Below are 54475 nucleotides of genomic sequence, written 5' to 3' on the forward strand. Positions count from 1 at the left end.
CGGCCGCCTGCGCGGCGTCGCACGCCGCGAGCCGGTCCTGCCGGGCGACCGCGGCCGTCCAGTCCGCGCCGATCGCCGGGTCGACCTGCTGCGTGAGCGTCTCCGCCACCCGCAGCCTGGATGGCTCCGGGGCGGTCCGCCCGCTCGCGACGGCGGGCGCCCCCTCGAGGGCGGGGCGGCGCATCCAGACGTACCCGAAGCCCACGCCCGCGACACCGCGCTCGGCGAAGTCCGCCACATAGTCGGCGTAGGCGCGCTGATAGGCCGCGGGGTCCAGCTCGAGCGAGGAGTCCTGCAGCCACGTCTCGGCGTAGCCGGCCGGGTCCTGGCGGTCGCGTTGGATCAGCCATGCGTCGGCGGTCTCGGGGATCCAGGCCAGCGGCCGGGCCAGCGGGTCGTCAGCCCCCTCCGGGATCTCCCAGTTGGCCAGCAGCACGGCCTGACCTGCCGGGGTGAGATGCTCGGGCAGCGCCGCCATCAGTTCGGCGACGAGACGGTCCCCCTCCCGGCCTCCGTCGCGGTAGGTCAGCACGGGGGCGTGCGGGTCGCGACGGGGTGTGATGACGAACGGCGGGTTCGTGACGATCCGATCGAACCGTCGCCCGGCGACGGGGGCGAGCATGTCGCCGGCGAGCAGTTCGACACGCGCGCCCAGGTCTTGCCGATCGAGGCCGAGCGTCTCCGCGTTGAGCATGAGGTTGAAGCGGGTGAACGCGAGGCACCGCTCGGACAGATCGGTCGCGGTCACGTGCTGCACGTGCGCGAGCAGGTGCAGAGTCTGCACGCCGCAGCCGGTGCCCAGGTCCAGGGCCGTGTCCGCGCGGGTGCGGTCGGCGGCTCCGGCGAGGGTCAGGGAGGCCCGGCCGACGCCGAGCACGTAGTCCTCGGGCAACGGGCCCCGACGCTGCAGGGCGGTCTGGTCGGAGGCGACCCAGAGGTGACCGGGAACGTCCGTGTCATAGGGCGAGAGGTCCACCAGACCCCGCACACGCCGCTCGGGGCCCTCCCCCGCGCCGACGTCGGCGACGAGTCCGGCGGCCCGAGCGCCGTCGACCCCGAGCCGGGGCAGGGCGCGCTCCAGGGCCTCGGCCGACACGTCGTCGCCGAGCAGCCACGCGCTGACCGCGGCGTCCAGCGGCCCGGTGTCGCCGCGGCGTTGGCGGTCAGCCAGGACGGCGCGGGCGGCCTCGGCGTGCTCACGTTCGAGGGCGGCGGCCGCTACGGGCCCGAGCAGGGACTCGATTGCCGCGTGCGTGAAGGGCAGCTGACGCAAGTCCGCTGCGAGGGCGGCCGCGGTCTGCGGGGTGAGTCGCGGGGCGGGGGCACTGTCGGTCACGGGGTGCTCCTGATCGGCCGGGGCGCGGGGCCCGTCGTGGGCGTGAGGGTGGTCGTCGTCGGCGGCGGCGACGCGGACGCAGGTTCCCGCCCCGGCCGGTCAGCACGCCCGCGGTCCCGCGCGCAGGCGGGGCAGCGCCAGTCCGGGCGGCCGCGCACACAGTCCGAGCAGCGGACCGTCAGCGTTGTGCAGGCCGGATCGGCGCAGTTGGCGGTGCGGGAGGTTGCGGCGTCGCACAGCTCGCACCGGCCGATGGTCTCCGCCTCGTCCGTGAAGCGCAGGGACTGACGGGCGTCGAACACGGCGAGCTCGCCGCGCCACAGTCCGGCGTCGCCGCGAGCCTCGCCGTAGCGGACGATGCCGCCCTCGAGCTGGTAGACCTCCGCAAAACCGCGCTGGCGCAGCAGGGCGGAGAGGATCTCGCAGCGCACCCCTCCGGTGCAGTAGGTCACCACGGGTGCGTCCTTGAGGTGGTCGAAGGCGCCGCCGTCGATCGCCGTCAGGAAGTCGCGGGTGGTCTCGATCGGCGACCCATCGTCGTCCAGACCCGGCGAGTGGGCGCCCTCGAACCGACCGATGCGCGCCTCCACGGTGTTGCGGCCGTCGAGGAAGACGACGGGATTCGCTGTACTGGCCCGCTCGGCGACGAGGGCGTCGACCCGCTCGGGGCTGAGATGCTCACCGGTGCCGACGACGCCGCGCTCATCCACCTCGATGCGCTCGGGCGCGCCGAACGCCACCAACTCGGGGCGGACCTTGACCGACAGTCTCGGGAAGTCGGCGGCTGAGCCGTCGGACCACTTCACCTCGAGGTCGTGGAACGGGCCGTATTCGCGCGTCTGCTTCACGTACTGCTTGACCGCGTCGACGGGTCCGCCGACCGTGCCGTTGATGCCCTGGGCGGAGACGATGATCCTCCCGGTCAGCCCCAGGGACGAGGCCAGGACGCGCTGCCACAGGCGCACGGCCTCCGGGTCGGCGACGGGGGCGAAGCGGTAGTACAGGGCGATGCGGGAGACGGTGCCCGCCGGCGTGGGGGTGCTCATCGTCGACCAGGGTAGTTCGACAGACCATGGTGCCCGCCCTCACACGCGGCGTAGGGTGCCGATATGACACAGACACTCGACACCGCCCTCGTGGACACGTGGTTCGACGCCTGGGCGCGCTCCCGCGGATACCAGACGGACCGGCGGGACGGACGGCGGGCCGCCCTGCGCTCCTCTCGACCGGTCGGCGCCGTGCGCACCGACGAGTCCGCCGCCGAGGCGACCGCCGCACGACAGGCCCAGGCCGACCTGCCCGAGACGTGGGAGCACGTGCTGGTCGAGCCCGACGACCAGGACCTGAGCGTCGCCCTGGACCGACTGCGGGAGCGGCCCGGACAGCTGCTGACCGTGTTCGGTCAGGCCCGGGCCGATCTCGAGGCCGCCGGGCTGCGCGAGGCCTGTCCCGCGGAGCTGCTGATGGCCGTCGAGATGGACCCCGAGGTGCAGGATGTCGAACCGCCCCTGACTCCCGAGGGGCTCCGGGCGGAGCTCGACGAACCGGTCGAGGGCAGCCGTCGCGTGCGGATCTGGGCCTCGGGTGAGGGTGCGAGCACCGTCCCGGAGGGCGAGGACGAGCTCGCCGCCCTGGGCTGGGTGACCTTCGAGGGCGAGACCGCCGTGTACGACCGGATCTGGACCGCGCCCCAGCACCGTCGGCGCGGCCTGGGTTCGCTCGTGATGCGGCATCTGACCAGCGAGGCGATGACCGCCCAGCTCTCCCAGGGCCTGCTCGTCGCCTCCCCCGACGGTCAGAAGCTGTACGGGCACCTGGGCTGGCGTGAGGTCGCCCCCGTGCGGATCCACGCCCTCGACGGTCAGGCGCAGGGCTCTCAGGCCGAGCACACCGGCACGATGGGCCGGTGACCGCCTCCCGCGGAACCTCGGCGGAGGCGACGCAGGCGGTGCTGTCCGCCCTGGGCCGCCGCAGCCTGCCCGAGCAGGTCCGGCACGTGCGTCGTCTGCCGGCTCGGCCGGCCGATCCGGTGCCGTGGCCTGCGGCCGCCCCGGAGTCGTTCGTGCGCGCCGCCGATCGTCTGGGTGTGAAGCGTCCGTGGTCGCACCAGGTCCGAGCGGCCGAGTCCGCGATCGCCGGGCGACACACGGCCCTGGCCACGGGCACCGCCTCCGGCAAGTCGCTGGCGTATCAGCTCGCCTTGAGCATCGCGCGGGCCGAGGACCCGCGGGCCCGGGCCCTGTACCTGGCCCCCACGAAGGCGCTCGCGGCCGATCAGCTGGCCGGATGGCGCTCGCTGGCCGACGCCGGGGTGCCGGACCTGCTGGCCGGGCTCTACGACGGCGACACCGAGCGAGCCGACCGCGTTTGGGCGCGCGAGCACGCCACGGTCGTGCTGACCAATCCGGACATGCTGCACGTCGGGATCCTGCCGCATCACGAGCGGTGGGCCTCGTTCTTCCGGAACCTGGCGTTCGTGGTGATCGACGAGGCGCACACCTATCGCGGCGTCTTCGGCTCGCAGGTGGCGATTCTGCTGCGTCGGCTGCGCAGGATCGCGGCGCACTATCGTCGGGACGCACCGCAGACGGTGTTCCTCGGCGCCTCGGCGACCTCGGCCACCCCGAGCCGACACCTGGCGCAGTTGGTGGGTGTGGACGAGGAGCAGGTGACCGCCGTGACCGAAGACGGCTCCCCGCACGGGGCCGTCACGGTGGCGTTCTGGCAGCCCGAGCTGACGGACCGGCACGGCGAGAACGGGGCGCCGCTGCGCCGCTCGGCGACGGCCGCGGCGGCGGACCTGGTGACCGATCTGGCGCTGCAGCAGGTGCGCACACTCGCGTTCATCCGCTCCCGCCGAGGCGCGGAGGCGATCGCGTCGACGGCGAAACGTCAGCTCGAGGAGGTCGAGGCGGGGCTGGGCACGCGCGTGGCCGCCTACCGGTCGGGCTACCTGCCCGAAGAGCGCCGAGAGCTCGAGGAGCGCCTGCGCTCGGGACGACTGCTCGGCCTGGCTTCCACCCCGGCTCTGGAGATGGGCATCGACGTGGCCGGTCTCGACGCGGTCGTGGTGGCCGGCTGGCCGGGAACACGCGCCTCGTTCTTCCAGCAGATCGGCCGAGCCGGACGCGCCGGCGACGAGTCCACGGCGTTCTTCGTCGCCTCGGACGACCCGCTCGACGCGTTCTTGGCCGAGCATCCGGAGTCCGTGTTCGACACGGGGGTCGAGGACACCGTCCTCGACCCGGCCAACCCGCACCTGCTCGGGGCGCAGCTGTGCGCGGCAGCCGCCGAAATGCCGCTCACCCCGGCGGACCTGGACCGCTTCGGTGACCCGGAGTCGGTGCGGACGCTCGTGGACCGACTGGTCGAGCAGGGGCTGCTGCGCCGTCGGCCCGCGGGCTGGTTCTGGACGCACCCCGAGCACGCCGCGGCCCTCGTCTCGCTGCGCGATGACGGCGGCGGGCCGGTCGACATCATCGACGTTGAGACCGGCTCGCTGTTGGGGACGATGGACTCGCCACAGACGCACTACCAGGCCCACCCGGGCGCGGTGTACACGCATCAGGACCGCACCTTCGAGGTGCTCGAACTCGATGAGGACGCCCACGCCGTGATCGTGCAGCGGGCCTGGCCCGACTTCACGACGCAGGCCCGTGACGTCACCGCGGTGGAGATCGAGCAGGTCGTCGAACGCGTCACCGTCGACGACGGCACCCTGGCGTGGAACCTGGGCGAGGTGCGGGTGCGCACCCAGGTGGTCTCGTTCCAGCGCAAGGCGCTCGTCTCGGGCGAGGTGCTCGGCGAGGAGCCGCTCGAGCTGCCCGCCCGCGAGCTGTTCACCCAGGCGGTGTGGTTCGAGGCGCCCTCCGAGGCCCTCGTGCGCACCGGACTGACCACCGACCGGCTGCCCGGGGCGCTGCACGCGGCCGAGCACGCGATGATCGGCATGATGCCGCTGGTGGCCTCGAACGATCGCTGGGACATCGGCGGGGTCTCGATGGTGCTGCACCCGGACACGGGCGTGCCCACGGTGTTCGTGTACGACGGCCGCCCCGGGGGCGCCGGGTTCGCCGAGCGCGGCTTCCGCCAGGCCCGGCGCTGGGTGGCCGCGACGGCCGAGGCCGTGCGGTCCTGCGAATGCGAGGGCGGCTGCCCCTCGTGCGTGCAGTCCCCGAAGTGCGGAAACCGGAATTCTCCCTTGGACAAGGCCGGCGCCGTGTCCGTGCTTGAGTTCCTCGCCGCGCGGTTCGACGCACTCACCCCGGTCGGTCCCCCGGCACAGACGGCTCCGAGTCCCGCGGACTCACCGCCGAGGGCTCCGGAGCCGCGTCCTGGGGCGGACCTGGGCTAACGGGGCTCGACGGGAGCCCCGAGTCTCCCGGCGGGCCGGCGCGGGACTCGGTGCGGGCGGTGATGCCGAACAGCCGTTCGCTCGTGACGGTGACCCGCACGCTGCCGCTGTCCTCGACGGTGCACTCGGCCAGCTGCGTCCCGTTGCGGGCGGCGACCGACGCCGCGAGGGGGCACGGGTCGACCGCGCCAGTCCGTCCCCCGTTGCCGGGGGCGCCGCGGTGGGCGTCGGCCGCGGCGAGCGCGGCCAGGTCCGCCGCGGCGGAGGCCCGCGCGTCCTCAGTCGCGGCCTGGGACACCCCGCCCACCAGCACGCACGCGGTCAGCCCGAGCAGTGCGCTGCCCAGAGCGGTGACGGTGCCGCTCATGGTCCGGCCCCGTTTCCACCCGGCGCTGAGGCCTCATCGGCGCCGCCCGCCTCATCGGAGGCGTCCTCGGGCCACTGCTGCGGGGCGCTCGCCTCTGCGCTGAGGCGGACCCCGTCGAACCACCCCAGCGGACCGGGGCCTGCATGCGTGACCGAGACGCTCACCCAGCCGTCGGCCTCCGTGTGCTCGAGACGGGCTGACTCTCCCGCCATCCGCCGAACGGCCTCAGCCGCCGCCGTCTCCCCGTCGCCGCGGGCCAGGATCCTGGCGGCCGACCCTGCGGCGTCCTGGCTGCGGACCTGCTGGACGCCCACCGCGGCGGTCGCCACGAGCGCGACGAGCACCAGCACGACTGTCGGCAGCAGCACGGCGTACTCGGCGGTGACGGCCCCGTGATCCGAGCGGGTGTGCGCAGGGCGCCTGCCACGGCGCACGGACACACGACGGGGTGGGCGCCCGGCCCGGGCGACGACGTGTCGCCCGGGCCGGGATCCGTGATCGAGATGATCACTCACGGTTCAGCGCCTCGGTGACCAGGTCAGTGAGCAGGCCCTGCACGTCACCGCCGGAGAGCACGACGCCCAGCAGCCCGGCGAAGCCGACGGCGGCGAGCGTGAGGATGCCGTACTCGGATGATGTGTCACAGCACCTGTTGAACGGGTGCAGACATGAAAGGGCCCCGCCGGTGGTGGAACACCTCGGGGCCTTGGCCACCACGGTTAGGACGTGATGACGTGCCCCACTCTACTACCCATTCCCCCGCGCCCATCTGGCGGACCATCGCCGAGCAGACCGCCGCGACCGTTGCTGTCGTCGCCGTTTTCACGCTCGCTCACCTGCCCTCCGTATTCGTGGGGGTCTGAGATGTCCGCCTACACGACCACCGATGCCGTCTGCCTCGAGTGCACCCGCGCCGAGGACTCCACCACGTACCGGGCCGGGGTCTGCGTGATCTGCCAGACCGAGCAGATGGTGGCCCGCCTCGAGGCCGTCGTGGCCGCACACCTGACCGCCGGCCGTGCCCTGCTGGACGACGACACGGCCCGCCCTCTTACACCGCCCTAAACCGCCGGCGCACGTACCTCACGCGCAATGCGTGGGGCCGTGTGCTGTCCGCTGTCGCACTCGTGCGCCAGTGGGCGGCATAGGGCCTCTAGTACCGGTCCCAGCGTGGAAAGCCTGCCGAGCTGCTAATCAACTCAGGCGCAGTCGAAACACCTCCCCCGAACCGTCCGAACTGCCGGACGGAGCACCCGCCAGACGTCGGCGCGGCGCCAGGGCCACAACGGACGACGCCCGCCGAACGGTGGGGGTCTAGTCGTCGTGGGCGAACGTCGCTGAGTGGAGGCGGGGGCGGCGGGAACTTTGGGGCAGGGGGTCATAGCGAGGGCCACCCGTAGGGTGTCCGCTTCCTGCCTGAGAGACCACCAATCACACCAGGGCCAGCACCGGCCCCACCCGTAGGAGGAAACATGACGCAGCAGTACCCGGCCCCGTTCGAGTTCCACAACGTGACGACGATGGTTCAGGTTGAGATGACCGCGGACCTGTCGACGCTGAGGGCCGACGGGAAGATCGTTGTTGCCGGGGACACGGCGCGTTCGTCGGCGTGGGCGGACGTCACGATCACCGATGACGATTTCGAGGGTGAGCAGCGGTTCTCCGTGAATCTCGCTCAGGCCCGCATGATGGCGGCGTACTTCCTGAACGTCGCGGACGCTATCGAGGCGGCAGCCGAGTAATCCACAGGCACAGTAGAAAGGGCCACACGGAATGCCGTGTGGCCCTTATACCCGGCTTGACGCCGGGATGGGGCAATGAACACCCAGCTGGATTGTGAGGCATCCCTCTGTCGGAGCGTTGACGTTTACTTTACTAACCTGTTAGTATAGTTTCGTTGATGCGACTACAGGCAGAGGACAGGGGTACAACAGTGAACGACGTTGGATCATCGCCGCGGCGGTGGTGGCTGCTCATGACCGTGGGGGCCGGCCTGCTACTCATCACCCTCGACAATTCGATCCTCTACACCGCCTTGCCTACGTTGACCGCAGACCTCGGCGCGTCCGGATCCTCGACACTGTGGATCATCAACGCCTACCCCCTGGTCATGGCTGGCCTCCTCTTGGGAGCAGGCACACTGGGCGATCGCATCGGCCATCGCCGAATGTTCGTCGTCGGCCTGTGGATCTTCGGTGCCGCATCACTGGCAGCGGCATTCTCGCCCAACCCTGCCTTCCTGATCGGCGCCAGGGCACTCCTCGCTGTGGGGGCCGCAGCGATGATGCCCGCCACGCTTGCTCTGATCCGCCTCGCGTTCGACGATCCTCGTGAGCGCAACATCGCCATCGCCATCTGGGGGAGCCTGTCGATCGCGGGGGCAGCGCTCGGACCCATTCTCGGCGGCGCCCTTCTCGAACGGTTCTGGTGGGGATCTGTTTTCCTCATCAATGTCCCCGTTGTTGCCATCGCACTTGTGGCGACCGCAATCATCGCGCCGCACAACCATCCCGATCCGTCGAAGAAGTGGGATCTCGTCTCATCCCTCTATGCGATGGTCGGGCTGGTGGGCACCGTGCTCGTCATCAAGGAACTGGCCCATATTCCACAGAACTGGGTTCTGATCGCAGGGGCGCTGGCGTCAGCAGTCATCGGGTTCGTCCTCTTCGTGCGACGCCAGGGCCGATTGGAAGAACCACTCATCGAGTTCTCCATCTTCCGCAACCGCGCCTTCGCTGGCGGCTCTCTGGCAGCCTTCTTCGCGATGTTCACCATCGCTGGCGCCCAGCTCGCGACCACACAGCGCTTCCAGCTCGTCGAGGGCTTCACCCCCATGCAAGCAGGCCTGCTAGTCGCAGCCATCGCGCTTGGCGCCCTGCCCTCAGGTGTCCTAGGGGCCGCGATCCTGCACATCGTGGGCCTGCGGATCATTATCTCCGGCAGCCTCGCCATCGCCGCCCTAGGACTAGCTCTCGCCGTGCTGGCCTCTGCGAACGGATCACTACCCCTGCTGGTCGTCAGCTTCATCGTGACCGGCTTCGGCCTGGGCGGCACCTTCGCCGTCGCTTCCGCCGCCATTATGGGCAACGCGCCTCCGCGAAAGGCCGGCATGGCGGCCTCGATCGAAGAAGTCTCCTATGAGATGGGCTCCCTCTCGGCTGTAGCACTCCTCGGGAGCCTCCTGACCTTCGTCTACGCCACAGTCGTCCGACTCCCGGATGGCACTCCCGCCGCAGCGGGGGAGAGCATTGCCGATGCCCTCGGGATCGCCGACGGAGATCTCGACGTGATCGCAGCCGCCACCTCCGCCTACGACACGGCCTATTTGGTCACGATGATCGTCCTCGCTGTCATGCTGGCTAGTGGAGCCGCTCTGACCAATCGGCTGCTCCGCGCTTACGGGCGCGGCAGCGAGGCAATGGAGTACGCCGAAAACCACTGAACCAATCGGAGGGGCGCATGATGGTGCGTGAGAGCAAGAAGACCATGATCCTCGACGCCGCGATCCAAGTGATCGAGGAAGACGGGATCACAGCAGTCACGTTTGACTCTGTCGCGGCCGCTGCAGGGATCACCAGGGCCGGGATCATCTACCACTTCCCGTCACGAGACGACTTGATCGCTGCGATCCACCAGAGACTCGCTGATCGCTGGGAGCGGCAGTTAGAGATCGCCTGTGGAAAGCCGACCGCTGAGGCAACGCCGATGGAGCGCCTGACCGCCTACATACTCACTTGTTCGACAGCCGCCTCCCGCGCCGAGTTCCAGATGATTCTCGACAGCCAGCACACCCAGCACATGGCGATCTGGGAAGACCTCATCGACCGATGGACCGGACGTAGCGAACGAGACGAAGCTGAGCGCGACCAGATGACCTCGCTCGCCCTGCTCGCTGCTGACGGGCTCTGGGTCAACGACCTGATCGGAAGCAGGCCCATCTCACAGGACCACCGGAGTGAAACCGCAAAGCAGATCATCGCGCTACTCCAGAATGACGTCCATGAATCCGAGGCCAAGCCCAACGGGTAAGCGAGCCAGCGCGCGGTTGGAGAAGGCCGGATCGACGAATCCGTCGAGCGCGATGATGGGCAACCCTGTCAAGCAAGATCGCACCCTGGCACCTCTGTCCAGCAGCACCCAACTGGCTCTGACACATGCGCCTAGTGGGTATGCTTTCCCGTGCGGCCCCTCAGCCCCCCTCCGATGGGCCGCCGGCCGGTGTGTTGTCCCGGCCTGCCCGCCCCGGCGCATCCCGTCTTAGCCGGGGCGGGCACCCCTCACCTCACACCGACGCGGTGGCCTTGTCCGTCTCCCGGGTGAGTACGGCCCGCACGGTCGAGGCGTACCAAGTCCGCCCCGTTGCCGTCGGCACGCCCTCATCGTTCAACGTGGCTGCAATGCGGGCCATGGGCATGCCGGCTGCCCGGTCTGCCCGGATTCGGTCCACCGTCTCCGCCGGCAACACCGACCGGCGCCCCATGTGCTTGCCCGTATCCGCCTTGATGCGGGCCATGGCTGATTTCGTGCGCTCCCCGATGCGCTTCCGCTCCATCTCCGCAAACGTCATCGTCACCTGAGCCATAGCGGCGCCGGTGATGGTCGTCGTGTCGACGTTCAGGTCGAGGCTCACGACGGCCCACCGCTGACGCGCTGCCGTCTCGAGCAGCCCGGCGAAATCAGCGACCGAGCGGGAGAGGCGGTCCAGCTTGGATACGGCCAGCACGTCGGCGCGGCCGGCCTTCAGGTCCTCGAGGGCCTGGGCGAGCACCGGGCGGTTCTTGAGGGATGCGGCCGAGGCGGCATCCTCACGGCGGATGTCGAGGTCCCACCCGTTCACCCGGGCGTATGCCTCAAGCTCGGCGATCTGCACGTCGGGTCCGATGTCCTGTTTGTCCGTGGACACGCGGACATAGCCGACGACGCGGAGCGGGGTTGAGGGGGTGTTCATGGGTCCAGCATACATAAAGGGGACCCATTTTGTTATTCAGGGGGTGCGGAGACCGCCCGAACACCGGCCACGAACGCCTCGAGCCGCGCCCGGATGTCACGGTCGAGCGCGCAGTCGTCAGGCGGGAGGACGTCCAGCAGCCGGGCGCACAGCTCGGCCACCTCTCCCACATCTGCGGTTGGTGTCTCGTCGGTCATGGGCCTCATTCTGCGTCCCGCCCCTTGAGCGTGGCGAGGACGCCGGCAACACCGATCATGGGATCGAGGCCGGCGTCCTCGCACGCCTGGGCGGCGGCGTAGGCCCCGGCCTCGAACATGTCCGCGGCCAGGGAGAACGGCCCGCCGCTCATGCCCGGCCGTCCTGGACGGCGTCGAGGGATGCGGCGGCCTCGAGCAGCCATGAACGCACGCCCCGGCCCGTGGCCGTGTCGATACGCGGCTTGTGGTGGTCGAGGATCACGCGAATGAACGCGGCCGCCTCGGCGGGGGTGGGGGTCTTGGTCTTGGTGGCCATGGGTCAGTCCTCCGGGGTGTAGTCGAGAATCGTGCCAGCCTGCTGGGCGGCAAGCATCGGGGCGATGAAGAAATCACGGGCCTGGTTGATGTATTTCCCGGACCACCAGCTCACGTTGTCCACGCGGTCCAGACCCTTGGCTGTCTCCGGGATGTTCCCGTGCTCGAGGTAGTAGCGAATCAGGGACGCCTGCACGCGGTTGCCCTCCACCTCGCTGACGATTTCCTCGCCTCGAGTCTCGGGGTAGTGCGAGCCTGCACCGTGACGGTCCTGCACCGGGGCGACCTGGTAGGAGACGCCGTCCAGTTCCTCGAGGCGGGACAGTAGCTCGTCGACGGCGTCCTGGTGTCGGGCGCCGGCCTTCTCGGCCTTCTCGGCACGGGTGTCGAGGCGGACGGCCTCGGCGGCCAGGGCGTCACGGATCAGGCCGTCGCGGCGGCCCTGCTCGTCCTGGGCCTTCTTGGTGTGGGCGGCGGCGATGCGTTCCTTGGTGGACACCTCACGGGTGACCCGCTCGGCCTGGGAGGGATCGTTCACGATGGTGTCGACAGCGTCCGTGTCGATCTTGCGGGCTTCGTCGAGGGCCGCCTGCGCCTTGGTCTGGTGGTCGTCGGCGGATGCCTGGGCCTTGCGGGCTTCGTCGAGGTAGTGGGCGGGGGTTCGCTTCATGAGGGGCATAGAGGTGTCTCCGTTCAGGATTCAAGCCAGGGGCGTGATGGTGCCGCCGCGGATATCGCGGATGCGCTCGACGCTGCGGGTGGCACGGTTCTCGGTCGTCGTGGTGCGCGCCGGCGTCGTGGTCGTGGTGCCGATAGTGCGGGCCTCAGCGTGGAGGGCCTCGGCCACGGTGGCGAGAACGTCGTCGACGTAGGGGGACGAGAACTGGTGCTTCTCGATCAGCTCGGAACGCTTGTTCCGGGCCTCCCAGACTGCATCCTCGTCGGTGAGGCTCGGGCGCGCCCGACGGGCGGCGGCCGCGTAGGCGTTCACACCGGCGTTCACGGCGGCGTGATGGCGCAGACGGTCCGGGACGTCGCCGGCGTGGACGACGCGGGCCTCGGCGGCCTCACGGAACAGTTCGAGGTGCTTGGACATGTCGAGCGGTTGCGCCTGCGGTGCGCTCTTGGACGTGTCGAGGGCGTCGACGACGCGGCGGGTGGCGCGGGCGGCGGCGTCGGTGGGCTTGCCGTCGAGGGCGTTAGCGAGGTCGCGCTGCGTGTATTGCATGGCGGGTCTCCCAGGGTTGAAAACGGTGGAGTGTGCGGGGGCGTCCGATCACCAACGAACGCCCCCACCGCCGACAGGAAGATCACGAGAAACCGTCGGCGACCGGCCCCGACATAGGAGGACAACCCAATAGGCCGGTACATCTCCACCATGTCGAGTTAGGCCGCGTCGAGGTTCCGCGCCTCCGCCTCGCGGTAGTTCCGGGACTCGAGGTAGTCCGCCAGGCTCTCCGGCTCGATGTACCAGGCGTTTCCCTCGCTGCGTGCGGTCACGAGACCCGCACGGCACCACGCCCGGACCGTCTCGGCGCTCTTGCCGATCTGCGCGGCCGCCTGCGCGGTGGTGATCCACCTCGACGCGGCGCCCTCGACCGGGGGTAGCGGGGTGACGGTCTGCCGGAGGTGGTGCTGATACTCGGCGGCCGCGTTGTTCAGCTGCGCCCAACCGAACCGGGCCGCTTCCAGTCCCTCGGGGTGCTGCGCGAACTTCAGTGCGACCTCCGGCCAGGAGACCGTGCGGACCAGCACTAGGGCCAGCGGCGCCGGCACTGAGGCACACACCAGACCGGCGGGCATCCGCTGATAGGTGCTCATGCGGCCACCTCCCCGGCGTCCAGGGACCGGAAAATCCGGGCCAACTCATCACGGGCCGCCGCTTCCTCATCGCGGGGCAGGGCGAGGAACACGAGCAGCCGATCCACCACACCGACCAGGACAGCCGCCTGTGCCTCGGAGAGCTGCACCCGGCGTTCGTCGAGGCCGAGCCGCCCCAACGCGGTGAGCATCCGGCCTAACCGGTCCTGGTACTGGCCGAGCAGATCGAGTTCCGCCCGAACTTGTTCCGTGCCCAGCGGCGACGGATACCGGACGTCCTCCAACGAGTTCACCCGCTGCCCCAACGCCCGGACCGTTGCCCGGACTTCTGCGGCCAGCTCCGCCAACGCGAGGACCGGGTCGTCGATAGGCTCCACGGCCTCGAACGCAAGCACCGCCCGGGCATCCGCCTCGAGGGCCTGGGCCTGCACGCGACGTTCAGCCGCGGCCCGGGCCTGGGGCGCCTTCCCTCCGTGCGAGGCACACACGGTGGCCCCGCGCATCGGTGGCCGGCCACACCGTTCTCCGGCCCGGTTCCTGGCCGTGCAGCGGTGTTCCATGGGGTCGGTCATCATGCCTCCGTTCTATGGGGTCGGGGCCGCGGCCGGCGGTCGAGGATGTCGGGGGATGCGAGGCCGCGGTGGACGAGGTCGCGGGCGTAGTCCTCGGGGGTGGGGGTGTTGGCGGCGTCGTAGGCGGCGGTTTCGCGGGCGCGGCGTTTGCGGGTGTCGGGGTTGTGGCGCTGGCGGCTCATTCGTTGTCCTCCGGGGTGTCAGTCGGCAGGGGCTGCTCGGGGGTTCCGTCGGCGGCGGTGAGGGTGAGGGCGAGGAACTCGGCGATGGTGCTGTGGTTGTAGTGCGGGTGCTTCATTTCGGGTGACCTCGTTTCAGTGCTGGTCGGGGTGGGGGGCGTCACGGTCCCCCCTTACAGGGGGACCGGTGAACGTGACCCCCTCGGGTCCGTGACCCCCGTGAGGGGGTGCGTGACCCCGTTTCATGCGGATTCCGTGGCCCTCGTGAGGGGTGCGTGACCCTGGCGGGAGGGGCACGCGAAAACGGGTCCGCGTGAGGGGTGCGTGAGGGGTCTAGCCGCTGTCCGGGATCGTGTAGACCGTTGCCATGGCAGCTCCGCTCTGGGCGGTTTGCGGGGTCTTCTCGAGTTGCTTGGAACGGGCCAGACCGTCGAGTTTCCGGTGTGCCTTCTCGACCTCGTTCCGGCTCGGGGCGTCGGTGGCGAACATGACGCCGGCCAGATCGTTCACGGTGATCTGTCCTCGCGCCCTGACGATGGTCAGCGGGTCCGCGTCGTTCACGACTGTTGATAGGCCGGTGCGGGCGTCGTGCAGCACGTCGAACGGCCCCACCTCGTCGGCGGGCTGTTTGAGGTGCCGGAACTTCACCACTGCGTCACCGGGTGCCCCGTCGAGGTGGACCACGGACCCGGCGCCGGTGGTGATCCAGGTCGACCCGTACACGGCGTCAATGCCCTTGGGGCTGTCGGCTCTGGCCTTGATCTGGTGGTGCAGTTCGAGGACCTGCACGCCGTCGACGAGGGCGCCCTGTCGGGCACGGTTCCAGCCGGCGCCCACCCGGTCGTCGGACAGACCCATGGCGGCGTCTTTGAGGCTGTCGACCACGACGTGTGAGGCGCGGGCCTCACGGCACATCTGTCGCAGCAGCTCGGTTCGGTCGGCCATGTCCTCGGGCGGCGGCCCGGGCCACACCTTCAACCGGCGGGAGACCGCGTCACGTTGGGCCGGGTGGAACTGCCTCGACAGTGAGCGTGCGGCCTGCCGCGGCCGGTCCATCGCCAGATAGAGCACGTTCCCGGCGGCCGGGGCCACGGGTTGCCCGAGTACGTCGCTGTCTCCGAGGACGAGGGCACGGACGAGTTGCCCGGCGATGGTGGTCTTACCGACACCGGACCCGCCGTAGACGATCAGTGCTTCGCCCTCGGCCCACAACACATCGTTGCCGGCTCCCCAGACTGCGGGGATGGTCTCGGGCTGGTCGAAGATGAAGGCCCCGCCGTCGAGGTAGTGCCGCCCGGTGGGCAGCGACTCGTCCGGGTAGAGCGAGGGGTCGAAGTAGTCCGGGCGTTCTGGCGCGCTCTCGGACATGTCCAGGTTCTCGAGGTCGTGCGGTGTCGTCACGCGGCCGTGTCACCGCCCTGCGTGTGGGCGTGCTGGTGCCAGGCGCGGAACCGGGCAACAGACCGGGCGTGTGCCGCGTCGGGGCCGTCCCACCCGGTGAAGATGCGGGAGACGGAATCCCGCACGTAGGGATCGTTCACGGCCTCCGCACGGGCGCGGGTGTGGGCTGCGTTGTACAGGGTCCGGTCGTGCTCGATCTGCGTCTCGATGTCCGGGGCACCACAGGTGGGGCACTGACTCACTCGGACCACCCGCCCGGGGTCTCGACCGGCTCGAGTCGGCACAGGACGACGTCGGCCCGGTGACCGCGCTCGACTGCACGGTCCGCGGCACGCTGCGCGGGCTGCGCCTGGAGGAACACACGCCGCCGGTGCCGGGGTTCGGGGTCGCTGGGGACCTCGACGACGAGGACGAACACGCCCCGTACGAGGTCGTCTGCACCGGGTAGACTTGTGGTGTCGCCGTTCAACGACTTTGCAGACGCCGTCTCCGTGCCGTGGGGGCGGCGTTCTTCATGTCCGGGATGGGTCACGCAACGTCACCGCCTCGGAGTAGCTGGGCGAGACGACGGAGCTGAGCCGGTGACGGCGGCGGGGCGTGTTCAGCCTGACGACGTGCCCACTCGAGGACATGGGGCGGGAAGTGCTGGGCGAGGTCGGTCACGCGGCATCACCGAACATCGCGGAGTCGAGTTCGGCACGGTGCAACCGTACGGTCGTGCCGAGTCGGTGCGCGGGAAGGCGGCCGGCCTTCACATGTCGGTCCAGGGTGTTGAGGTGGACGCCGAGGTAGTCGGCCGCTTCCTGTCGGTTGAGCCAGACACGCGCCAGGGTGGTCGTGTTGCTGACGTGTTCGGGTGTCGGGACGCCCGGGTGATGGCTATGGTTCACCTTGTGTTCCTGTCTGTCTAGGACGAGCACGGTGCGGCCGGGTGGTACCGGTTGCCGCTTGGAGGTCCCCCTGTTGCTTTGGTAGGTGCTGGGGGGCCTCCGTTTTTGTCCCGCTTGGTGGGCGGGGGTGGTGAAACCATCATGGCCCATTCGACGTTGCGAGTAACCCGAAAATCACCAATCGCGGGTCTTTCAATACGTACTAGTTACGTGATGTAACAGGAAAGTGACGTGCCGATCGGCGCGGCCAGGCGAAAGCGTGGACGGCGTTCCCTGGAAAATAGAGTGAGAGCGTTACCCCTCGGATGGACACTCTGGCCCGAATCCGCGCCGCTAGACGACGCTTCATCCATCGGGTGACCGCTCGGGGTGCACCTCCAGCGAGGGCTCGACATCAACATGCACCCGCGGTCGGATGATGCGCTCTATGAACGCGGTGTTCGCGTAGAACTCGTAGAGCGAATGGAACGCCTAGATAACTCCCGGCGAGTGGCCCGTGCCATAGACGACGCCCCCGCTGCGAAGAGGCAGGGGCGTTGTCATAAATGTTGAGTTATTGGCAACGCGACTCAGGCGTCGTCGCCCCGCTCTGCCTCGGGGTTCATGGTTCCCGTAACCCGTCTCATTTTCTGTTCTGGGCTGCGGTTGGGTTCTTGAAAGTCCGGGGCGCCTCGCCAGTGGAGACGGACCGCGTCGGGGTCGAACACGCCCCGGTTGACCGTCGGCAACACCTCGACCCACAACAGCGCCCGCAGCGCCTCACGCTGCGTCACGACCGGTGCGGCAAGGAACGCGGCCGCTGGATCATCCTTCACGAGCATGGAGGCCAGGGCGCGGGACCGGGACCGGCGCTGCACCTCCGCCTGTATGCGATCCACCTGGGCGTTGAGTTCCGCCGTTCCCTCCACGAGCTGCGTCTCCGACAGGGCGCCCTGCGCGAACAGTCGAGTGAGCGCGTTTCGCCGGTTCGTGAGGTCCAGTAGCGCCGCGGTTTCGTCGACCCCCGGTTCGGCACCTGCCGGACGTGCCACCGTCCGCCATGCCTCCACGGTCGCGGGGTCGGAAAGGTGCGCCGCTGCTGCCGCGAGGACGTGTTCGTCGAGCGGTTCCATGCGCCGGGTCGTGTGCCCCTCACGGTCCGTCCCGTGCTCGAATGACACGGTGCACCGGTAGATACGGCCACGGCTCTTGCGGTGCAGACCGTGCATGACCCGTCCACAGTGGCAGTGCGCTATGCCGCTCAACAGGTACTTGAACTTCGCCTCCGACGACTGCCGGCGCTCCGGGGCGGTGAGGATGGCCTCAAGGGCTCGGAAGTCCTCGAGAGACACGATGGGTGGCCATCCGTCGGACACGGTCTCACCGTGGAACGTGAGTAGACCGGCGTTGCGTGCCCGTAAGAGCCGCTGTTTCACCTGCGTGGTGGTCAACGTCCGTCCGGTACGACCGCGGATGCCCTCAGCGGCCCACAGGCGGGCGACGTCGCCGAGCGTGTGGCCCTTGAGGATCATCTCCGTACCCTCACGGATCATCCGCCCGTTCTTCTCGTCGACGATGAACCGGCCGCCGCTGTGCTTCCCGTTCTCGAGGACGACGTGGTCGACGCGGCGCCACCCGAACGGGGCCGGCCCGCCGATGTGTTTCCCGGCGCGGGCGGCCTGGACCTTCTGGGCGCGGATACGTTCGGCCCGGTGTTCGGACTCATGCTGTGCCCACGCGCCGCGGGTCTTGGCGACGGCGCGGCCGGTCGGGGTGGAGAGGTCTAGCTTCCCGGATGTGACCGTGTACGTGGGGACGCCCCGCGGGTCGCACACGTCGATGAACCGTTCGAGTTCCTTGGTCTGCCGTAGGAGGCGGTCGTGGTCCCAGACGATAACGGCGTCCAGGGCGCTGGCCTCAATGTCCTGGACTAGCCGGTCGTACTCGGGGCGGCGGCGTGACTTCATGGCGGACAGATCGTTGTCGACGTACTCGTCGACGACTTCCAGGTCCATACGCTGTGCGAGGTCTCGGCACGCCTCGAGCTGCCGGTCGACGCCGAGGCGTTCGCCCTGCATGTCGCGGCTGATTCGGGCGTAGATGCCGGCGCGTGGATTGGTCATGGGCCGAGTCTATCGACAGGGTCACTTGACACACTTTCCGAATATTCTGCGGTCTGCGCCCCGCGGTCGTCGGCCAGGGCCGTGGCGACTCGTGCGGCGCGTTTCGGGCTGCGGTCGCCCGATGAGATCGCCGCGGCGTCCGGCGAGATCTGCTGCTCGTCGGCGGTGATGGTGTCGTTCGTGGTCATGGTGGTGTACCCCTCCAGGTCAGCGGCGGGAGTCGGCTCCCGCACGGTGTCGGTTGTGTCGGTCCGGTCCATCGTCCAGACGGACCGGGTCGTCGGCGGCGCCCCGTCTGACGGAGCGGCGGAACCGGCCGGCCCCGCTGACCAGCACTCTTCCGCGCCACGCCCCTGCGGCGGGCCGTCGTTTCCGCGCACGTGGACGTGTGAGCGCTGCCGGCCGCTTGTGGAGCAGTGAGCGGCCGACCCTGCCCCGCGCCCTCCTCGCCGTCGACTCGCCGCAGGCGGCCGGAGGCGGTGCTCAGGCCGGACCCCGCAGCATGGCCAGCAGCATCGGCAGCACCCCGAGGCACACGAACGCCGGAAGGTGGCACAGCCCCAGCGGCACGACGAGGCGCACCGCCAACTGCTCGGCCGCGAGCTGGGCGGCACGGGCACGCTCCTGGCGCAGGGCCTGGGCCGCCTGGACCAGGCTCTGTGCGCCGGCGGCACCGGTCGCGTGCAGGGGTCTTAGCCGTCGGCCGAGTTCACGCAGCTGCGCAACGTCCTCCTGCCTGGCCGAGTCGTCGAGCCGGGACCATGCCGATGCCCACGGGGCGCCCCACAGCAGGGCGCGGGTCACCGGACGCAGCAGGTGACCGGAGGGCATGACGGAGGCGACGTCGTCGAGGGCGGCGACCAGCGACCGGCCGGCCCCGAGCTGCGCGGCGGTCACGTCCAGCCAGGCCGCGGCGTCCACGGCGTGTTCCGGACCCCGTGCCTGACGCAGTAGCCGCGAGACCCACACGTGGCCCGCGACGGTGAAGAACGCCCCGGCGGCCAGCACCAGCCAGCCGAGGACGTCCCCCAGCAGCACGGCCGGGCCCGCACCCAGCATCCAGGCCAACCCGAGACCGCCCAATGGCAGCCAGCGCAGCAGCGTGACCGTCGAGCGCGGGCCGGCGGCATGGGCGGCCCGGGCGCGCTCGGCGTCCAGCTCGGCCTCGCGTGCGGCCGCGAAGCGCTCGGCGACGACGGCCGGAGCCGTCCCCGTCCGATGGGACAGCTCCAGCAGCCCCGTGAAGGTCTGCCATGAGTCGACGCCGTCGGGTCCTGCGACCGCTGACGGGGCGCCGCCGAGACGGTGGACGGCCGCCAGGCGTGAGAGCACATGGCCCAGGCAGCATCCCGGTTCAGCTCTCGCGCAGCACTCCTCGGCCTCCGCCGCGGCCGTCCATGCCTGTTCGGTGGTGAGCCCGGTGCGCAGGTGGCCTGCCCAGCGCCGCAGGGCGAGCGCGGCGTCCGCCTCGGCTCGGGACCGGTCACGACGCCGTCGACGCCACCAGCGCAGCAGCCGTGCCGTCGGCGCCGGTGCGTCGGCCCGGCGGGCGGACGCAGACGGCATGCCGGAGGCGGGCGGCGGGCCCGCTGCGAGCCGCTCAGTCATCGTGGTCCCCCAATCGGGCCGTCAGCAGCGGCCAGCCGGGCCCGCGCACCGCCCGTCCCGACCCGTCGTCCGTCAGCGCCGGTGCCAGTGTCAGGGGCGCGTCCGGGGCGTCCGCCGGGACGGGCACGCACAGCTGCGTGGGCGCGCGCGTGCCGGTGCGCCGACGCACGTGCACGACGGCGTCGACGCCGGCGCGGGCCTGCGCGTCGATCGCCGCGCGGGACCAGCCGGCGAGAGCCCCCATCGCGTGCAGTCGTGCCGGGACGTCGTGGGCGGAGTTGGCGTGCAGGGTGCCCCAGGCTCCTTGATGCCCCGTGTTCAGGGCGGTCAGCATCTCGGCCACCTCGGCCCCGCGGCACTCGCCCACCACGAGCCGGTCCGGGCGCATCCGCAGTGCGTGACGGATGAGCTCGGCCAGGCCGATCTCGCCGGCCCCCTCGACGTTGGCCGCACGGGCCTGCAGGGGCACGACGTGCGGATGGGCGGGCGTCGCCTCGAGGGTGTCCTCGACCGTCACGATCCGTTCGTCCGGCGGCACCTCGGCCAGGGCCGCGGCGAGCAGCGTCGTTTTGCCCGAACCCGTCGCCCCGGAAACGAGCACGCTCGCCCGGCGGCGGATCAGCAGCCGCATCGCGTCGAGCCAGGTCGCCCCGTCCGGCCAGCCGGCGGCGAGTTCGCCGAGCGCGGGCCGGTCCGCGGCGGGCACGCGCAGGCTCAGCACCGGTCCTCCGCCTGAGATGGGCGGCAGCACCGCGTGCACGCGGACGCCCGCAACGCGGGCATCGGCGGCCGGCACCGCGGCGTCGAGGCGGCGCCCGGCCTGGGCCAGCAGGCGGGTGGCCAGGGCGCTGGCCCGTTCGGGCGGCAGCCGCAGACCCGTGGATCGCAGGCCTCCAATCCCGTCGGTCCAGACCTGCCCCGCGGCGTCGACGAGCACATCGGTGATGCCCTCGGCCCTCACCCACGGCGCGAGCGGACCGAATCCGGTGAGCTCGTCCTCGAGGTAACGCACGGTCGCCGGCGTCGCCGCCACCTGTTCCGCGTCGAGGGCGCGTCCGAGTGCACCGGTGGCGTCGACGTCCTCGAGACCGCGCTCGGCCAGCCGGCGACGTGTCGCATCCAGCCACGGCGGCTCGGGGGCCAGCGGCTCCGGGTCGTCGGGAGCGAAGGGTCCGGTGCCGGGGGCGCCGACGGTGCGGAGGTCGGACGGCTCGGGCGCACTGATCGCACTGTCCATGTCCTCCAGTCCACAGCTGCCCCAGGGACGCGGGCCGTCACGGTCGCCCCGGTGCGGACAGCTGCAGGATTCCGGTCGGCTGTGCAGGAGTCAGCTGGCCTCGAGGCGCCGCGCTCCGCCTCGAGGAGGGTGTCAGCGCACTGTCTGCCGGGTCGCCGCGTCGACGACCCGGCTCGCATCCCACGGCTCGTCCCAGCCCAGCAGTTCGAGCACGCGGGAGAGCAGCGCCGCCGTCACACCCCACACGAACCGGTCCTGCACCGCGAAGCCGGGCGTGAGCCCGCGCCGTCCGCCCGGGCGGGCCACCATAAACCGGCCGTCGGGGTCGGTCAGATCCGCCACCGGGACCCGGAACACGGCGCTCGCCTCATTGTGGTCCACGACGTCGACACGACTGGACCGACGCCACCAGCCGACGACCGGGTGCACGACATAGCCGGAGACGGCGACGCAGACCGGCGGCAGGACGCCGAGCACCTCCACCGCAGCGGGGTCCAGGCCGGTCTCCTCACGCGCCTCGCGCAGCGCCGTCGCGACGACCGAGCCGTCACCCGGATCGCAGCGTCCGCCCGGGAACGCGACCTGCCCGGCATGACGGCGCAGCGTCTGCGCCCGCTGGGTCAGCAGCACATCCAGCAGGGCGTCGACGTCGCGGGTCCGGCGCCGGGCCGGCACGTCGTCGAGAGGCCCGAAGAGCAGGAGCACGGCGGACGGCGTCGGTGCCGGCACGCGAGGCCAGTCGAAGCCCCACGTCACCGCCGATTCCGCGGGAATGTCGGTCAACGAGGCGGGCCGCCGCTCGTGCGGCACGGCCGCGTCATCGGCCGGTGTGCCCCAGCGCGCGATCAGCTCCACCAGCTCCGCCCGCGCTCGGGCGAGTTCCGGCCCGGCCGAACTCGGTGCGGCGGCGGGCTGGCTGTCGAAGGGAGCGTCCATGCCCGCCACGGTAGCCCTGCGTGGGACGGCAGGGCCGTCTTCGGCCGCCACCTCAGCCGAGCAGGAGCGAGACGGCCAGCGCCGCCATGACCACGGCGATCGCCAGGTCCACCACCTGCCAGGCGCGGGGACGGGCCAGGACGCCGGCCAGCAGCCGGGCCCCGAATCCCAAGGCGGTGAACCACACGACCGAGGCGAACACGGCGCCCACCGCGAACACCCAGCGCCCCTCGGGGCCGTGCTGGTTGGCCACCGAGCCGAGCAGCACGACGGTGTCGAGGTAAACGTGCGGGTTCAACCACGTCAGGGCGAGTGTCGTGCCAACGACGGACCCGGCCGTCCGCGGCGCCTGGACCGCCTCGAGCGCTCCCGGGCGCAGGGCCGCGCGCGCCGAGGTCGCCGCGAACCACAGCAGGTACGCCGCCCCGGCCCAGCGCAGCGCCTCCAGCAGCCACGGCACCGCCTGCACGAGCGCGCCGACGCCCGCCGTCCCGGCCAGGATCAGCACCGCGTCCGAGAGCAGGCAGACGAGCACGACGGGTCCGACGTGCTCACGGCGCACCCCCTGGCGCAGCACGAACGCGTTCTGCGCTCCGATCGCGACGATGAGGGCGAGGCCGGTGAGCAGTCCGGTGAGGGCGAGGGCGGGCGTCTGCATGGGTCGTGACGCTAGAGAACGCCCCAATCATGAGACAAACGCCGTGATCTTCATCTAGATAAGCTCAGCTTCATCACCTCGCGATGGCGCGTCGGGCGCGGCATCGCGGCACAGAACCGTCGAGCGCATGAACGGAGCCACCCGTGAACCTGGAACAGCTGCGCGCCCTGCTGGCCATCGTCGACGAAGGGTCGTTCGAGGCGGCCGCCGATGCCCTGGGCGTCAGCGCCTCCGCCGTCAGCCAGCGGATCCGCGCGCTGGAGCGCACCGTGGGACAGATGGTCGTGCGTCGTGGCACCCCGTGCGAGGCGACCGACGCAGGACAGGCGCTCGTGCGCATGGCCCGCCACGTGAGCGTCATCGAGCGCGAGACCTGGGCCACCCTGGGCCGGCAGGCCTCGGGACGTTCCGTCACGGCCCTGGCCGTGCCCGCCGACGCGCTGGGCACGTGGTTCGAACCGGTGCTGCGCGAGGCCGCCGGATGGACGGACACGACGCTCGATCTGCACATCGAGGACCAGGACCACAGTGCGGCCCTGCTGCGCCGCGGCGATGTGCTGGCCGCCGTGACGACAGAACCCCAGCCCGTGCCCGGCTGCGCGGTCGAGCCGCTGGGCCGGATGCGCTACGTGCCCGTGGCCGCGCCACGGCTGCTGCGCCAGCACGTGCGTCACGGGCGCCCGGACCTGCACACCATGCCGACCATGCGGTTCAACGCGAAGGACGGACTGCAGGCGCAGGTGCTCGATATGCACGCACCGTCGGCGGCTCCGCCCACGCACCTCGCCCCGTCGTTCGACGCCTTCCACCGTTGCGTGCGCGCCGGACTCGGCTGGGGCATGCTCGTGGACCTGCAGGCCGTCGACGACCTGGCCAGCGGTCGGCTGGTGCGGCTGCCCGGCGTCGACGACGTCCTCGTGCCGCTGCACTGGCAGGCGGCGACCCTGCCCTCTCCCGGGCTGCTGCGCCTGAGCCGCGCGGTGCACGAGGCCGCCGCCGGTGGACTGGAGCGTGCGGACCGCCCGTGACCGCCGGCGCGTCACCGCCGCCACCGCCGCCCCGTGTCGCCCCGCAGGTCCGTTACCCTCCCGTGCCATGGAGTCCACCGCGCCGCCGCTGCCCGAGTCGGTCGACGTCGTCGTGGTCGGCGCGGGACAGGCCGGGCTCGCGGCCGGCTACTTCCTCCACCGGCACAACCGGGACGCGAGCCGCCGAGGTCTGCGGACCCTGGACGCCGTCCTGCTCGACGCATCCGCGAGGCCGGGCGGCGCGTGGCCGCGATACTGGGACTCACTCGAGCTGTTCTCTGCCGCCGAGCACTCGTCCCTGCCCGGCCGAGCGATGCCCCGCCGCCTCGACGGACGCACTCCGACGGCGGCGGACGTCGCCGGCTACCTCGCCGACTACGAGACCCGTTACCGCCTTCCGGTCCACCGACCGGCACCGGTCAGCTCCGTCGAACTCGACGAACATGACGGCCCCGAGATCGAGGGCCGGGGCTTCGCGGTGACGCTGGCGGACGGCCGTCGCGTGCGAGCCGCGGCGGTGATCTCGGCGACCGGGTCCTTCACTCGCCCCTTCCTGCCCTCGTCTGCCGCGGCCGCCGAGGCCGCGCCTCGTCAGCTGCACGCGGCCGAGTACCGCCGACCCGAGCCGTTCGCGGGACAGCACGTGCTGATCGTCGGCGGGGGCAACTCCGGCCCGCAGGTCGCGGCGGACCTGCTGCCCCACGCGCGTGTCACCTGGGCCACACGGCGCCCGCCGCGGTTCATGCCCGACGACGTGGACGGCCGGGCCCTGTTCCGCGTGGCCACGGCCCACGTGAGAGGTGAGTCCGACGCGGCCGTGACGCAGCTGGGCGAGATTGTCGCGGTCCCGTCGGTGCGCCGCGCCCGCGACGAGCAGGGCCTGCGCGCGGTGCCGCTGTCCGAGGCGCTCGCCCCGGGCCGCCACTACGACGCGATCATCTGGTGCACCGGCTTCCGGCCCGAGCTGCGGCACCTGCGTGCCCTGGGCCTGCGGCACACGGACCACGGCGTCCCCGCCACCCGCCGAGACCTGCCGACCGCGTCCACGGACGTGCCGGGCCTGCACCTGCTCGGCTACGGCGACTGGTGCGGGCCGGCCTCCGCGACGCTGATCGGGGTCGGAGCGCACGCACGCCGCGCGGTCCAGGACATCGTGGCCCGCCTAGCCTGAGGCAGCCTCACGCGCCGAGCGAGTACCCCCTCTCCCGCAGCTGACGGCGCGAGTGCCCGGCGAGCATGAGCCGGTGCAGCTCTTCGCGGCCGGGCTTGAGCTCATAGGCGAGCAGCCCTCGCGCCGCCTCCGGGTCCGTCTCGCCCTCGCCGTAGGCCGGGCACCACCGAGCCACCGGGCAGACCCCGCACGCCGGGCGCCTGGCATGGCACACCCGCCGGCCGTGGAACACGAGGTGATGGGACAGCCCCGTCCAGTCCCGCCGCTCGAACAGGGCCGCCACCTCGTGCTCGACCTTCACCGGATCGGTCTGCCCCGTGAAGCCGAGCCGCCGCGCCAGCCGGCCAAAGTGAGTGTCCACGGTGATGCCCGGCTGGCCGAACGCGTTGCCCAGCACGACGAACGCGGTCTTGCGGCCGACGCCGGGCAGGCTCACCAGGTCCTCGAGACGCCCGGGGACCTCGCCGTCGAAGCGCTCGACCAGGTCCCGAGACAGGCGCAGGACGGCGGCCGCCTTGTTCCGGTAGAACCCGGTGGGACGGACCAGCTCCTGCAGCTCGACCTCGTCGGCGCCGGCCATCGCGGTCGCGTCGGGGAACCGGGCGAACAGGGCCGGGGTGACCGCATTGACCCGCACATCGGTGGTCTGGGCGGACAGGACCGTGGCGACGAGCAGCTCGAACGCGGTCCTGAAGTCCAGCTCCGCGACCGCATACGGGTACGTCTGGGCGAGCACCCGGTCGATCCTCCGCGCACGGCGGGTCAGGGCGAGGCGGCTCTCTCCGGTGGGTGTGGCGGCACGGGCGGCATCGGTCGTCATCGCCCCATCGTCGCACCCGCCCGCGCACCGCCATGCCGCTGAACTTGTGACCGGCGACACCCGGACGGCATGCTGTGGAGCGACCGCACCGAGTCGCGCCTCACATTCGGCGCGGCTCGACGACCCGAAGGAGAACCATGAGCGAGCACCAGACGCAGACTTTCCCGCCGCCGCGTGAGTTCGCGGCAAACGCCGTCGCGACCGCCGACCTGTACGCCGAAGCGGAACAGGACCACGAGGCGTACTGGGCCCGCCGCGCGCGCCAGCACCTGCACTGGGAGCAGGACTTCACCCAGGTGCTGGACTTCTCCGCGGCCCCCGTGGCCCGCTGGTTCGCCGACGGCACCACGAACGCCGCCTACAACGCGCTCGACCGCCACGTCGAGGCGGGGCACGGCGAGCGCACCGCAATCATCTTCGAAGGCGAGCCCGGTGACACCCGCACCTACAGCTACGCCGAACTGGCGGCCGAGGTCCGTCGCGCCGCCAACGCCTTCGCCTCCCTCGGCGTCACCAAGGGCGACCGGGTCGCTGTCTACCTGCCGATGATCCCGGAGGCCGTCATCACGATGCTCGCGTGCGCTCGCCTCGGCGCCGTGCACTCGGTCGTGTTCGGCGGGTTCTCCGCCGACGCCCTGCGCTCGCGCATCGACGACGCCGAGGCCAAGCTGGTCGTGACCGCCGACGGCTCGTTCCGCCGCGGCACGCCGTCGATGCTCAAGCCCGCCGTCGACGAAGCCCTGTCCGCCCCGGGCCACACCGCCGAGCACGTAGTCGTGGTCCGCCGCAACGAGGCCGAGATCCAGATGACCGAGGGCCGCGACCTGTGGTGGCACGAGGTGGTCGACTCCGCCTCCGACGAGCACGAGCTGACGTGGCACGAGGCCGAGCACCCGCTGTTCATCCTCTACACCTCCGGCACCACCGGGAAGCCGAAGGGCATCCTGCACACCACCGGCGGCTACCTCACTCAGACAGCCGCCACGATGCACGACACCTTCGACCTCCGGCCCGAGACCGACGTGTTCTGGTGCACCGCCGACGTCGGCTGGGTGACCGGCCACTCCTACGTCGCCTACGCCCCGCTGGTGAACGGCGCGACGCAGCTGATCTACGAGGGCACCCCCGACACCCCCCACCAGGGCCGCTGGTGGGAGCTCGTGCAGAAGCACGGCGTCACGCTCCTCTACACTGCGCCCACCGCGATCCGCACGTGCATGAAATGGGGCCGGCAGATCCCCGACGAGTACGACCTGTCGAGCCTGCGCGTGCTCGGCACGGTCGGCGAGGCGATCAACCCGGAGGCCTGGCGCTGGTTCCACGAGGTGATCGGCGGCGGCCGCTGCCCCATCGTGGACACGTGGTGGCAGACCGAGACCGGCGCGCACATGCTCACTCCGCTGCCGGGCGTCACGACGCTCAAGCCCGGATCCGCACAGCGGCCCGTGCCCGGCGTGGACCTCGCGGTGGTCGACGAGAACGGCGAACCCATGACCGGCACCGAGCCGGGCCTGCTCGTCGCCCGGCGCCCCTGGCCGTCCATGCTGCGCGGCATCTGGGGGGACCCGCAGCGCTTCGCGGACACCTACTGGTCGCGCTTCGAGGGCATGTACTTCGCCGGGGACGGCGCCCGCTACGACGAGGACGGGGACATCTGGCTGCTGGGCCGCGTGGACGACGTCATGAACGTCTCCGGGCACCGCCTCTCGACGCAGGAGATCGAATCGTCCCTCGTCGCGCACGAGGACGTCGCCGAGGCGGCCGTCGTCGGCGCCGCGGACGAGACCACCGGCCAGGCAGTTGTCGCCTTCGTGCTGCTCACGGAGGCGGCTGCCGCACGGGACACCGACCCGGAGGAGACCGGCCGAGCCCTGCGCGCTCACGTCGGCGAGGACATCGGCCCGATCGCCAAGCCCAAGCGCGTGCTGGTGGTCCCCGAACTGCCGAAGACCCGCTCGGGCAAGATCATGCGACGCCTGCTCAAGGACGTCGCGGAGGGTCGGCCGATCGGCAACACCATGACCCTGGCCGACCCCGGCGTCATGGACCGCATCTCTGAGGCGGTCGGCTCCCGCTGACCCCGACCCGGGCACGAGACAGGGCCGGCCCCCGTTCGGGAGCCGGCCCTGTCCGCGTCGATCGGCGGTTCAGAAGCGTTCGGCCGGCGCGTAGGCCGGAATCGCCTCCTCGTCCTCCGCCTCATACCGGTGGTCGTCCAGGTGCGGGTCCGCGTCGTCGGGCACATCGCCCGAGGACTCGTCGGGATGGCGCACCAGGTTCACCATGGCCAGGGCGAGGCCGCCCCAGACGGTGGCCATCGCCACGATCATCATGATCACTGCCGAGGTCTCCACGTCAGTCCTCCTTCGTCGAACGCGGCTGGGCCGCGGGGCGGGCACCGGCGACGACGGGGAGCTCCCCCGTCGGGCTCGGCACCGGGGTGCCGTCCTCGTAGACGAGCTCCGCGGCCAGGTCCTCGTTCACGCTCTCCTCCGCGTTGAGCCCGGAGGTCGCCGACCAGGGCAGCAGGGACAGCCCGACGGCCAGGACGATGACCAGGCCCATCATCCCCCAGCCGAAGATGCCGAGGAAGTGCGCCGGGAAGTCGCCGTAGCCCTCCTTGAGGGTCGTCGTGATCCACGAGAGCAGGGTGTAGGACAGCACGATCGGCAGGACGATCGCCACGAGCACCTTGTAGAACTCGCCGAGCTTGAACGACGAGACCGCGTTGAGGTGGCGGCGCAGCATGTCGAGTCGGCCGAGGACGCCGGAGACCATGAGCACCGCCACCAGGGCCGCGCCGACGATGCCGATGTTGTTCACGAACGCGTCGGTGACGTCGAGCAGGCTCATGCCCGAGGTGGTGCCGAACAGGAACAGCGAGACCAGGGCGCAGACGCCGTTGACGCCGATCACCGCGGCCCAGCGGCCAAGACCCAGCTTGTCCTTCACCGCCGAGACGACGACCTCGAGGATCGAGATCATCGACGTGAAGCCGGCGACCACGAGGGAGCCGAAGAACAGCACACCGATGACCGCACCGGCGGGCGCTTCGGAGATCAGGGCAGGGAAGGCGATGAAGGCCAGGCCGATGCCGCCGCTGACGACCTCGCCCACGGCCACGCCCTGCGCCTGCGCCATGAACCCGAGCGCCGAGAAGACGCCGATGCCGGCGAGGACCTCGAAGCCCGAGTTGGAGAAGCCCACCACCAGGCCCGACGAGGTGAGGTTCGTGCGGCGCTTGAGGTAGGAGGCGTAGGTGACCATGATGCCGAAGCCCACCGAGAGGGAGAAGAAGATCTGCCCGTAGGCGGCGATCCACACCGCCGGGTCGGTCAGCACGGACCAGTTCGGGGTGAAGAAGGTGTTCAGGCCGTCGACCGCGCCCGGCAGAGTCACCGACAGGCCGACCAGGATCAGGAACATCAGCACGAGGATCGGCATGCCGATCATCGAGGCGCGGGCGACACCGCGGCGAATGCCGAAGCCCATGAGCAGAATCAGCAGCGTCCAGACCACGATCATCGGGATCAGCACGGGGCCGACGAAGTCGAACGAGGGCATCGGGTCATCGGCGGCGCGCAGGTACTCCCCCATAAAGAAGCCCTCGGGGTCCTCTCCCCAGCGCTGGTCGACGGAGAACCAGGTGTACATGATCGACCAGGCGATGATCGCGGCGTAGTACACGCCGATCACGAGGCAGACGAGCACCTGCACCCAGCCGATCCACTCGGCCTTCGGATGCAGCCGCCGCCAGGCCAACGGCGGGGCGCCGCGGAAGCGGTGGCCGATGGCGTAGTCGAAGAACAACAGCGGAATGCCCGCCGTGAGCAGGGCGATCAGATACGGCAGGATGAACGCTCCGCCGCCGTTCTCATAGGCAACGTAGGGGAAGCGCCAGATGTTGCCGAGGCCGACGGCCGAGCCGACCGCGGCGAGGATGAAGGCCCAGCGGCCCGTGAACTCCTCACGTGATCGCTTCGGCCGTGGCTTGGCCGCTGTGTGGACGGTGGGCATGGGTGACCTCCGGGGCAATGCACGTCGTGCGGGAAATGAAGGTGACCCTACTGTAGGACAGTCCGGGCCGTTATGTGAGGGGCCTCACTTTCCACGATGTGGACATCGCAGCCCTCGCCACACCTCAGCCCGGGATGCACGCGCCCGCCGGCAGCGTCCTCTCGAGGCCGGCCGCGCGGTCCACGAGGTCCTCGTACTCGTCGCCGGCGATGGCGTAGCCCAGCGTGCTTGAGCCGGGCGCGCGTGCGAAGACGAGGCCCGCCACCTGCCCGTCGTCGGTCACGAGCGGTCCGCCGGAGTGGCCGGGGACGATCTCGGCGTTCAACTGGTAGATCTCCACGGCACCCTGGGTGCGCCCGTAGATATCGGACAGCAACGCCTCGGTGCGCCCCTGCACCCGGGCCGGCGTCTCCACATACGGCCCGCCCGCGGGGAAGCCGAGGGCGTGGGCCTCCTGCCCCGGTTCGAGGTCCGCGTCGGTCTCGGGCACCGGCAGGTCGGCGCCGTCGACCGCGACGACGGCGAGGTCGCGCTGCGGATCCAGATGCACCACGCGACCGGAGTAGACCTCGCGGGAGGCTGTCTCGACGGTCGGGGCGTCCACACCGGCCACCACGTGCGCATTGGTGAGGATCCGGTCCGGCGCGATGACCACGCCCGTGCCGTTCTGCGTCTGTCCGCATTCGGCAGCCAGGCCGGAGAGCCGCACCACCGACTCCCTCACCTTGGGCGGCGCCGGGGCGGCCTGCACCGGTTCTTCCTCCGCTCCGGTGCCAGGGGAGCTCTGCGTCGACGGGCTCGGGATTGCCCTCGACTCCGGGGCACCGTCCGAGCCCGCAGAATCGGCCGGGTCGGCAGCGGCCCCGGAGTCGCCCGGGGCGGGCACCCGCACCTCGGGGAGCATGTTCAGGCCCGCGGCCGCCACCCGCGACTGCGCGAGCCAGCGCTGACCGGCGTCGGGCATCGCCCTGTCGATCACCGTCAGCACCGTCGACCGGTTGACCTCGGTCGTGACGGGAGTCAGGCCGAGCGTGCCGAGCCCCAGCGCCAGCATGCTTAGCGCCACAGAGGCCACGAGCACCGAAGCGAGGGCGCCGAGTACACGGTCCACCCGCCGCAGCACAGGCAGGTTCACGTGCAGGCGGATCCACCCTCCGACACTCTCGCCGATCGTCGTGCCGAGGCCGACGAGCGCGACGACGACGCCGAGGATAGCGACCCAGCGCCAGTCGGGGTCGGCCACCCAGCGGGAGACGAAGGGGACGGCATAGAAGGCCGCTGCGGCGCCGGCGACGAAGCCCAGCAGCGTGCCCGCGACGATCCACAGGCCACGGCGATGCCCCTGCACCAGCGCCACCACCAGCAGCGCCACAAGGACCAGGTCCAGCCAGGCGATCCCGAGGATCATGCGTGCACCCTTCCGTAGAGCCTCTGACCCGGAGCCCGCCCGGCGCCACTTGCCCGAACGCACAGCCTAGCGGCAGGATCTGGGGCGATGCGGCACAATGGTGCCCAGCCCAATCACACCGGCACGGCCCCGCCCCCTGCGGGTCCGGTCACAAGAGAGGACGCGCCACACACGATGGATCTCGAGGTTCTGCGCAAGGCACCGCTGTTCGCCCACCTGGATGACGAGGTGTTCTCCATCCTCACCTCCGAGCTGACCGAGGTCGAGCTCTCCCGCGGCGCCTCCGCCTTCCACGAGGGCGATCAGGGCGATCAGCTGTACGTGATCATGTCCGGCAAGATCAAGCTTGGCCGCACGGCCTCCGATGGCCGCGAGAACCTCGTCGCCGTCCTGGGCCCGGGTGAGATCTTCGGCGAGATGGCGCTGTTCAACCCGGCACCGCGCAGCGCGAGCGCCACCGCCGTCTCCGCGACCCGTTTGGCCGGCCTGCGCCATGAGAACCTGCGTCGGGCCATCGGCAACTCGCCCGAGGTCTCGCTGCAGCTGCTGCAGGCGCTCGCCCAGCGCCTGTCCAAGACCAACGAGTCCCTGGCGGACCTGGTGTTCTCCGATGTCCCGGGCCGTGTCGCCAAGGCCCTGCTGGACCTGGCCGACCGCTTCGGTCGCCCGGCCGCCGACGGTCTGCTCGTGGCCCACGACCTCACCCAGGAGGAGCTGGCCCAGCTGGTCGGCGCCTCCCGCGAGACCGTCAATAAGGCCCTCGCGGAGTTCGTGCAGCGCGGCTGGATCCGACTGGAGAACCGCGCCGTCGTGGTGCTCGACCTGCAGCGCCTGCGCCAGCGCTCCCGCTGAGGGCGGCGGCCCGGTCCGCGACGGACCGGCCTGCGCGCCGACGAACGAGGCCCGGCCCCCGTGAGGGGAGCCGGGCCTCGTTCCGTCCAGGACGGCGCACGGGGACGGGTGCAGCTCGGTTCAGCTGTCGGCCCGGGCCGAGAGCCCCAGCAGGAACCCCGCCGCGCACGAGCTGCGCACGACGCAGTCCACGGCGGCGCGCACCATCGAGGAGCACTGCAGCCCGGCGTCCTCGTCCAGCGTGACCGCCGGCATCCACTGCAGCGCGCCCGGGCAGTTCTCCTCATCCCGGCAGGCCGCGCCGTCACGTCCGACGGGCTGCTGGCCCGGTGGCACGGAGACGGCGAAGATCCACGCGTCGACGCGGCGGTCGTCCTCGGCCGGGCTGACCCAACGGGTCACCGGGTGCAGCAGATCGGTGCGCACGCCCAGTCCCCGTCGGGCCAGCTGGCTGGGCAGCCCCTCGGCCCCCGTCTCCAGGCTCGATCGGCCTGCGGACCACAGCGGCGTGTGCGGATCGGGGACGACGTCGTCCTCGCCGGTGCCGGCCAGCAGCAGGCCCGTCTCCTCAAAGAGCGTGCGCACGGCCGCCATGACGTATTGACGCGCCACGCGCACATGGGACACATCGAGCCGTCGAGCCCACTGCTTGGGGGAAGGACCGAACCAGTCGCACGCGTCCGCGTCCTCCTCCTCGGGGGCGCCTCCGGGCAGCACGAGCCGGCTGCGCTCGGCGGACGACTCCGCCCGCTGCCGCACGAGCACCTCCGGGCCCTGCGGGCCGTCGCGCACCACCAACACCGTCACGACCGGGCGTGCAGGGCGCACCGGCCCCCTCCGAGGCGGCGCGACGGCCTGCGGCGCGGTTTCTGGCTCAGCGCGCACGAACAGTGAGCTCGACCTCGACGGGGGCGTCCAGGGGCAGGACGGCCACACCCACCGCAGAACGCGCGTGTCGACCGGCGTCACCGAAGACCTCGGCGAGCAGGTCCGAGGCGCCGTTCACGACGGTCGGCTGCGCGGTGAAGGACGGGTCCGAGGCCACGAATCCGACGACCTTGACGACCTGTTCCACCTGCTCGAGCCCGCCCAGCACGGCGTGCACGGCGGCGAGCGCGTTGACGGTGCAGCGCCGAGCCAGCCGCTGCGCCTGCTCGGGGTCCACGCCGTCGACGTCGGCCCCCACCTTGCCGGCAGCCTCGAGGGCACCGTCGACGAACGGCAGCTGCCCGGAGGTGAGGACGAGATTGCCGTCGCGCACGGCCGGGACATAGCTGCCCACCGCGGCGGCGACCTCCGGCTTCGTGATGCCCAGCGCGGCCAGGCGCTCGGCCGCGCGGCCCAGCCCCCAGCCGGCGTTCTGCTGCTCGGGCATGCTCAGGCCGCCTTCGGACGCTTGAGGTAGGCGACGGGGTTGGTCCCGTCCGGGCCGGGGATCACGGTGACCAGCTCCCAGCCGTCCTCGCCCCACTGGTCGAGGATCTGCTTGGTCGCGTGCACGATCAGCGGCAGGGTGGCGTATTCCCATCGGGTGTTCTCGGCAGTCATGCTGACCAGCCTACCCACGCCGACCGACGCGCCCCAGACGACGGCGCCCCCGTCCGGCGAGCTGCCAGGGGACGCCGGTAGACTGCCGCGCATGGCGCAGCGCAAGTCACCCTCCAAGGACACCGCGACGCCCCTTGGCCGACTCCTGAAGTTCCTGGGATTCTCGGCGCTGGCGGGGCTGCTCGTGGCCGGACTCATGCTGCCCGCGGCCGGGATCGTCGGCGCGGGGGCGAACGCGGGTTCGGCGATGCTCGGGGCGCTGCCCTCATCACTTCCGGACGAGCCCGTCGCGGTCCCGTCCAAGGTGGTGACCTCCGACGGCAAGGAGATCGCGACCTTCTACGAAGAGAACCGCAAACCGGTGAAGCTCGAGGATATCGCCCCGTCGATGCGCCAGGCGATCGTCGCCATCGAGGACGAACGCTTCTATGAGCACGGCGGCGTCGACCCCCGCGGTCTGGCCCGCGCGATGGCGAACAACGCCACCTCGGACTCGACGCAGGGCGCATCCACCCTGACGCAGCAGTACGTGAACAACGTGCTCATCAACTCCCAGATGCTCCGCGGCGACTCGCGCCTGACCCTCTCCGGGTCCAAGGAGATTTCGGACAAGGTCAAGGAGATGAAGCTCGCGGTCGAGGCTGAGAAGACCATGACCAAGGACGAGATCCTCGAGGGGTATCTGAACCTCGTGCTCTTCCAGGGTCGCGCCTACGGCGTCGAGGCGGCCGCCCAGTACGTCTTCGGCAAGTCGGCCAAGGACCTCGAGATCTGGGAGTCCGCGACGCTGGCCGGCATGGTGCAGTCACCCACCGGCTACAACCCGGAGACCAACCCGGAGGGCGCCAAGGCACGCCGCAACACCGTGCTCGGCGCGATGCTCAAGAACGACTACATCACGCAGCAGGAGCACGACCACGCGGTCAAGCAGCCGCTGGAGGTCACGATGGAGTCGCTGCCCACCGGCTGCCTTGCCGCCGAGTTCGGCCAGTACTTCTGTGACTACGTCGAGCGGCAGGTCCTGGCGAGCCCGGCCTTCGGCCCGGATGCGACCTCGCGGAAAGCCATGCTGCACCGCGGGGGCCTGACGATCCGCACGACCCTCGACTCGAAGCTGCAGAAGGCGGCCGAGAAGGAGGTCAAGGAGCAGGTGCCCAACGACGAGTCCGCCGGCATCGGCGCCTCGCTGCTCACCCTCGAGCCGGGCACGGGCAACATCAAGGCGATGGCCCAGAACACCGACTACTCGCTCGGCAGCGGCAAGGGCGAGACCAGCATGAACTTCAATGTGGACCGCGAATGGGGCGGCGGCGCCGGCTTCCAGGCGGGATCCACGTTCAAGCCGTTCGTCGCGCTCGCCTGGCTGCGCAACGGGAACAAGCTGATCGACACCGTCCCGGCGGACACCGACCACTACCCCATGGGCACCCGCTTCGCGGCGTCCTGCCGCGACAGCGGCTACGTCACCGTCGGCGCGCCCTGGGACCTGAGCAACGTGGTGCAGGGCCTAAAGAAGCAGGACCGCATCGACGAGGGCCTGTTCTGGTCCGTCAACACCCCGACGGTTGCGGCCGCCTACATGACGGACCTGTGCGACATCACGTCGCTGATGACCGAGCTCGGCGTCCGCAAGGCGGACGACTCGATGCCCATCAGCCCGGACTCCCCCGCGTTCCTGCTGGGCTCGGACTCGATCGCACCGATGTCCCTGGCCCGCTCGTTCAACGCCCTGGCCGCGGACGGTCTGTACTGCGAGCCGCGGGTCTTCGAGTCGGTCACGGACCGCTCGGGCCGCGAGTATGCGGTGCCGGACCCGGAGTGCCGCCAGGTGATCGACAAGGAGCACGTGCACGAGCTGTCCCCGGTGCTGCAGGGCATCGCGGACCTGAACATCCTCCAGGACGAGGCGGACTTCGCCGCCGCCGGCAAGACCGGCACGAACAACAACATGTCCTCGACCTGGTTCGTCGGGTACACGGACAAGCTCACGACGGCCTCGTGGGTGGGACGCTGGACCAACCAGAAGACCCTCGCCGGCGAGACGATCAACGGCAAGAAGTACGAAGAGTTCTACGGCACCGAGATCGGCGGGCCCCTGTGGCGGGCCTACATGGAGGCGGCCAACGAGAAGTACAAGCCGGGCGAGCTTCCCGACTACGACGGTCCGCAGTTCAAGGACCACGGTGTCGAGGGCTCGCATCCGGCGGGAACCGACTACACGCTCGACGACATCGAGCGTCCCGGCCCCACGCCCGACGATTCCGCGGAGGACTGAGCCGGATGCCGATGACCTCGACCCTCGGGCGCGCTGCGGTCGGCCTGGCCGCCGCCGGGGCCACCGCTGGAGCGTGGGGGCTGGCGGAGGCGAGCGCATACACGGTGCGCACACACCGGGTCGCCGCCCTGCCTCCCGGCTCGGCGCCGCTGCGCGTGCTGCACCTCTCGGACGTGCACCTGTTGCCGTGGCACCGCCGCCGCCTGGCCTGGCTCTCGCGCCTGGGCGTGACGCGGCCAGACCTGGTGGTGAACACGGGCGACAACATCGCCTCGGACCGCTCGATCACCCCGCTGCTCGAGGCCTTCGGCCCGTTGCTCGAGGTGCCGGGCGTGTTCGTGCCCGGCTCCAACGACTACTACGCGCCGAAGCGTGCCAATCCGCTGCGGTACTTCGCGGGACCCTCAAAGGTCGAGGCCTCGACGCGCCGTCGCCTGGACAGCGACGGGCTGTTCGGGCGGTTCGTCGAGGCCGGCTGGCGCGACCTGACGAACCGCTCCGTGTCCGTCGAGGTCGGCTCCGCCGCGCCGCTCGAGGTGCTCGCCGCGGGCACGGACGACCCGCACCTGGGCCTCGACGAGTTCGGCGGCTTCACCGCGGCAACCCACGGTCCCAGCGACGAGGTCTTCACGCTCGGGGTCACCCACGCCCCGTACCGGCGGGTGCTCGACGCGATGGTGACCGACGGGGCGGACATGGTGCTGGCCGGTCATACCCACGGCGGCCAGGTGTGCCTGCCGTTCTTCGGGGCGCTGGTCACGAACTGCGATCTCCCCCGTCGTCAGGCCTCGGGCCTGTCCACGTGGAGCGCCGGAGGGCGCACGGTGCCGCTCGAGGTGTCCGCGGGCATCGGCGCGGCCCCCGCCATGCCGCTGCGCTTCGCCTGCCGCCCCGAGGCCGTCGTGCTGGATCTGGTCGCCCGTCTCTGAGCGGTCGGTTCAGGCGGCCGACCCGACGGCCTACACTCTCTGAGGTGACCCCCGTCTCATCCGCACCGCGCGCCCCGGGCTCCTCTGGCCCCGGTGCGCCTGTGCGCACTCTGCGCGCCTGCGTCGCGGGACTCGGCCCGTATCTGGAAGGAGTGCGGGTGCGCTGGTGCCTCGGCCTGACGGCCGCACTGCTCGCCGGCCTGGCGGCCCTCGCGATCCCGCAGGTGATCCAGCTGCTCGTGAACCGGGTGTTCACCACGGACCCCGGCCCCGACGGCCGGACGCAGGTGCTGTGGGCGGCGCTCGCCCTCGCCGTGCTCGGCCTGGGCGAGGCGCTGTTCGTGTGGCTGCGGCGCGTGCTGGTGCTTCCTCCGGCGGCCGACGTGGAGAACCGCGCCCGGATCGCCCTGTACGGCCGGCTCCAGCGGCTGCCGGTCGCCTTCCACGACGCGTGGCCCTCCGGCCAGCTGCTCTCCCGCGCCCAGGCGGACCTGGGCCTGCTGCGCCGCTGGATCGCGTTCGGTTCGGTCATGTTCATCGTGGACTCGGCGGTCATTGCGATCGGTCTGGCGCTGCTGTTCGGGCTGTCCTGGCAGCTGGCCCTCGTCTACCTGGTCGCGGCCGCGCCGATCATGTGGCGCTCGTTCGGCTTCCGCAACGACTTCCGCTCCGTCTCCCGGCTCTCCCAGGACCAGGCCGGCGACCTGGCGACCACCGTCGAGGAGTCCGTGCACGGCATCCGCATCCTGAAGGCGTTCGGCCGGGGCGCGCACGCCCTCGACGGGTTCGCGGCGCAGGCCTCAACGCTGCGCGACACCGAGGTCCGCAAGGCCGGGATCCTCGCGCGCTTCATCGGGCTGGTGGTGGGCCTGCCGGAGCTGGCCCTCGGCGTCGGGCTGGCCCTGGGGCTGTGGCTCGTGGCGCGCGGCGAGCTGACGGTCGGCGCCCTCGCCGCGTTCTTCGCGACGGCGGCGGTTCTCGCACGCCCCGTCGAGTCGGTCGGGCAGCTGCTGGGCATGACCCTGTCGACGAAGACGGCGATCGACCGGCACCTCGACGTGATCTCCATCGAGCCCGCGATCGCCTCGCCCTCGCCGAGGGCCGCCGCCACCGGCCCGGACGCCACGGAGCCGGATCCGGCGCCGCGGGGGCGCCTGGCCCTGCGAGGCGTGCGCTTCGCTTGGCCGGACGCGGGCGCCGATGAGCCGGAGCTGCTGCGCGGCGTGGACCTCGAGCTGGCCCCGGGCGAGACGATGGCGCTGGTCGGCGCGACGGGTTCGGGCAAGTCGACGCTGCTGCAGCTGGTCCCGCGCCTGCACGACGTCACCGCCGGCGTGGTCGAGGTGGACGGGCAGAACGTGCGCGCGTTCGATCTCGACGAGCTGCGCCGCCGGGTCGCCGTCGCGTTCGAGGAGCCCACGCTGTTCTCCGCCAGCGTCGAGGACAATGTGCTGCTGGGTGCTCCCGCCGAGGTCCTGGCCGACCGGTCCGCGCGGGACCGGCTGCTCGAGACCGCCCTGGAAACCGCGCAGGCCGGTTTCGTGCACGCGCTGCCCGAGGGCACGGCGACCCAGATCGGCGAGGAGGGGCTGAGCCTGTCCGGCGGGCAGCGGCAGCGCCTCGCCCTCGCCCGCGCGATCGCGGTCCGCCCGCGGATCCTCGTGCTCGACGACCCGCTCTCGGCCCTCGACGTGCGCACCGAGGAGGCCGTGACCGCGCGCCTGAAGGACGAGCTGGCGGAGACGACGACCCTTGTCGTGGCCCACCGCCCGTCGACGGTCGCCCTCGCCGACCGGGTGGCCGTCCTGGAGGACGGACGCGTCGTCGACGTCGGCACGCATGCCGAGCTGCTCGCGCGCTCGGCGCCGTACCGGCGGATCATCTCGTCCACAGACGAGGAGGTGCGCGCATGAGCCAGCGGCACGAGGCGACGCCGAGCGAGGCCCGCAGGCGCGGTCTCCGGCGCGCGAATCCCGCCCGGCCGGCAGAATTTCGGACTCGCGTCCACGGGGTGGGCGCCGAGGACGTCCTCGAGTACACGAACGACGAGCGCGCACACGTGCGCCGCCGCTCATGGCGGCTGTTGGCCGAGCTCGCCCGGCCCGTGCGGGGCGCGCTCGCCCTGACCCTGGTGCTCGTACTCGTCTCCAACGCGGCCCGGGCCGCCCTGCCGATGCTCATCGCATGGGCAATCGACTGGGGCCTGCCGCAGGCCGTCGAGCACGTCGAGGCCGGGGACTCCCCCGCGCCCGTGCTGCTCGCGGTCGGCGGCGCCTACGCGGGGGCGGCCGTCGTCGCCGGCGGCCTGCTGGCCTGGTACCTGTGGCTCACGGCCCGAGCGAGCCAGCGGATGCTGCTGGACCTGCGGCTGCGGGTGTTCCGGCACACCCAGCGCCTCAGCCTCGAGTTCCACGAGACCTACACGTCTGGGCGCGTGATCTCGCGGCAGACCTCGGACCTGGAGGCCCTGCGCGAGCTGCTCGACCAGGGCGTCTCTTCCCTCGTCTCCGGCGCCCTGTTCATGGTCTTCACCGCAGCGTCCATCCTGCTGCTGGACCCGCTGTCCTTCGGGGTGCTGTGCGTCGCGTTCGTCCCGGTGGCGCTGCTCGTGCGCTGGTACCGGCGGCGGTCAGAGGACGTGTACCGGCGCTCGCGGGTGTCCTCGGCCCGGTCGATCGTGCACTTCGTCGAGACGATGACCGGCATGCGCGCCGTGCAGGCGTTTCGCCGGCAGAAGGCCAACGACGAGCGGTACCGAGAGCTGGCCACGGAGTACCGCGACGACATGGTCGAGTCGCTGAACCTGTTCGGCGTGCTGCAGACCTCGCTCGTGGCGATCGGCAACCTGACGGTCGTCGCGATGCTCGTCGTGGGCGGCTTCCGGGTGCTGGACGGTCAGCTGGCGGTCGGCGTGCTCGTGGCGCTGCTGCTGGCCGGGCGGCGCGTGTTCCAGCCGATGGAGATGCTCGCGATGTTCTACTCGTCGCTGCAGTCGGCGACGGCGGCGCTCGAGAAGGTCTCGGGCCTGCTGGAGCAGGAGCCGACGGTGCTCGAGGCCGAGCGGCCGGTCCCGCTGCCCGGGGCGGCGCCAGGTGAGGGCGTCGCGTCGGGGCGGATCGAGTTCGCGGACGCGGAGTTCGGCTACGGCGCCGGAAAGACGGTGCTGCCGCGGTTCGACCTGACGATCCCGGCCGGGCAGACGGTGGCCGTGGTCGGGCAGACCGGGGCGGGCAAGTCGACGCTGGTGAAGCTGATCGCCCGGTTCTACGACGTGTCCGCCGGCTCGCTCACCCTGGACGGGGTCGAGCTGCGGGAGCTGGCGACGGCCGACCTGCGCCGCAACGTCGTGATGGTGACGCAGGAGGCGTTCCTGTTCTCCGGATCGATCGCGGAGAACATCGCGTTCGGCCGGCCCGGCGCGTCGGAGGCCGAGATCCAGGCGGCGGCGCGGGCGGTGGGGGCGCACGAGTTCATCCTGGGGCTGCCGGAGGGGTACGACACGGATGTGTCGAAGCGCGGCGGCCGCCTGAGCGCGGGGCAGCGGCAGCTGGTGAGCTTCGCGCGGGCGTTCCTCGCGGACCCGGCGGTGCTGATCCTGGACGAGGCGACGAGCTCGCTGGACCTGCCGAGCGAGCGGCTCGTGCAGGCCGGGCTGGAACGGCTGCTGGGGAGCCGGACGGCGCTGATCATCGCGCACCGGCTGAGCACCGTGGAGATCGCCGACCGGGTGCTCGTCGTGCACGACGGGCGGATCGTGGAGGACGGCTCCCCGGCCGAGCTCGTGGCTGCCGGCGGCCGGTTCGCGGCAATGCACGCCGCGTGGGAGGAGTCGATGGGCCGGGGGTAAGCGGCCGTGACCGCCCACACACAACCGTTGTGTGGTCACTTTCTGCCGGAATGCAGCGAGTTTGGCGACAGAAAGTGACCACGCAGCGCAGCGCTCGCAGTAACGACGCAACGCTCACAGTGACCACGCACCGAGGGAGGGCGGTGCAGGTGTGCAGGAGCCGTCCTCGCCGCGTCCACAGATCTCGGGGCGCGCCGCCATCGCTCCTGGCCGCACACCAGCATGGGCTCATGAGCCGCATGCCCGCACCGCTGCCGCCGTCGCTGCCCTCCCCATTCCTGGTCTCGGAGCTCACCGACGCTGGAGCACCCGCCGGCCGTCTCCGACGCGCTGACCTCGCCCGCCTGGAGCGGGGCGTGTACGCCTGTCGCGACACCGAGGTGCACGACCCCTGGACCGCGCTCGGCCTGCCGGCGCCGCCCCATCACCGCGCGCCCGGTCACCTTCGAGCACTGCTCCGTGCCCACCCGGCAGCAGTGCTCTCCCACGAGACGGCCGCCCACCTCCACGGCATCCCGTTCCCAGCCGGGCACGGGCAAGCCGCCCATGATCGCAGTACCTGGGTCCACCTGACGTTCCCCGCCGGCTCGCCGCGCACCCGACGTCCCGAGGTCGTGGCGCACCGCTGCCAGCTGCCCGAGGCCCAGGTGACGCACGTGCACGGTCTGCGAGTGACCACACTGGAGCGCACCTGGGTCGATCTGTGCTCGCTCGGACACCCGTGGCTGCTCGACGCTCTGGTCGCCGCCGGCGACCACTGCGTCAAACGACCCTGGACCGGGTTCGGACGCGCTCCCGCGCTCGCCAGCGTCGACTCCCTGCGCAGCACCGTCGAGAGCCTTCGCAAGTACAAGGGGAAGGGCGCCGCTCTGCAGGCCCTCGAGCACGTTCGCGTCGGCGCGGACTCGGCGCCGGAGACCGAGATGCGCCTCGCCCTGATCGATGCCGGCCTCGGCGAGCCGTCGCTGCAGCACCCCATCGATCCGACCGACCCGTGGTCCCCGGAGGCCGACGCCGCCTACGAGGACATCAAGACGGCGCTGCAGTACGACGGATGGCACCACCGCTCCCGCGAGCAGCAGGCGCGGGACGCGTCGCGGGATCGCTACTGCCAGGAGCGGGGGTAGCTCAGCCTGCGGCTGACGGCCGAGGACCGTCGGGAACGGTTCCGCTCCCTCATCCTCACGATTCGCCGCCGCCGCGATGAGACCGTCAGGACCGACGCCACGCCGTGATGCCGTCACCCGCCATTCCGAGTTGCGTGGTCACTTTCTGCCGTCAGGACACTGGATTTCCGACAGAAAGTGACCACGCAAGCACAGGCCGAGGCCAGGGACCGGGCAGCCTCAGCCCCGGAAGCGGCCTAGCCCCGGAAAGTGCGCCCCGTCAGACGTTCATAGGCCTCGATATACCGGGCGCGGGTCTTCTCGACCACATCGGCCGGCAGGGCCGGAGGCGCCTCGCCCGAGCCCCTCTCCCACCCCGAAGCCTCCGAGGTGAGCCAATCACGCACGAACTGCTTGTCGAAGCTCGCCTGCGCCCGACCCGGCTCGTAGTCCGCCGCGTCCCAGAAGCGGGAGGAGTCCGGGGTGAGCACCTCATCGGCAAGGACAATCTGCCCGGTCGCCGGGTCCACGCCGAACTCGATCTTGGTGTCCGCAAGGATGATCCCGGCCGCGCGCGCGAGCTTCTCGGCGCGCGTGTAGAGGTCGAGGGTCACGTAGCGCAGCTCCTCGGCCTGCAACTGACCGATCCGCTCCGCCATCTGCTCGAACGTGATGTTCTCATCGTGCTCGCCCACCTCGGCCTTCGCCGACGGGGTGAAGATCGCCGGCACCAGCCGCGAGCCGTCCTCGAGGCCCACCGGCAACGGCAGTCCCGTCACCGTGCCGTGCTCGCGGTACTCGGCCAGGCCGGAGCCGGTCAGGTAGCCGCGCGCGATGCACTCGACCGGGAACATCTCCAGCCGCTTGACGATCATCGCGCGGCCCGCGACGGCCTCCGGCACATCAGTGGAGACGACGTGGTGCTCGACCGGCGAGGCCGAGGCGCCGTTGTAGTCCGCGGCGAGCTGCTCGAACCACCACAGGCTCAGCTGCGTGAGGATCGCGCCCTTGTCCGGGATCGGCGGCTCCAGCACGTGGTCATAGGCGCTGATCCGGTCCGAGGCCACGACCAGCAGCGTCTCCGAGCTGCCCGGTTCGGCGTCCTCCGGCTCGTAGAGGTCGCGCACCTTGCCGGAGTAGACGTGTCGCCATCCGGGCAGCGCGGGGGCGTCAGCGTCCTCGAGGCCGCGGCGCGGCCGCTCGTGCCCGTTCGCCGCGCACGGCCGATCGTCGGCCACCGGGACGGCGATCTCGCCGCGCTGGGCCTTCGCCCCGATGTCGGTGCGCCACTGGGCGCCGTCGAAAGAGACCGCCTCGACACCGGCGTAGGCGCGCTCCCGCGCCACCGTCAGATTCGGCCCCCGACCGACGACGGCGAGCACGCGGCCGCCGTTGGTCACGATCGCGCCATTCTTCTCGGCGGTGCCGGCGTGGATCACGTCGACGCCGTCCAGGCCGCGCGCCGCGTCGAGCCCGCGGATCACGTCACCCTTCGAACTGGAGGCCGGGTAGCCGGCCGAGGCCATGACGACGTCGACGGCCACGTCGTCGCTCCACTGCAGAGGCCGGTCAGTGACGAGCCGCCCGGCTGCGGCATCGGCGAGCAGACCGCCCAGCGGGGTCTCGAGGCGTGCGAGCACCGCCTGCGTCTCCGGGTCACCGAAACGCACGTTGAACTCGATCACCTGCACGCCCGAGGACGTCACGGCCAGCCCGCAGAACAGCACACCCGTGAACGGAGTCCCGCGTCGGGCCATCTCGGCCAGCACGGGGCGCGCGACGCGGTCCATGACGTCATCGACGAAGCCCTCGGGCAACCACGGCAGCGGTGTGTAGGCGCCCATGCCGCCGGTGTTCGGCCCTTCGTCGCCGTCGCCGATGCGCTTGAAGTCCTGCGCGGGGGTGAGCGGGACGGCGTTCTCGCCGTCGCACAGCACGAACAGGGAGACCTCCGGACCGTCGAGGAACTGCTCGATCACGACGGTGCCGCCGGCGGCGAAGCACGCGTTCGCGTGGGCCAGCGCCTCGGCCCGGTCGGCGGTGACGACGACGCCCTTGCCCGCGGCCAGCCCGTCGTCCTTGACCACGTGCGGGGCACCGAACTCGTCGAGGGCGGCGGCGGCCTCGGCCTCGGTGGTGCACACGCGGGCACCGGCGGTCGGCACATCGGCGGCGGCCATGACCTCCTTGGCGAACGCCTTCGACGACTCGAGCCGCGCGGCGGCCTGCGACGGGCCGAACACGGCCAGGCCGGCCTGACGCAGCGCGTCGGACACGCCCGCGGCCAGCGGCGCCTCGGGACCGACGACCACCAGGTCGACGCCCAGATCGCGGGCCAGCGCGGTGACGGCAGCCGCGTCGGTCGGGTCGAGCGGATGCACCGTCGCTTCGTCCGCCATGCCGATGTTGCCGGGGGCGACGTGGAGGTCGGCCACCTGCTCGTCGCGGTTCAGGGCGCGCACGAGCGCGTGTTCACGGCCGCCGTTGCCAAGCACAAGGATCTTCACGGTGCCCCAGACTACGCGGCGCCGGGTGCTGCGGCACCCGGCTGGGCGCAGGTGAGCGATGCCGCGGCCCCTGGCCCGGCGGGACGGGCGGTCAGTAGGGTCGCGGGCATGACGATGCCTCCCCTCGGACCCCGCGACGATGCACGCTTGCACCACCCGGATCAGCAGGGCTCCGCCTCCGATGCCGGCCGCCACCACACCGATCAGCCGGCGTGGCTGCGTCGGGCCTACACCTTCGTGTTCGTGCTGTTCACATGCGTGCTGATCGCCGCCTTCGCCGCCCGGGGCCTGGGAGCCCAGCGCGGCGACACGGGCGCGGCGATCGCGGTGTTCGCCCTTGGAACCCTCGCGGCCGTCATCATCACGTGGTTCGTGACGCGACGACGCTGACGCGCAGACGGCGCTCAGCCTCTGATGATGCGCCGCCGCCGGGCCTCGGCCACGGCTTCGGTCCGGTTGTCGACCCCGAGTTTGGCGTAGACGTGCACCAGATGCGTCTTCACCGTGGCCTCGGAGATGAACAGCTCGCGTGCGGCCCCGCGGTTCGTCGCGCCGCGGGCGATGAGCTCGAGCAGCTCGATCTCCCGCGCGGACAGCACCTCGGCGCCGCCGGCGGCCCGCCCCATGAGCGTGGCCGCGACCTGCGGGGCCAGGGTCTTCTGCCCAGCCGCTGCCTGACGGACCGCATCGGCGATCTGCTCGCTGGGTGCGTCCTTGAGCAGGTAGCCGGCGGCACCGGCGCCGACGGCAGCGAGGATGTCGGACTCCGTGTCGAAGGTGGTGAGCACGAGCACCGCCACCTGCGGCCAACGTCGGCGGATCTCGGCCGTCGCGGCGATCCCGTCCATGCCCTCGCCCAACTGCAGGTCCATCAGCACCACGTCCACGGGCTCCGGCCCGGCAGACTCCGCCGCGAGCGCCGCGAGCGCCCCGGCTCCATCGGCGGCCTCGGCCGTCACCTGCAGATCCGGATGGGCCTCGAGCACGGCGCGCACACCTGATCGCACGATCGGGTGGTCGTCCACGAGCATCACACGCAGGCTCATCGCCGTGCCTCCTCGGCCTTGTCGGTCAGCGGGGCGCGCAGGACGACGACCGTCCCCTCCCCCGGCGCGGTCTCCACCTCGGCATGCCCCCCGACGGCCCTCATGCGGGCCCGCACGGCGCGCAGGCCCAGCCCCGTGCCCCGCTGCGGGGACTGCGGGGCCTTCGGCACGAGGGCCGTCGGCTCGTCCGCGTCATCCGGACCGAAACCCACACCGTCGTCGGCGACGTCCACCGCGAGCTGGCCCGGCAAGAAGCTGACGGTCACGCGGGTCCGCGTGGCCCGAGCGTGCGCGGCGACGTTCGCCAGCGACGACTGGGTCGCCCGCAGCACGGCCTGCTCGATCCGCGCTGGCACGGCCATGGGTGTGCCGACGACCTCGACCTCGGCCTGCACCGGGGTGCCGGCGGCGTCCTGGCGGCGTGCGAAGGCCTCCACGGCGCGTTCGAGGGCGCTGACGAACCCGGCACCGTCAGCCGCCGACGAGGCGTGCAGCCCGCGCACGAACGCGCGGGATTCGGCGAGGTTCTCGGCGGCCGTCTCACGGACGATCTCCAACCGGGCGCGGGCGAGCGCGGCGTCGTCGGCGTCCAGCGCGTCTCGTGCGGCCCGCGAGACGAGCACGATCGAGGCCAGGCCCTGTGTGAGGGTGTCGTGGATCTCGCGGGCCAGACGCTCACGCTCGGTCGCCACGCCGGCCAGTCGCTCGGTGCGGGCGAGCTCGTGCTGGGCGGCGCGGAGCCGTTCGGCCACGGCCCGTTGCCGCACCGACTCCAGATGCAGCGCCCGGTAGGCACCGTAGAGCACCACCGCGACGGCGGCTCCGACCAGCGGGCCGATCACGGCGGCCGGGCGCAGGACGGGGTCGCCGGCGCCCTCGCCGGTCCCCGGGCCGACGGCGGCGCCGAGCACGACGACTCCGGCCATCACGGCCACGATCAGCGGGCCGACCAGTCGCCGCACGAACGGGGTGCCGACCGTCAGAGCGACGACGTGCTGAGCGACGAAGAACAAGGGGAACGCCACCCACGCGAAGTCCGCGTGGTGGGCCACGAGCAGCCCCCACAGGGCCAGGACGAGGGCCAGCCACCCGACCGCGGCCGCGGAGCCCACGCTACGGCCCGCCACCCAACGGCGCCGTTCCACGACCGTGCCGATCAGATAGACGACGGCGAGCGCCGCGCTGAGGCACATCGCCGCCACCGCCGATGGCGACGTCAGTGCTGTCAACGCACTCGCCCCTGAGTTGTCCTGGCCGCCGGCGCCGCCCGGGTCGGCCTGGCCGCCGAGGGCCCGCAGCAGCCCGACGCCCAGCAGCCCCGCGAACGCGACGTGCAGGCACACTCGCAGGCCGGCGAGCACCCGCGGGGTGGCGGTGTCGTCGACGAGGGTGGAGCCGGCCATGCCCCCAGCGTAGGCGGGCCGAGCCGAGGCACCGTCAACCATTCGGTTGATCGGAGACCATCCCCCGTGGGCGATGCGGTGCAGCAGCACCGCGCACGAGCATGGAGGCCAGCTTCGAGACGAACGACGAAAGGACCCTGGCCCGTGTTCCTCGCCCTGAGAGACCTGCGCTTCGCCACCGGGCGGTTCGCCCTCATGGGGGCCGTTGTGGCGCTGATCAGCCTGCTGCTGGTGATGCTCTCCGGCCTGACGGCCGGCCTCGGCGGTCAGAACACCGGCGCCCTGGACCGCCTGGCCTCCCAGGGGGTGCAGCGCCTGGCCTTCGGCTCGCCGTCCGGCCAGGGCCCCGAGGCCAGCTTCGCCCAGTCCGAGGTGACCTCCGCCGAGCTGGAGGCATGGCGGCAGGCCGACGGCGTCGCCTCGGCCGACCCCCTCGGCGTCGCTCAGGGCCGGGCGAGCACGGAGGAGGGCATCGCCCCGGTCGCGCTGATCGGCGTGGCCCCCGACGGCGCGGACGCGCCCTCCGGCCTCGCCGAGGGCGAGGTCGTGATTGGTCAGGAGATCGCCGAGCAGCTGCACGTCGGGGTCGGGGACACCGTCGCGCTCTCCGGAGCCCAGGTGCGGGTCGGAGCCATCGAGCCGACGGAGTACCACTCGCACACCCCTGTCATGTGGCTGTCGCTGACCGACTGGCAGGAGGCGTCCCACGCCGGCCAGGACGTGGTGGGCACCGCCCTGACCGTGCGCCTGCAGGCTGGCCCGGGCTCGGCGGAGTCGGCGACCAACGCCGCCGACCAGGCGGCCGGCACCGTCTCGACAACCGTCACGGACGCCTACTCGGCGCTGCCGGCCTACTCGTCCGAGAACGGATCGCTGATGACGATGCAGGGCTTCCTCTACGCGATCGCGGCGCTGGTGACCATCGCGTTCCTCTCGATCTGGACGGTGCAGCGCACTCGTGAGATCGCCGTGCTCAAGGCGCTCGGCGGCTCGACCGGCTGGGTGCTGCGCGACGCTCTCGTGCAGGCCGGCATCGTCCTGTCCGTCGGGGTGCTCGTGGGCGCGGCGGCCGCTGCCGGTCTCGGCGCCCTGGCCTCGCAGGCCGTTCCGTTCACCGTGGACCTGGCCACCGTCCTGGTTCCGGCCGCGGGCATGATCGCCCTCGGCATGCTCGGCGCGACGCTGGCCGTCGTCCGCGCCGTGCGCATCGACCCTCTGCTCGCTCTGGGAGGAAACTGATATGACCGCCACCACCACGACCGCGCCCGCCCTGCGTGTGAGCGACGCCGTGCTCGACTACCCCGACGGCGACGGCGCGCTGCGCGCCCTCGACGAGGTGAGCCTCGAGCTGCACGCCGGGACGCTCACCGCCCTGACGGGCCCCTCCGGTTCCGGCAAGTCGTCCCTGCTGGCCGTCGCCGCCGGCCTCATCTGCCCCACCTCGGGCTCGGTGCAGGTCGCCGGCCGCGAACTCGCGGGACTGGCTCAGGCCCAGCGCACCCGACTGCGCGGCACGCAGGTGGCCGTCGTCTTCCAGCAGCCGAATCTGTTGGCTTCCCTCACGGCCCGTGAGCAGCTCGAGCTGACCGTGCGCCTGCACGGCTCCACCGACCGGGCCGCTCGCCGCCAGGCCCGGCGTCGGGCCGAGGAGCTGCTGGACCGGGTCGGGCTCGCCGACCACGCGCACCGGCGGCCTCATCAGCTCTCCGGCGGGCAGCGCCAGCGCGTGAACATCGCCCGCGCCCTGATGGGTTCGCCGGCTCTGCTGCTCGCCGACGAGCCAACCGCCGCTCTGGACCAGGAGCGCTCGGCGCAGATCGTCGAGCTGTTGGCCTCGCTCACTCGCGAGGCAGGGACGGCCACGCTCATGGTCACGCACGACGAGTCCTCCCTCGAGAGGACGGACGCCCACCTGCGGATGGTCGACGGCCGGCTGAGCGGGCAGACCCGCTGAGCGGACTCCGGACGGCAGATCCCTAGGATGGGGGCCATGAGCCAGACCTCCTCCCCCGAGACCTCTGTCCCCGGCCCCGGCCGCGCCACCGTCGCATTCGCCGACGCGGTCGAGCTCGTGGACGTCGTCCGCAACGGTTTCCTCGAGTCGCGCACCGCCGGCGTCGCCGTCGTCACCGGCCCGGACGGTCAGCTGCTGGCCTCCCTCGGTCCGGCCGACGCGCTGATCTACCCGCGCTCGACGCTCAAGCCGTTCCAGACGATCGCCTCGCAGCGCCACGGCGCCGAGTTGACCGGGGCACAGATTGCGATCGCGTGCGGTTCCCACCGCGCCAGCCGCGCCCACCGCGACCTGGCCGCGCAGATCCTCGACACGGCCGGGCTCAGCGCCGACGATCTGCAGTGCCCGGCCGACTGGCCCGCCGCGCAGGCTGACACGGTGCGACTCGTGGCCGCGGAACTGGACCGGGCCGACCGAGACGGTCAGGAGCTGGACCTCGGCTCCCCGGACGTGCTGAAGACCCCGCTGGCCTACAACTGCTCGGGCAAGCACGCCGGATTCCTCGCCGCCTGCGTCGCCTCCGGCCACGACACGGCCTCGTACCTCGACCCCGCCCACCCACTGCAGCGCGAGGTCGTCGCCGTGATCGAGGAGTACTGCGGCGAACCGATCGCCCACCTGGGCGTCGACGGCTGCGGCGCGCCGGCCCCCGTCACCTCGCTGGCGGGACTGGCCCGCGGCATCGGCCGGGTCGCCGCCGCACCCGGGCGCCGGGCCGCCGGCGACGACGTCGAGCAGCACGCCGCGGACGTGGCCACCGCGATGCTCGAGCACTCGTGGGCCGTGCACGGGCCGACCAGCTCCAACACGGTCGTGATGCGCGAACTCGGGCTGCTCGCCAAGCTCGGCGCCGACGGCGTCATGGTGATGGCCGCCCCGGACGGCACCGCGGTCGCGGTGAAGGCGCTCGACGGCGGCACCCGGGCCGGAAACCTGGTGGCGCTGGCCCTGATGGAGCGCTTCGCGGCCGAGCACGTGGACCGAGACCGTCTCACTGAGGTCCGACAGCAGGTCGCCCCCGGGATCCTCGGCCGGGGCGAACCGGTCGGTTCGGTCGAGCTCGCCGCGCCGGTCCGCGAGCTGATCGGGCGATGAGCACCGGCGCCGCCCCGCGACGCCGCATCGCCGTGCCCGAGGGTCACGCGGCGCTCATGGCGTGGGCCCGCGCCCGCACCGTCGGCGCGGAGGCGGCCGCCGCCCTGCCCCGCTCAACCCGCGCGACGGCCGTGCGCTTCGCGCTCGAGGAGCTGGCGACGCGGGTTCCGGGCGCCTCGGTGGAGGTGCGTGTCCCGCCCTTCGGTGTCGCCCAGTGCGTGCCCGGCCCCCGGCACACGCGCGGCACCCCGCCCAACGTCGTCGAGCTGGATGCCCCCGCATGGCTCGAGCTGGCCACCGGCCTGACCGGCTGGGATGAGGCCCGCGCCGCCGGCCGGATCCGCGCCTCGGGCACCCGCGCCGACCTCGCCGCCCACCTGCCGCTGATCCGGCCGTGAGGCCCGCTACCGGCGCCCGGACTGCAGCGGCGGACTCGATAGACTGGCCCGCATGACCTCCTCCGTCCCGCGTTCCGAGGCCGGGACCCGCGTCCGGGCCCGACGCGCCCCGAAGCTGCCCGTGTTCATCGGACTGGGCCTGGCGCTGGGCGCCCTGACTGGCCTCGCGGTCGCTGTCACCCTGCACGCAGGCGACGCGCCGCCCCTGGACCCCTCGACGGGTGCCCCGCTCAGCGTCGGTTCGACGGCGGGCATGGCCGCGCTGGTCTTCGCCCTGGCGGGGCTCGTGCTGGCCGCCCTCGTCTGGATTGTGCTGGATCGGCTCTCCCGCCGTTCCGCGTCCGCCTACGTGCTCGAGCCCACCGACGACCCGAACGACGCCGACGTCCGGCTGAGCCGTGACGAGATGCACCAGTGGAACGACCGCTGGGGCACCGAGCCCTCCCGAAAGGACACTCACCAGTGAGCATCACCGGCACGCACCGCCGCGGAGACGGCCGCCTCACCGCCGACCTCGACCCGCACGATCGGGGACCCCAGGACGAATGCGGTGTGTTCGGCGTGTGGGCGCCGGGCGAGGAGGTCGCGAAGCTGACCTACTACGGCCTGTACGCGCTGCAGCACCGCGGCCAGGAGTCCGCGGGCATCGCCGTGTCCAACCGCGAACGCATCGCCGTCTACAAGGACATCGGCCTGGTCTCCCAGGTGTTCGACGAATCCACGCTGGCCTCCCTGACCGGCCACATGGCCGTCGGCCACTGCCGCTACTCGACCACCGGCGCGAACAAGTGGGCCAACGCCCAGCCGACCCTCGGCGGCACCGCCGACGACGGCACGGTCGCACTCGCTCACAACGGCAACCTGGTCAACTCCGCCGAGCTGCTGCGCCGCGTGCAGCAGATGCCCGACCGGCTCAAGACCGGCGAGCTCAAGCAGGGCAACACGACGGACACGGCCCTGGTCACCGCGCTGCTGCACGGCGAGCCGGGCCGGACGATCGAACAGACGGCCCGGGATCTGCTGCCCACGATCCGCGGCGCGTTCTGCTTCGTGTTCATGGATGAGCACACCCTGTATGCCGCGCGCGACCCGCACGGCGTGCGTCCCCTTGTGCTCGGCCGCCTCGAGCGCGGCTGGGTCGTCGCCTCCGAGCAGTCCGCCCTGGCCACCGTCGGCGCCGCGTTCATCCGCGAGGTCGAGCCGGGCGAGATGATCGCGATCGACGACGAGGGCATCCGCTCCACGAAGTTCGCCGAACCGACCCCGGCCGGCTGCGTGTTCGAGTACGTGTACCTGGCCCGCCCGGACGCCGTGATCAACGGCCGCAGCGTGTACGAGTCCCGCGTGGAGATGGGCCGTCGCCTGGCCACGGAACACCCGGTCGAGGCCGATGTGGTGATCCCGGTGCCGGAGTCCGGCACACCCGCCGCCGTCGGCTACGCCGAGGGCTCGGGCATCCCGTTCGGCCAGGGGTTCGTGAAGAACGCCTATGTGGGCCGCACGTTCATTCAGCCCTCACAGACGCTGCGCCAGCTGGGCATCCGCCTCAAACTGAATGTGCAGCGCTCGGTCGTGGCCGGCAAGCGCGTGGTGGTGGTGGACGACTCGATCGTGCGCGGCAACACCCAGCGGGCGATCGTGCGGATGCTCAAGGAGGCCGGCGCCGCCGAAGTGCACGTGAAGATCTCCTCGCCGCCGGTGAAGTGGCCCTGTTTCTACGGGATCGACTTCGCCACGCGTGCCGAGCTGATCGCCAACGGCGCCGCCGTCGACGAGATCGCGTCCTCGATCGGCGCGGATTCGCTGGCCTACATCAGCGAAGACGGCATGATCGCCGCGACGCAGCAGCCGCGCGAGCGCCTGTGCACCGCATGCTTCACCGGGCGGTATCCGATCGAGCTGGCCGACGAGCACGAGCGCGGCAAGTCCCTGCTCGAGTCGCCCGGCTCCTCCGCGACCACGACGGTCGAGACCGACGAGGGTGAGACCTCGGTCGCCTCGACGGGCTGCGAACCCGGCCCCGACTCCGACGACGAAGCCCTGATGACCGAGACGGACAGGACCCCGCTGTGACCCAGAACCCGAACGCCCAGCCCTCCGCCGACGCCCCGATCACCTACGCGACCGCTGGCGTGGACGTGGAGGCCGGCGACCGCGCCGTCGAGCTGATGAAGGACGCCGTGAAGGCCACCCACACCCCCGAGGTGCTCGGCGGCGTCGGCGGCTTCGCGGGCATGTGGGACGCCTCGGCGCTCACCGGCTACCGGAAGCCGCTGCTGGCCACCTCCACGGACGGCGTCGGCACGAAGGTCGCGATCGCCCAGGCGATGGACAAGCACGACACGATCGGCCAGGACCTGGTCGGCATGGTCGTGGACGACATCGTCGTGGTCGGGGCCAAGCCGCTGTTCATGACCGACTACATCGCGTGCGGCAAGGTCGTACCCGAGCGGATCGCGGACATCGTGCGCGGCGTCGCCGAGGGCTGCCGCCTGGCCGACACCGCGCTGGTCGGCGGCGAGACCGCCGAGCATCCGGGCCTGCTCGGCGAGCACGAGTACGACGTGGCCGGCGCCGCCACCGGCGTCGTCGAGGCCGACGGCGTGCTCGGAGCCGAGCGCGTGGCAGCCGGGGACGTCGTGATCGGCATGGCTTCCTCGGGCATCCACTCCAACGGCTACTCCCTCGTGCGGCGCGTCGTCGGCGCGGCCGGCTGGGACTGGGACCGCCACGTCGAGGAGTTCGGGCGCACTCTCGGCGAGGAGCTGCTCGAGCCCACCCGCATCTACACGCGCGCCTGCCTGGACCTGGTGGAGCGCCTCAACGGCACCGGCGGTGGCTCGGACCTGCCCGTGCGCGGCTTCAGCCACGTCACCGGCGGCGGCCTCGCGGCGAACCTGGCCCGTGTGCTGCCGCAGGGCCTCATGGCCACGGTGGAGCGGGACACCTGGTCGCTGCCGCCGGTCTTCCGCACGGTGGCCGAGCTGGGTCGGGTCCCGCAGGCCGATCTGGAACGCACACTGAACCTGGGCGTCGGCATGGTCGCCGTCGTGGACCCGCAGGTCGCGGACAAGGCGATCAGCGTGCTCTCGGCAGCCGGCATGGACGCCTGGCAGATGGGCCGGATCTCGACGATCACCGACGAGGCCGCCGCCGCGGGCGAGGACTTCGTCCAGGGCGCCAAGGGCGTCGACGGCGGCGCCGTGCTCATGCGCGGCCAGTACGCCTGACCCCGGCCCCACCCGCTTTCGTGCACGAAACGGGGCCCTCCCGGGGCCCTCCCGGTGCGCTGTCGTGCGCGAAACGGGAGCCTCACGGGCACACGAACACCCGGCCGCCGCGGCGGTCCCGGTGCTCCCTGACCTTGGCCACGACCCGGCGGAAACCGTCCTGCGCATCCTCCGATGTCGCCCAGATCTGCGCCCAGCCGGCACGCGCCCAGCCCTCGTTACGCCACGCGTCGACCGCAGCCTGCGCGGGATCGCGATGATGCTCGCCGTCGTAGTGGATCACGAGCCGCCACGCCCGCCAGCCCATGTCCGCGTCCGGGGACCGCGCACGCCCCGGGTGGAGCACGAGCTGCAGCTCCGGCTCGGGCAGGCCGGCGTGCACGAGCGCCAGGCGCAGCGCGGTCTCCGGGGGCGAATCAGCTCCCACCCGCACCAACTCCAGCGCCGACCGCGCCGTCCGCACGCCCTTGAACCGCCCGGCGCGGACCAGCGCCGCTCGCAGCGCCGCCGTCGTCGTGCGCGCCGGTGCCCTACCTCCCGGCGTCCAGGGCTGGCGCACGACGGCGTCGCCCGCCGCCACGACCGGTTCGATCAGGCCGGGCCGTACCAGCGCTGCGAGGTCGGCCCAGGTCCGCTCCAGGCCCGTGACTCGGACACCGTGCAGCACGTCGACATCCCGGGCCGGGACGGTGCGTGCGTGGGACGTGACCTCCTGCCGCCGGCTCGCACCGCGCGCGTGCGGTCTCGAGACATGGACGGTGCCGTCCTCGGTGAGGAACGGCGGCAGAGGGATCCCGTGGAGGAGCAGTGCGGTGAGATGGGAGGCGACGCCGCCGCTCGCCTCGACCACCGCGGCTGTC

At 71.7% G+C, this 54475-nt stretch carries 58 protein-coding genes (2 of these 58 running past the window's edge); 24 read left to right on the top strand and 34 right to left on the bottom strand.

Annotated elements, in window-relative coordinates:
* Positions 1-1336: the 5' portion of a DUF7059 domain-containing protein gene (locus tag HDA30_RS06775; RefSeq protein WP_158496489.1), read on the bottom strand. The gene continues 314 nt to the left of window position 1, outside the view; 1336 of the gene's 1650 nt are visible here — the first part of the coding sequence; the start codon lies at positions 1334-1336; its stop codon lies beyond the left edge, outside the window.
* Entirely contained in the window at positions 1333-2382 is a 1050-nt protein-coding gene (gene trhO, locus HDA30_RS06780; RefSeq protein ID WP_158496488.1) for an oxygen-dependent tRNA uridine(34) hydroxylase TrhO, read from the bottom strand. Before trhO ends, HDA30_RS06775 begins: the two co-directional genes overlap by 4 nt.
* A 63-nt stretch (positions 2383-2445) precedes the next feature.
* Here trhO and HDA30_RS06785 point away from each other — a divergent pair, with 63 nt between their 5' ends.
* Together HDA30_RS06785 and HDA30_RS06790 are read left to right on the top strand one after the other, a co-directional pair.
* Positions 2446-3246, top strand: coding sequence for a GNAT family N-acetyltransferase (locus tag HDA30_RS06785; RefSeq protein WP_158496487.1), 801 nt, complete (start codon positions 2446-2448; stop codon positions 3244-3246).
* A complete protein-coding gene (locus tag HDA30_RS06790; protein ID WP_262337769.1) occupies positions 3243-5690 on the top strand; it encodes a DEAD/DEAH box helicase in 2448 nt (815 codons plus the stop codon). Before HDA30_RS06785 ends, HDA30_RS06790 begins: the two co-directional genes overlap by 4 nt.
* On the opposite strand, the gene HDA30_RS06795 is transcribed toward HDA30_RS06790, so the two are convergent.
* From HDA30_RS06795 to HDA30_RS06805, 3 genes are read right to left on the bottom strand one after another with little or no spacing between them, the layout of a single operon-like run.
* Positions 5596-6057 (bottom strand): Rv3654c family TadE-like protein, encoded by a 462-nt coding sequence (locus tag HDA30_RS06795; protein ID WP_158496486.1) that lies wholly within the window; start codon positions 6055-6057, stop codon positions 5596-5598. The two genes, HDA30_RS06790 and HDA30_RS06795, sit on opposite strands and share 95 nt — an antisense overlap.
* Positions 6054-6572, bottom strand: coding sequence for a TadE family type IV pilus minor pilin (locus tag HDA30_RS06800; RefSeq protein WP_158496485.1), 519 nt, complete (start codon positions 6570-6572; stop codon positions 6054-6056). Before HDA30_RS06800 ends, HDA30_RS06795 begins: the two co-directional genes overlap by 4 nt.
* Complete coding sequence (locus tag HDA30_RS06805) at positions 6565-6774, bottom strand: DUF4244 domain-containing protein (RefSeq protein ID WP_184241467.1); 210 nt, start codon at positions 6772-6774, stop codon at positions 6565-6567. The genes HDA30_RS06800 and HDA30_RS06805 overlap by 8 nt, the downstream gene beginning before the upstream one ends.
* A 147-nt stretch (positions 6775-6921) precedes the next feature.
* Between HDA30_RS06805 and HDA30_RS06810 the strand changes: the two genes are divergently transcribed.
* The 4 genes from HDA30_RS06810 to HDA30_RS06825 all read left to right on the top strand — a co-directional run bounded on the left by HDA30_RS06810 (position 6922) and on the right by HDA30_RS06825 (position 10086).
* Entirely contained in the window at positions 6922-7122 is a 201-nt protein-coding gene (locus HDA30_RS06810) for a hypothetical protein (protein WP_184241468.1), read from the top strand.
* A 407-nt stretch (positions 7123-7529) separates the two neighbouring features.
* Positions 7530-7799, top strand: coding sequence for a hypothetical protein (locus HDA30_RS06815; protein ID WP_184241469.1), 270 nt, complete (start codon positions 7530-7532; stop codon positions 7797-7799).
* A 233-nt stretch (positions 7800-8032) separates the two neighbouring features.
* Positions 8033-9499, top strand: coding sequence for an MFS transporter (locus HDA30_RS06820; protein ID WP_246418714.1), 1467 nt, complete (start codon positions 8033-8035; stop codon positions 9497-9499).
* Between the two features lie 17 nt (positions 9500-9516).
* Positions 9517-10086, top strand: coding sequence for a TetR/AcrR family transcriptional regulator (locus HDA30_RS06825; protein WP_184241471.1), 570 nt, complete (start codon positions 9517-9519; stop codon positions 10084-10086).
* 253 nt (positions 10087-10339) lie between these two features.
* Here the strand turns inward: HDA30_RS06825 and HDA30_RS06830 are convergent, their stop codons facing one another.
* From HDA30_RS06830 to HDA30_RS06880, 11 genes are all read right to left on the bottom strand, one after another.
* Positions 10340-11005 carry a recombinase family protein gene (locus tag HDA30_RS06830; protein WP_184241472.1) on the bottom strand — a complete coding sequence of 222 codons (666 nt, stop codon included), beginning with the start codon at positions 11003-11005 and terminating at the stop codon, positions 10340-10342.
* Between the two features lie 32 nt (positions 11006-11037).
* Positions 11038-11202 (bottom strand): hypothetical protein, encoded by a 165-nt coding sequence (locus HDA30_RS06835; RefSeq protein WP_184241473.1) that lies wholly within the window; start codon positions 11200-11202, stop codon positions 11038-11040.
* A gap of 5 nt (positions 11203-11207) precedes the next feature.
* Positions 11208-11354, bottom strand: a complete 147-nt coding sequence (locus HDA30_RS06840; protein ID WP_184241474.1) for a hypothetical protein — start codon at positions 11352-11354, stop codon at positions 11208-11210.
* Positions 11351-11518 (bottom strand): hypothetical protein, encoded by a 168-nt coding sequence (locus tag HDA30_RS06845; RefSeq protein ID WP_184241475.1) that lies wholly within the window; start codon positions 11516-11518, stop codon positions 11351-11353. The genes HDA30_RS06840 and HDA30_RS06845 overlap by 4 nt, the downstream gene beginning before the upstream one ends.
* 3 nt (positions 11519-11521) lie before the next feature.
* A complete protein-coding gene (locus HDA30_RS06850) occupies positions 11522-12187 on the bottom strand; it encodes a hypothetical protein (RefSeq protein ID WP_184241476.1) in 666 nt (221 codons plus the stop codon).
* 30 nt (positions 12188-12217) lie between these two features.
* The gene (locus HDA30_RS06855; protein ID WP_184241477.1) at positions 12218-12745 is read right to left on the bottom strand and encodes a hypothetical protein; all 528 of its coding nucleotides are present in this window, start codon (positions 12743-12745) and stop codon (positions 12218-12220) included.
* Positions 12746-12903: 158 nt separating this feature from the next.
* Positions 12904-13338 (bottom strand): helix-turn-helix domain-containing protein, encoded by a 435-nt coding sequence (locus HDA30_RS06860; protein ID WP_184241478.1) that lies wholly within the window; start codon positions 13336-13338, stop codon positions 12904-12906.
* Positions 13335-13769 (bottom strand): hypothetical protein, encoded by a 435-nt coding sequence (locus HDA30_RS06865; protein ID WP_184241479.1) that lies wholly within the window; start codon positions 13767-13769, stop codon positions 13335-13337. Before HDA30_RS06865 ends, HDA30_RS06860 begins: the two co-directional genes overlap by 4 nt.
* Before the next feature lie 140 nt (positions 13770-13909).
* On the bottom strand, positions 13910-14092 hold the full coding sequence (locus tag HDA30_RS06870; protein WP_184241480.1) for a hypothetical protein: 183 nt from the start codon (positions 14090-14092) through the stop codon (positions 13910-13912).
* Positions 14093-14422: 330 nt separating this feature from the next.
* On the bottom strand, positions 14423-15490 hold the full coding sequence (locus HDA30_RS06875; protein ID WP_184241481.1) for an AAA family ATPase: 1068 nt from the start codon (positions 15488-15490) through the stop codon (positions 14423-14425).
* Positions 15487-15732 (bottom strand): hypothetical protein, encoded by a 246-nt coding sequence (locus HDA30_RS06880; protein WP_184241482.1) that lies wholly within the window; start codon positions 15730-15732, stop codon positions 15487-15489. The genes HDA30_RS06875 and HDA30_RS06880 overlap by 4 nt, the downstream gene beginning before the upstream one ends.
* A gap of 59 nt (positions 15733-15791) precedes the next feature.
* On the opposite strand from HDA30_RS06880, the gene HDA30_RS06885 reads away from it, so the two are divergent.
* Positions 15792-15938 (top strand): hypothetical protein, encoded by a 147-nt coding sequence (locus HDA30_RS06885; RefSeq protein ID WP_184241483.1) that lies wholly within the window; start codon positions 15792-15794, stop codon positions 15936-15938.
* A 211-nt stretch (positions 15939-16149) separates the two neighbouring features.
* Here HDA30_RS06885 and HDA30_RS10760 read toward each other — a convergent pair whose 3' ends face one another.
* The 7 genes from HDA30_RS10760 to HDA30_RS06920 form a co-directional block, all read right to left on the bottom strand.
* Positions 16150-16380, bottom strand: coding sequence for a helix-turn-helix domain-containing protein (locus tag HDA30_RS10760; protein ID WP_184241484.1), 231 nt, complete (start codon positions 16378-16380; stop codon positions 16150-16152).
* 569 nt (positions 16381-16949) lie between these two features.
* Positions 16950-18482, bottom strand: a complete 1533-nt coding sequence (locus HDA30_RS06895; protein ID WP_184241485.1) for a recombinase family protein — start codon at positions 18480-18482, stop codon at positions 16950-16952.
* A complete protein-coding gene (locus HDA30_RS06900; protein WP_184241486.1) occupies positions 18479-18670 on the bottom strand; it encodes a hypothetical protein in 192 nt (63 codons plus the stop codon). The genes HDA30_RS06895 and HDA30_RS06900 overlap by 4 nt, the downstream gene beginning before the upstream one ends.
* A gap of 295 nt (positions 18671-18965) precedes the next feature.
* On the bottom strand, positions 18966-20090 hold the full coding sequence (locus HDA30_RS06905) for a type II secretion system F family protein (RefSeq protein WP_158496483.1): 1125 nt from the start codon (positions 20088-20090) through the stop codon (positions 18966-18968).
* On the bottom strand, positions 20083-21327 hold the full coding sequence (locus HDA30_RS06910; RefSeq protein WP_184241487.1) for a TadA family conjugal transfer-associated ATPase: 1245 nt from the start codon (positions 21325-21327) through the stop codon (positions 20083-20085). Before HDA30_RS06910 ends, HDA30_RS06905 begins: the two co-directional genes overlap by 8 nt.
* Positions 21328-21459: 132 nt before the next feature.
* Complete coding sequence (locus HDA30_RS06915) at positions 21460-22263, bottom strand: NUDIX hydrolase (RefSeq protein ID WP_158496481.1); 804 nt, start codon at positions 22261-22263, stop codon at positions 21460-21462.
* A gap of 52 nt (positions 22264-22315) precedes the next feature.
* Positions 22316-22921: a LysE/ArgO family amino acid transporter gene (locus HDA30_RS06920; RefSeq protein ID WP_158496480.1), complete on the bottom strand. Its 606-nt coding sequence runs from the start codon at positions 22919-22921 to the stop codon at positions 22316-22318.
* Positions 22922-23064: 143 nt separating this feature from the next.
* On the opposite strand from HDA30_RS06920, the gene HDA30_RS06925 reads away from it, so the two are divergent.
* Together HDA30_RS06925 and HDA30_RS06930 are read left to right on the top strand one after the other, a co-directional pair.
* Positions 23065-23949: an ArgP/LysG family DNA-binding transcriptional regulator gene (locus tag HDA30_RS06925; protein ID WP_158496479.1), complete on the top strand. Its 885-nt coding sequence runs from the start codon at positions 23065-23067 to the stop codon at positions 23947-23949.
* A gap of 67 nt (positions 23950-24016) precedes the next feature.
* Positions 24017-25120, top strand: coding sequence for an NAD(P)-binding domain-containing protein (locus tag HDA30_RS06930; protein WP_158496478.1), 1104 nt, complete (start codon positions 24017-24019; stop codon positions 25118-25120).
* 7 nt (positions 25121-25127) lie between these two features.
* Here HDA30_RS06930 and nth read toward each other — a convergent pair whose 3' ends face one another.
* Positions 25128-25940 carry an endonuclease III gene (nth, locus tag HDA30_RS06935; RefSeq protein WP_158496477.1) on the bottom strand — a complete coding sequence of 271 codons (813 nt, stop codon included), beginning with the start codon at positions 25938-25940 and terminating at the stop codon, positions 25128-25130.
* A gap of 137 nt (positions 25941-26077) precedes the next feature.
* On the opposite strand from nth, the gene acs reads away from it, so the two are divergent.
* On the top strand, positions 26078-28018 hold the full coding sequence (gene acs / locus HDA30_RS06940) for an acetate--CoA ligase (RefSeq protein WP_158496476.1): 1941 nt from the start codon (positions 26078-26080) through the stop codon (positions 28016-28018).
* A 69-nt stretch (positions 28019-28087) separates the two neighbouring features.
* Here acs and HDA30_RS06945 read toward each other — a convergent pair whose 3' ends face one another.
* The 3 genes from HDA30_RS06945 to HDA30_RS06955 all read right to left on the bottom strand — a co-directional run bounded on the left by HDA30_RS06945 (position 28088) and on the right by HDA30_RS06955 (position 31365).
* A complete protein-coding gene (locus HDA30_RS06945; RefSeq protein WP_158496475.1) occupies positions 28088-28294 on the bottom strand; it encodes a methionine/alanine import family NSS transporter small subunit in 207 nt (68 codons plus the stop codon).
* Between the two features lies 1 nt (position 28295).
* Positions 28296-29957, bottom strand: coding sequence for a sodium-dependent transporter (locus HDA30_RS06950; RefSeq protein WP_158496474.1), 1662 nt, complete (start codon positions 29955-29957; stop codon positions 28296-28298).
* 124 nt (positions 29958-30081) lie between these two features.
* Positions 30082-31365 carry a MarP family serine protease gene (locus HDA30_RS06955; protein ID WP_184241488.1) on the bottom strand — a complete coding sequence of 428 codons (1284 nt, stop codon included), beginning with the start codon at positions 31363-31365 and terminating at the stop codon, positions 30082-30084.
* A gap of 174 nt (positions 31366-31539) precedes the next feature.
* On the opposite strand from HDA30_RS06955, the gene HDA30_RS06960 reads away from it, so the two are divergent.
* Positions 31540-32217, top strand: a complete 678-nt coding sequence (locus HDA30_RS06960; protein WP_158496472.1) for a Crp/Fnr family transcriptional regulator — start codon at positions 31540-31542, stop codon at positions 32215-32217.
* A gap of 120 nt (positions 32218-32337) precedes the next feature.
* Here the strand turns inward: HDA30_RS06960 and HDA30_RS06965 are convergent, their stop codons facing one another.
* Genes HDA30_RS06965 through sp36 form a run of 3 tightly spaced genes read right to left on the bottom strand, consistent with a single transcriptional unit; the run spans position 32338 to position 33765 of the window.
* Positions 32338-33045 (bottom strand): NUDIX hydrolase, encoded by a 708-nt coding sequence (locus HDA30_RS06965; RefSeq protein WP_158496471.1) that lies wholly within the window; start codon positions 33043-33045, stop codon positions 32338-32340.
* Positions 33046-33091: 46 nt separating this feature from the next.
* Complete coding sequence (locus HDA30_RS06970; RefSeq protein ID WP_158496470.1) at positions 33092-33592, bottom strand: RidA family protein; 501 nt, start codon at positions 33590-33592, stop codon at positions 33092-33094.
* Between the two features lie 2 nt (positions 33593-33594).
* Positions 33595-33765 (bottom strand): Sp36 family protein, encoded by a 171-nt coding sequence (gene sp36, locus HDA30_RS06975; protein ID WP_184241489.1) that lies wholly within the window; start codon positions 33763-33765, stop codon positions 33595-33597.
* 91 nt (positions 33766-33856) lie between these two features.
* Between sp36 and HDA30_RS06980 the strand changes: the two genes are divergently transcribed.
* The 5 genes from HDA30_RS06980 to HDA30_RS07000 all read left to right on the top strand — a co-directional run bounded on the left by HDA30_RS06980 (position 33857) and on the right by HDA30_RS07000 (position 41943).
* The gene (locus HDA30_RS06980; protein ID WP_158496469.1) at positions 33857-36040 is read left to right on the top strand and encodes a transglycosylase domain-containing protein; all 2184 of its coding nucleotides are present in this window, start codon (positions 33857-33859) and stop codon (positions 36038-36040) included.
* A gap of 5 nt (positions 36041-36045) precedes the next feature.
* Positions 36046-36969, top strand: coding sequence for a metallophosphoesterase (locus HDA30_RS06985; RefSeq protein WP_184241490.1), 924 nt, complete (start codon positions 36046-36048; stop codon positions 36967-36969).
* A 101-nt stretch (positions 36970-37070) separates the two neighbouring features.
* A complete protein-coding gene (locus tag HDA30_RS06990) occupies positions 37071-38882 on the top strand; it encodes an ABC transporter ATP-binding protein (RefSeq protein ID WP_184242416.1) in 1812 nt (603 codons plus the stop codon).
* Positions 38879-40816, top strand: a complete 1938-nt coding sequence (locus HDA30_RS06995) for an ABC transporter ATP-binding protein (protein ID WP_184241491.1) — start codon at positions 38879-38881, stop codon at positions 40814-40816. Before HDA30_RS06990 ends, HDA30_RS06995 begins: the two co-directional genes overlap by 4 nt.
* A 230-nt stretch (positions 40817-41046) precedes the next feature.
* Positions 41047-41943 (top strand): hypothetical protein, encoded by an 897-nt coding sequence (locus tag HDA30_RS07000; protein ID WP_246418716.1) that lies wholly within the window; start codon positions 41047-41049, stop codon positions 41941-41943.
* 236 nt (positions 41944-42179) lie between these two features.
* Here HDA30_RS07000 and purD read toward each other — a convergent pair whose 3' ends face one another.
* Positions 42180-44429 (bottom strand): phosphoribosylamine--glycine ligase, encoded by a 2250-nt coding sequence (gene purD / locus HDA30_RS10765; RefSeq protein ID WP_158496465.1) that lies wholly within the window; start codon positions 44427-44429, stop codon positions 42180-42182.
* Positions 44430-44537: 108 nt separating this feature from the next.
* Here purD and HDA30_RS07010 point away from each other — a divergent pair, with 108 nt between their 5' ends.
* Positions 44538-44819 (top strand): hypothetical protein, encoded by a 282-nt coding sequence (locus tag HDA30_RS07010; RefSeq protein ID WP_158496464.1) that lies wholly within the window; start codon positions 44538-44540, stop codon positions 44817-44819.
* A gap of 14 nt (positions 44820-44833) precedes the next feature.
* Here the strand turns inward: HDA30_RS07010 and HDA30_RS07015 are convergent, their stop codons facing one another.
* Both HDA30_RS07015 and HDA30_RS07020 read right to left on the bottom strand, forming a co-directional pair.
* Complete coding sequence (locus tag HDA30_RS07015) at positions 44834-45475, bottom strand: response regulator (RefSeq protein WP_158496463.1); 642 nt, start codon at positions 45473-45475, stop codon at positions 44834-44836.
* Positions 45472-46878, bottom strand: a complete 1407-nt coding sequence (locus tag HDA30_RS07020; RefSeq protein WP_184241492.1) for a sensor histidine kinase — start codon at positions 46876-46878, stop codon at positions 45472-45474. The genes HDA30_RS07015 and HDA30_RS07020 overlap by 4 nt, the downstream gene beginning before the upstream one ends.
* Before the next feature lie 144 nt (positions 46879-47022).
* Here HDA30_RS07020 and HDA30_RS07025 point away from each other — a divergent pair, with 144 nt between their 5' ends.
* The 7 genes from HDA30_RS07025 to purM are packed head-to-tail and all read left to right on the top strand — an operon-like array spanning position 47023 to position 53615.
* Entirely contained in the window at positions 47023-48117 is a 1095-nt protein-coding gene (locus HDA30_RS07025; RefSeq protein ID WP_158496461.1) for an FtsX-like permease family protein, read from the top strand.
* 1 nt (position 48118) lies between these two features.
* Positions 48119-48832, top strand: a complete 714-nt coding sequence (locus HDA30_RS07030) for an ABC transporter ATP-binding protein (protein ID WP_158496460.1) — start codon at positions 48119-48121, stop codon at positions 48830-48832.
* Between the two features lie 36 nt (positions 48833-48868).
* Positions 48869-49987 carry an asparaginase gene (locus HDA30_RS07035; protein WP_158496459.1) on the top strand — a complete coding sequence of 373 codons (1119 nt, stop codon included), beginning with the start codon at positions 48869-48871 and terminating at the stop codon, positions 49985-49987.
* Complete coding sequence (locus HDA30_RS07040; RefSeq protein WP_158496458.1) at positions 49984-50385, top strand: sterol carrier family protein; 402 nt, start codon at positions 49984-49986, stop codon at positions 50383-50385. Before HDA30_RS07035 ends, HDA30_RS07040 begins: the two co-directional genes overlap by 4 nt.
* A 52-nt stretch (positions 50386-50437) precedes the next feature.
* Positions 50438-50851: a hypothetical protein gene (locus tag HDA30_RS07045; RefSeq protein WP_184241493.1), complete on the top strand. Its 414-nt coding sequence runs from the start codon at positions 50438-50440 to the stop codon at positions 50849-50851.
* A complete protein-coding gene (gene purF / locus HDA30_RS07050) occupies positions 50848-52458 on the top strand; it encodes an amidophosphoribosyltransferase (RefSeq protein ID WP_343059320.1) in 1611 nt (536 codons plus the stop codon). The genes HDA30_RS07045 and purF overlap by 4 nt, the downstream gene beginning before the upstream one ends.
* Positions 52455-53615, top strand: a complete 1161-nt coding sequence (purM, locus tag HDA30_RS07055) for a phosphoribosylformylglycinamidine cyclo-ligase (protein WP_158496457.1) — start codon at positions 52455-52457, stop codon at positions 53613-53615. The genes purF and purM overlap by 4 nt, the downstream gene beginning before the upstream one ends.
* A gap of 82 nt (positions 53616-53697) precedes the next feature.
* Here the strand turns inward: purM and HDA30_RS07060 are convergent, their stop codons facing one another.
* Positions 53698-54475, bottom strand: partial view of a hypothetical protein gene (locus HDA30_RS07060; protein ID WP_158496456.1) — the 3' portion only. 215 nt of this gene lie beyond the right edge of the window; 778 of the gene's 993 nt are visible here — the last part of the coding sequence; its start codon lies off the right edge, out of view; it ends in the stop codon at positions 53698-53700.

It is taken from the genome of Micrococcus cohnii, from assembly GCF_014205175.1.
Classification (GTDB): Bacteria; Actinomycetota; Actinomycetes; order Actinomycetales; family Micrococcaceae; genus Micrococcus; species Micrococcus cohnii.

Bases quoted from the DNA above. Each gene is read 5' to 3' on its own strand.
- trhO (WP_158496488.1), bottom strand. From the start codon at position 2,382: ATGAGCACCCCCACGCCGGCGGGCACCGTCTCCCGCATCGCCCTGTAC.
- HDA30_RS06785 (WP_158496487.1), top strand. From the start codon at position 2,446: ATGACACAGACACTCGACACCGCCCTCGTGGACACGTGGTTCGACGCC.
- HDA30_RS06795 (WP_158496486.1), bottom strand. From the start codon at position 6,057: ATGAGCGGCACCGTCACCGCTCTGGGCAGCGCACTGCTCGGGCTGACC.
- HDA30_RS06810 (WP_184241468.1), top strand. From the start codon at position 6,922: ATGTCCGCCTACACGACCACCGATGCCGTCTGCCTCGAGTGCACCCGC.
- HDA30_RS06815 (WP_184241469.1), top strand. From the start codon at position 7,530: ATGACGCAGCAGTACCCGGCCCCGTTCGAGTTCCACAACGTGACGACG.
- HDA30_RS06820 (WP_246418714.1), top strand. From the start codon at position 8,033: ATGACCGTGGGGGCCGGCCTGCTACTCATCACCCTCGACAATTCGATC.
- HDA30_RS06825 (WP_184241471.1), top strand. From the start codon at position 9,517: ATGATGGTGCGTGAGAGCAAGAAGACCATGATCCTCGACGCCGCGATC.
- HDA30_RS06830 (WP_184241472.1), bottom strand. From the start codon at position 11,005: ATGAACACCCCCTCAACCCCGCTCCGCGTCGTCGGCTATGTCCGCGTG.
- HDA30_RS06835 (WP_184241473.1), bottom strand. From the start codon at position 11,202: ATGACCGACGAGACACCAACCGCAGATGTGGGAGAGGTGGCCGAGCTG.
- HDA30_RS06840 (WP_184241474.1), bottom strand. From the start codon at position 11,354: ATGAGCGGCGGGCCGTTCTCCCTGGCCGCGGACATGTTCGAGGCCGGG.
- HDA30_RS06845 (WP_184241475.1), bottom strand. From the start codon at position 11,518: ATGGCCACCAAGACCAAGACCCCCACCCCCGCCGAGGCGGCCGCGTTC.
- HDA30_RS06850 (WP_184241476.1), bottom strand. From the start codon at position 12,187: ATGAAGCGAACCCCCGCCCACTACCTCGACGAAGCCCGCAAGGCCCAG.
- HDA30_RS06855 (WP_184241477.1), bottom strand. From the start codon at position 12,745: ATGCAATACACGCAGCGCGACCTCGCTAACGCCCTCGACGGCAAGCCC.
- HDA30_RS06860 (WP_184241478.1), bottom strand. From the start codon at position 13,338: ATGAGCACCTATCAGCGGATGCCCGCCGGTCTGGTGTGTGCCTCAGTG.
- HDA30_RS06870 (WP_184241480.1), bottom strand. From the start codon at position 14,092: ATGAGCCGCCAGCGCCACAACCCCGACACCCGCAAACGCCGCGCCCGC.
- HDA30_RS06895 (WP_184241485.1), bottom strand. From the start codon at position 18,482: ATGACCAATCCACGCGCCGGCATCTACGCCCGAATCAGCCGCGACATG.
- HDA30_RS06900 (WP_184241486.1), bottom strand. From the start codon at position 18,670: ATGACCACGAACGACACCATCACCGCCGACGAGCAGCAGATCTCGCCG.
- HDA30_RS06905 (WP_158496483.1), bottom strand. From the start codon at position 20,090: ATGACTGAGCGGCTCGCAGCGGGCCCGCCGCCCGCCTCCGGCATGCCG.
- HDA30_RS06910 (WP_184241487.1), bottom strand. From the start codon at position 21,327: ATGGACAGTGCGATCAGTGCGCCCGAGCCGTCCGACCTCCGCACCGTC.
- HDA30_RS06915 (WP_158496481.1), bottom strand. From the start codon at position 22,263: ATGGACGCTCCCTTCGACAGCCAGCCCGCCGCCGCACCGAGTTCGGCC.
- HDA30_RS06920 (WP_158496480.1), bottom strand. From the start codon at position 22,921: ATGCAGACGCCCGCCCTCGCCCTCACCGGACTGCTCACCGGCCTCGCC.
- HDA30_RS06930 (WP_158496478.1), top strand. From the start codon at position 24,017: ATGGAGTCCACCGCGCCGCCGCTGCCCGAGTCGGTCGACGTCGTCGTG.
- nth (WP_158496477.1), bottom strand. From the start codon at position 25,940: ATGACGACCGATGCCGCCCGTGCCGCCACACCCACCGGAGAGAGCCGC.
- acs (WP_158496476.1), top strand. From the start codon at position 26,078: ATGAGCGAGCACCAGACGCAGACTTTCCCGCCGCCGCGTGAGTTCGCG.
- HDA30_RS06950 (WP_158496474.1), bottom strand. From the start codon at position 29,957: ATGCCCACCGTCCACACAGCGGCCAAGCCACGGCCGAAGCGATCACGT.
- HDA30_RS06955 (WP_184241488.1), bottom strand. From the start codon at position 31,365: ATGATCCTCGGGATCGCCTGGCTGGACCTGGTCCTTGTGGCGCTGCTG.
- HDA30_RS06960 (WP_158496472.1), top strand. From the start codon at position 31,540: ATGGATCTCGAGGTTCTGCGCAAGGCACCGCTGTTCGCCCACCTGGAT.
- HDA30_RS06970 (WP_158496470.1), bottom strand. From the start codon at position 33,592: ATGCCCGAGCAGCAGAACGCCGGCTGGGGGCTGGGCCGCGCGGCCGAG.
- sp36 (WP_184241489.1), bottom strand. From the start codon at position 33,765: ATGACTGCCGAGAACACCCGATGGGAATACGCCACCCTGCCGCTGATC.
- HDA30_RS06980 (WP_158496469.1), top strand. From the start codon at position 33,857: ATGGCGCAGCGCAAGTCACCCTCCAAGGACACCGCGACGCCCCTTGGC.
- HDA30_RS06985 (WP_184241490.1), top strand. From the start codon at position 36,046: ATGCCGATGACCTCGACCCTCGGGCGCGCTGCGGTCGGCCTGGCCGCC.
- HDA30_RS06995 (WP_184241491.1), top strand. From the start codon at position 38,879: ATGAGCCAGCGGCACGAGGCGACGCCGAGCGAGGCCCGCAGGCGCGGT.
- HDA30_RS07000 (WP_246418716.1), top strand. From the start codon at position 41,047: ATGAGCCGCATGCCCGCACCGCTGCCGCCGTCGCTGCCCTCCCCATTC.
- HDA30_RS07010 (WP_158496464.1), top strand. From the start codon at position 44,538: ATGACGATGCCTCCCCTCGGACCCCGCGACGATGCACGCTTGCACCAC.
- HDA30_RS07015 (WP_158496463.1), bottom strand. From the start codon at position 45,475: ATGAGCCTGCGTGTGATGCTCGTGGACGACCACCCGATCGTGCGATCA.
- HDA30_RS07020 (WP_184241492.1), bottom strand. From the start codon at position 46,878: ATGGCCGGCTCCACCCTCGTCGACGACACCGCCACCCCGCGGGTGCTC.
- HDA30_RS07030 (WP_158496460.1), top strand. From the start codon at position 48,119: ATGACCGCCACCACCACGACCGCGCCCGCCCTGCGTGTGAGCGACGCC.
- HDA30_RS07035 (WP_158496459.1), top strand. From the start codon at position 48,869: ATGAGCCAGACCTCCTCCCCCGAGACCTCTGTCCCCGGCCCCGGCCGC.
- HDA30_RS07040 (WP_158496458.1), top strand. From the start codon at position 49,984: ATGAGCACCGGCGCCGCCCCGCGACGCCGCATCGCCGTGCCCGAGGGT.
- HDA30_RS07045 (WP_184241493.1), top strand. From the start codon at position 50,438: ATGACCTCCTCCGTCCCGCGTTCCGAGGCCGGGACCCGCGTCCGGGCC.